The sequence below is a fragment of the Candidatus Avelusimicrobium sp. genome, assembly GCF_056976295.1.
The window spans coordinates 1-55,625 of the sequence record NZ_DBMCTG010000008.1; the positions used below are offsets into that span (position 1 = coordinate 1).

Below are 55,625 nucleotides of genomic sequence, written 5' to 3' on the forward strand. Positions count from 1 at the left end.
TCCTTTTAAGGCCTTTTTATTTGGGCAAAACGGCCTTTTATATGTGTTTTTATATGCCGGATACATCCGGGTATATCCGGCCTTAATTTTCAAAATTTTAGAAAAAAAAAAAAAACGGATACAACCCTTTAAAAAGAAGTCCTGCGGACGACTTACCTTTTCCCGCTTTTGACTAATGGAGCCACACTGTTTTGGTAATATCGCAACCTACGAAACAACACCTATAAATAAAACAAAGGCCGTCATAAACATAAAGTCATCCTGAATTGCCGCCCATACCGCTAGGCGGCACCCCGTAGTGTTTCTGTACGGGGTCTATTGATAGGTTTTAGAATCTACCTTATGGGTTGTTATCTAAAATGTCATACCGGAAGGTTTGCCGGGGCGGAGCGTTCCGGTATCTGTTGTTGTCCTCTTTTAGAGTAACGGCAGATCCTGGACTACAACTTTCCAGGATGACGACAACTACAATATAAAAGGCAAACTACACAAGCAATAGAACCTGCAACCTACCTTATGGGTAGTTGCCGTTAAAGACAACAGCCCCAAGAACAAATAAAAAACCCGCCGGGTTCAAGCGGCGGGCGTTACAAAAAACAACTATATAAAATATCTAACTGCTAAATTAATACGGCTTGCGGCCGGCAGTGTACAGGTCAAGCGATTGGCAAATAGCAATACTCTTGGCTTGGTTGCTCGTGCAGGCGAGTGAAGCCCCCTTGCCCGACGTTCCGCTGATGTACGGGTTCCACAGTACATAGTCGTACTTGTTGCCGCCCAAGCGTTTGGCGGTTACGCCGTTGCAGTCGGTGCCGGGGATATTGGCGTTAGTGGCGGAGTTTATCACAAATTCAAAAGCCTTTGTCGTGATTTTGCTTCCGTCCGCGCTCATTGTGCCGGGGTAGGCAATCGCCAATTTTTTAAACGAAACCGGGCAAGCGTTGTCGCCCGAACGTCCGGCGGCGTAGGCATAAACCGCGTCATTAAGGGCCTTAATGCCGGCCATCGCTTCCGTGGCGCGGGCGCGCTCAATAGAGCGCGTGTACTGCGGCAATGCTATGGACGTCAATACACCGATAATCAAAACCACCGTCAGCAATTCAATTAGTGTAAAACCAGAATTAGAAACTTTATTCATAAATCCTCCCTAATGATTTTAACAAATTTTACTAAAATTTAAGCGCACTTACGCGGTCTGCGGCCTGTTTCGTCAGTTCCGGTGTGTTAAAAGCCGTCAAGCGGAAGTAGCCCTCTCCGCACGAACCGAACCCGATTCCCGGGGTGCCCACCACCTGCGCTTCCTGCAAGAGTTTATCAAAAAAGGTCCAACTATCCAGCCCATTTGGGGTTTTTAGCCAAATATACGGCGCATTTATCCCGCCGAAGGCTTGTATGCCCGCACCTTTTAGGGCATTTAAAATCACGCGCGCATTAGCCTGATAACCGGAAATAACCTCTTTAATCTGCGCTTGTCCGTCGGGCGAAAAAACGGCCTCCGCCCCACGCTGGACAATATACGGCACGCCGTTAAATTTGGTTGTCTGCCGGCGCAGCCACAACGCATTAAGCGGATGTGCGGAGCCGTTTGCGTCAAAGATTTCCACCCCCTTAGGCACCACCGTATAAGCACAGCGCGTACCGGTAAAACCCGCCGTTTTGGAGAACGAACGGAACTCTACCGCTACTTTTTCCGCCCCCGGAATTTCGTAAATGGAGTGCGGCACATCTGCCTGTGTGATATATGCCTCGTAAGCGGAGTCATATAAAATAATGCTATGGTTTTCAACCGCCCAATCTACCCATTTTTTTAACTCCGCACGCGTCATAGCGGTTCCCGTGGGGTTATTGGGTGAACACAAATAAACCAAATCAGCGGGCTTATCCGGCAAGGCCGGCGTAAAATTATTTCCCTCGGTACACGGCAAATAAACCACCCCGCCGTAACGTCCGTTTGAAAATTCTTCCGTTCTGCCGGCCATTACGTTGGTATCCAAGTACACGGGATACACCGGGTTTTGCAGGGCGACCGTTTCCAACGGGGAAAAGAGTTCCTGGAAGTTCGCCACGTCGCTTTTGGCGCCGTCACTGACAAAAATTTCGTCGGCGGATAATTTTATACCGCGCGATAAATAATCGTGCTTTAAAATGGCTTCGCGCAAAAACGCATAGCCCTGCTCAGGGCCGTATCCGCGAAAGGTGTTTATATTGCCCATTTCGTCGCACGCTTTTTTTAACGCTTCCACCACCGCCGGAACCAGCGGGCGCGAAACGTCCCCAATGCCTAAACTAATCACGCTTTTGCCCGGGTTTTGTTCCTTAAAAGCAGCCACGCGCTTGGCAATGGTAGAAAAAAGATAACTGCCCTGTAATTTTAAATAATTTTCGTTTAATTGCGCCATTATTTCCCCCAATATTCGCCCGAAAAAACTGCTTGGGCAAGCCCCGTCATAAAAATATTTTTTTGCTCCGGCCACTCTATAAACAGGTCGCCGCCGTCCAATTTAACGGTTATATTTTTTTCTGTTTTATGGTTTAATACACACGCCACCGCCGTAGCACAAGAGCCTGTTCCGCAAGCCTGCGTAATGCCCGCACCGCGCTCCCATACGCGCATCCGCACGGTTTTATCATCTAACACCTGCACAAACTCCACATTTGTTTTACGCGGAAAAAGCGGGTGCGTTTCCAATTGCGGCCCCCAAACAGAAAGAGGAACCTTGTTAATATCCGGCGTAAAAATAACCAAATGCGGATTTCCCATAGAAACGGCTGTTCCGTGAAAGGTTTGTCCCGCGGCAGAAAGCGGAAAATTGACGGCTGTTTCCGCCGGGTTTCCCGCCATAGGGATTTCCCCCTGCGTAAGCCGGGGCGCGCCCATATCCACCCGCACAAGTCCGCGGGCTTCGTTGATAATTTCCGTGCGGATAATGCCCGCCAAGGTATCTAACGAAATATGTTTTTTATTTACCGTTTTCCGACGGAAAAGATGCAAAGCCACACAGCGCGAAGCATTGCCGCACATTTCGGCCTCGCTGCCGTCGCTGTTAAAAATACGCATTTTGATATCGGCTTTGGCTGACGGCAAAAGCAAAACAAGTCCGTCTGCCCCGACGCCAAAGCGACGGTTGCAAATAGTTTTAGCAAGCGCAGACGGATTTTTTAAGTCCGCCGCGGCCGCTCCGTCCAGCAGGACGAAATCGTTTCCCAAACCTGTATATTTTGTAAATTGCATATTCTTATTTTATAAAAACCGGACTCCAATTTGGTAAGATATTTGTATCTTATTTACAGGGGTATATTTTATGGAAGTATTGCAAGCCATTCAAACGCGCCGCAGCGTGCGCAAATATTTGGATAAGCCCGTAGAACGGGAAAAAATAAACGAGTGCTTGGAAGCCGCCCGTCTGGCGCCGTCCGCCTGCAATTCCCAGCCGTGGCACTATATTGTAATTGACGACCCGAAAGTAAAAGAAGCCTTTTGCAAAGAAGCATTTAGCGGTGTATATGCAATGAGCAAATGGGCCGAAAAGGCTCCCGTTTTGATTGCCGCCGTATCGGACAAGGGGACCTTTACCAGCCGTATCGGTAATTTCTTCCGCCGGACGGAATTTTATTTGGTGGATCAAGGCATTTCCGGCGAGCAACTCGTCTTGCGCGCGTGGGACCTGGGGCTTGGCACCTGCTGGATTGGGTGGTTAAATTCGGCCAAAGCGGAAAAATTCTTTAAACTGCCCAAAGGCAAAAAAATTGAGCATTTAATTGCAATGGGTTATCCCGCCGAAACACCCGACGCGCGCCCGCGCGAAGCCTTTGAAAAGAAGGTCAGTTACAACGAATTTAAAGAGTAAAATGCTTTTTCCTTTGTCATCCCCGAGAGTTTTTGTCGGGGATCCGTTGTGTTGTGTAAACAATAATAACGACAGATTCCCGACTACGACTTTCGGGAATGACGACAACGGCAAACGATAGTTTCCCGAACGCTCCGCGCCGGCAAACCTTCCAGTATGACCTATTAAATAACAACCATTACCCCAACCTAACGTGCCACCCGTGCATTGCCCATAAAAACGGCTTGTACGAAAAAATATTTTTTGAACCCCTTAGGGCGGGTTATCAAAATATCCGTGCAAGCCTGTTTTTATAACGCTTTGGCTGAGATTTTTTGGTTAATTTTTCCGGCGAAAAAGTAAACTTTCCGCCTATTTTTCAAATTTCTCTTTGAACCACTTAATCACCCACTCGGGTTTGTAATCAATAATTTTTTTGTTATGCGGGGTATAACTTTCCGCCGGGGCAAAAATCTGCTTTTCGCGCGGAAGAAGAGGATAAATGTAATCGGTTACCACCTCAATATTGGGATACCACAGATTGTGAACCTTTTTATCTATCCAATGCTGCAAGCCCAAGTTAGGCAAGCCCAGCCCCGCCGAAGCGGCCCAAAAAACGGAGTTGACGGCTATCACGTACAGCGGAAATTCACCTTTTAAAAGGGAAAGCAAATGCCACGTTTGGTTAATGGACAGTTTTTTGATATCAATTTCCAAATAGTCCGGGTTTTCCACAGGGCCGCCCTTGGTAACGCTCATTACAAAGTACCCCTCTTGAATAAGTCCCTTGGCAAGTGCCCGCATATGCGGATAAACGTAGTTTGAGCCGCGTGAATCCAACTGCAAGAAAATAATCCCTTTTTTGCCTTGCGCGCCTTTGCGTGCCTTGTCCAAATACTCAGCCACCACCGGGGCGGGCTCTGCCGGGAAATACATTACAGGAGCGGGAACATCTTTGGGCACGGGTAATGAAAAAGTTTCAAACAAACTCTTTACGCGGTGTGCAACGTGCAAACCGTAATCGTAGTACACAGGCACAGCCAAAAAACCTTCGGGAATATTTTTAAAGGCATCCTCGTAATTGTAATTTTTCCAAATAAACGGGTGCCGGTATCCGTCAAAATAAAAAACCTTTTCAAAGTGGGGATTTTCGGCCAGTAATTTGCCAACTAAGGGCGAATTATTGCGGTCAAACTGCCCTCCCACATATGCGTAAAAGGGTAAATGGGGGTACGCCTTTTTAAGCGCGGATAGCATTGGTGTAGTATATAAGTAATCGCCAATTCCCATAAAGAAAATCAGCGCCACCCCTTTGACGTTAGCATTAGCCTTTAAGGCCTTACCCAAGTGATAATAAACGTGTTCGTGGCGGTAAAGCGGGCGGGAAATGCGGTACCACTCCTTATTTGCAGGCAAAGTTTCCTTGCATTCCTCCGAGGTATGCGGTTTATCAAACTGATACCATACGGGTGTATGGGTGTGAAGAAAAAAGAAAATTTTATGTTTCAGCCAGCGCAACGTTTCGTAAACTACGCAGGCGGTACGGTGCATACAAAGCCATTTTTGGATATTCATATATATAAGTATATCAAACCGGGAAACGGAGTTCAAAACGGGTTATAATAAAATGAAAAACCCCCGGTTGGCAAAACCGGGGGCTTGATACAAAAAAGTGCAACCGATTAACGGTAATACGAACTGCCGTTGGAAATAGGCGACACGTTAATCAAATCAAAAAAGTCTGCGCAATCGCCTGACGGACAGCGCCAGTACATAGTGCCCACTTCGGGCATACCAGCAGTCTGCACCTTTACAAAGCCGCGTACACCCGTATAACTGTTGCTCATACCCTTGGACGTTACCGTCACTTCGCAGTTGCGGGTGCTTCCTGCGGCGGTGCCGAGGGTGTAGGTCCAGTTTTTGCTGTTGTTGGCAATTTTAATGTCCAAGTCGGAAAGCGCACCCGGGCAGGTGCGGAAGGTAGTGGCATAAATGGACGCCGCATCCAAAATATTCTTGGACGTTACCACCGCTTCGGCGGTGCGGGCCTTTTCCACAGAGCGTTCATACTGCGGGAGCGCAACGGCGGACAAAATGCCGATAATCAGCACGACTACTAACAGTTCAATAAGCGTAAAACCCTTATTATTCATATTCTCTCCTTATAAGTAAAATCTACCTAATAGTATAACCAAAATTGAAATCCAAAACAAGTAAAAATTCTTTTATTTACCGGGCGGTAAATTGTTGTTTGACCTCTCCCCTGCAAAGTTATACAATATACATAGGCCGGAGTACCTTCCGGGCTGCCGCATTTAGTAGCGGCGTTTTACCGTTTTAATTTAAGCAAAAGGAGACTTCTCTATTATGGCTAAACTAGTTGCTATGGACGGCAACGGTGCAGTATCCCACGTCGCCCACGCTACCAACGAAGTAATCGCTATTTACCCGATTACCCCGTCCTCTACGATGGGCGAAATCTGCGACGCCAAAAGCGCCAAGGGTGAAACCAACATTTGGGGCAACGTTCCTTCCGTGAACGAACTCCAATCCGAAGGCGGTGCCTCCGGTGCCGTACACGGTTCCTTGACCGCCGGCGCGCTGACGACCACTTTTACCGCTTCGCAGGGCTTACTTTTGATGATCCCGAATATGTACAAAATCGCGGGCGAACTCACGCCGACCGTGTTCCACGTGTCTGCGCGCGCTATCGCCACGACGGCTTTGTCTATCTTCGGCGACCACTCCGACGTAATGGCCGTACGCCAAACCGGTTGGGCTATGCTCTGCTCCGACAACCCGCAGGAAGCAATGGATATGGCGCTTATTTCCCAAGCCTCCACGCTTAAAGCCCGCGTGCCGTTTGTGCATTTCTTTGACGGTTTCCGCACCAGCCACGAACTGAATATGGTGGAACCTCTTACCAAAGAACAAATGCACGAAATGATTGACGATAAACTCGTGGAAGAACACAAGTCCCGCGGTTTAAACCCGGAACACCCGACCGTGCGCGGTACCGCCGCCAACCCGGACGTGTACTTCCAGGCCCGCGAAGCCGTCAATAAATTTTATAATGCCGTTCCCGGTATTGTAAAAGAAGAAATGGCTAAATTTGAAAAATTGACCGGCCGCCACTACGAACTCTTCCAATACGTCGGTGATGCGGATGCGGAACGCTTGGTCGTGATTATGGGTTCCGGCGCGGACGTAGCGCAGAACGCCGTAGAAGCGATGAAAGGCGAAAAAGTGGGCGTACTCAAAATTAAATTATTCCGCCCCTTCTCTATTGAAGATTTTATTAAAGTCATCCCGGCCTCTGTTAAGAGAATTGCCGTTATGGACCGCACGAAAGAACCCGGTTCCTTGGGCGAACCGTTGTTCCAAGATGTTTGCGCCGCTTTCTTAACCAAAGAAGCCAAGGCCAAATTTGCCGCTACCCCGCTCATTATCGGCGGACGCTACGGTATCGGTTCCAAAGACTTTACCCCCTCTCACGTTAAAGCCGTGTTTGATAACCTGGCCGCCACCGAACCCAAAAAAGAGTTCACGGTCGGTATCAAAGACGATTTGACTAATTTATCCTTGCCCGAAACCAAATTAGAAAGCAAAGCCGCCAATGATATTTTTGCCGCTTTGTTCTACGGTTTAGGCTCCGATGGTACCGTAGGTGCCAACAAGAACACGATGAAAATCATCAGCGCCAACGGTTTCTTTGCCCAAGGTTACTTTGTGTACGACTCTAAAAAGTCCGGGTCTATGACCACGTCCCACATCCGCTTTGGCAAAAACTATATCCGCGCGCCTTACCTCATCCAATCTGCGGACTTTATCGGCGTGCATATGTTTGACTTCTTGGATAAATATGATGTACTCGGCAAAGCCAAAAACGGTGCCACCGTACTTATCAACTCGCCTTACAACGCCAGCGAAGTATGGAACCATTTAACCGCCGAAGTGCAGAAGATTATCATTGACCGCAAACTGAAAGTGTACGTCATTGACGCTTCCGATATTGCCTTGGCTACCGGTATGGGCAGCCGCACCAATACCATTATGCAGACGGCCTTCTTCGGTATTGCGGGCGTAATCCCGACCGAAAAAGCCATCGCCGACATTAAAGAAGCCATTAAGAAAACCTATTCCAAAAAAGGCGAAGAAGTGGTGCAGAAGAACTACAAAGCCGTGGATGCCGCCTTGGCGGGCTTGCAAGAAGTAAAATATCCGGCCGAAGTAACCTCTACACTGCACACCAAAGCCCCGGTTCCGGCGGAAGCCCCTGCGTTTGTAAAAGACGTTTTGGGCGAAATGATTGCCGGCCGCGGCGACGACTTGCCGACCTCCGCTATGACCGAAGGCGGTGTGTATCCCACCGGTACCACCCAGTACGAAAAACGCAACATTGCTATTATGGTACCCCAATGGGACCCCAACACTTGTATCCAATGCGGTTTCTGCTCCTTGGTCTGCCCGCACGCCGCTATCCGCATTAAAGCGTACGACGGCAAAGCCTTGGAAAACGCTCCCAAGACTTTTAAATCTGCCGACGGCAAAGCCGATCTCGCCGGTCTTAAATTTACCGTACAGGTAGCGGTGGAAGACTGCACCGGTTGTGGCGCCTGCGTATTTAACTGCCCGGCCAAAAACAAAGAAAACCCGGAAAAGAAAGCCCTCAATATGGTGCACCAGTTGGAAGTTCGCGACAACGAAATTGACAACTACGCTTTCTTCTTGGGCCTCAAACAAGCCGATGTAAAAACCAAAAAAGAATCCGTCAAAGGTTCCCAAATGAGAAGACCTTTGTTTGAGTTCTCCGGCGCTTGCGCGGGCTGCGGTGAAACCCCGTATGTAAAACTCTTAACGCAGTTGTTCGGCGACCGCTTGGCCGTAGCCAACGCGACGGGCTGCTCTTCTATTTACAGCGGCAACCTGCCCACCACGCCTTATTGCAAACGCGACGACGGCAAAGGCCCGGCTTGGTCTAACTCTCTGTTTGAAGACAACGCCGAATTCGGCTTGGGTATGCGCTTGGCGTTTGACCAACTCAACCACGATGCCAAAGCGGCTTTGACCGAAGCCAAAGAAGGCGGACTTAAAGAACACGCCGCCTTGGTGGATGCGATTATCAACGCCGACCAAAGCACTGATGCGGGTGTGGAAGAACAACGCAAACGCATTGCGGAACTCAAAGATATTTTGAACAAAGGCGCCGAAAAAGGTTGCGAAACCTGCAAACGCCTGTTGAGCCTGGCTGACTACCTCGTCAAAAAATCCGTCTGGATTTTGGGCGGCGACGGTTGGGCCTATGATATCGGCTACGGCGGTTTGGACCACGTTTTAGCCAGCGGCAAGAACATCAAAATCTTGGTGCTGGATACGGAAGTCTATTCCAACACCGGCGGCCAGATGTCCAAAGCCACCCCGTTGGGTGCCAAAGCCTTGTTCGCCGCGGGCGGCAAACAAATGCCGAAGAAAGACCTCGGTATGATTGCGATGACCTACGGTAACATCTATGTAGCCCAAGTGGCTATGGGTGCCAATATGAACCAGACCATCCAAGCCTTGGCGGAAGCCGATGCTTACAACGGTCCGGCCCTCGTAATTGCGTACTCCCACTGTATCGCTCACGGGATTGATATGTCCAAAGGTATGGGTGAAGCCAAACGCGCCGTACAAGCCGGCCGCTGGATTCTCTACCGCTTCAACCCCGAAGCCCGCTACGAAGGCAAGAACCCCTTGCACGTGGATAGCCCGTTAGGCGCGCCGACCTTGCCGTTGGCCGACTATATGAGCGGCGAAAACCGCTTCAAAGGCTTGATGCGCGACAACCCGGAACTCGCGAAGGAACTTATCAAACGCGCTGAATCCGAGTATGCTTGGAGACGCGACTTGTACAAACAACTCGCGGCTATCCAACCCGCTGAAAAAGTCGTAAAATAAGATTGGAAAGATGTAAAAAACCCCGGCCGAGTTTATCACTTGGCCGGGGTTTTTTATGGAATATTTGGCAATCTGTTGTTGTCATTTGTCGTCATCCTGGAAAGTCGGCCGGCGCGGAGCGTTCCAGGATCTGTCGTTACAAAAAGAGGAAAACAACGGATACTGGAACGCTCCGCGCCGGCAAACCTTCCCGTATGACCTTTATTTCTATAAACGCCCAACTACCCAATCGGCAGATCCCGAAACCTATTCATAGACCCCGTACAGGCAACATATTTTTGCTACAATAAAATTATGAAGAAATTCGTTATCCTCTTGATTACTATTCTGGTGGTGTGGCTGGCAGCGGGCTATCATCACGCGCGCAAAGAACAACTGGGCGAAGCCTTGATAACCGCCGCCTATTATGGGGATTTACTATCCGTAAAGGAAGCCCTGGAAGAGGGCGCCCCGTCCGCTTATACGCTCTTTTTTGACGACGAAGACCGCCAATACAGCGAAATGAATTTTAACGCTTTACAGGCCGCTGCTTCTGGCGGGAACGAGGACGTTATCAATTTTTTATTAGACCAAGATTTTGATATTAATATTCCCACTCCCGACGGTTGGACTCCGCTCTATATTGCCGCCCGCGACGGACAGGCCGAAGCCGCCAAACTCCTCGTATTCCGCGAGGCCGATTTAAACATACAAACTCATTTGGGAGCCACCGCTCTCATTATGGCACTTACCCAACCGTTTGAAACCGAACAGGCCCGGACGGATTTACTTACCTATATGCTTAAACGCGGGGCGAATCCGAATCTGGCGGACAACGCCGGTTTTCCCCCGCTGTACTACGCCGCCGCCACGCTGGACCCGGCGCGCGTGCAAATCCTTTTAGAAAACGGTGCCAAAGCCACCCCCAAGCAACTGGACAAAATTTTAAAAATGCTCCAATTAAAAGGTGGCAAAAACGCCAAAAAAATAGCCGCCCTCTTAAAAAAGAAAGCGGCCAAATAAAAAGGATTTTTCGTTTTACGGAAGCGTAAATTCCATTACCCGGAGTTTGCGCTTTTCGTTAAGTACGGTAAAGCGCAGCACATCCCCGGACTGTAAATCAACCTCGGCAAATGCCAATTCGGCGTGTGCATCCTCGTACGGTTGCGGATAATTGCGTAAATCCAGCGTAAACACGGCTTTTTCCCCACGCCACACCGCCACACTTTTCACGCGCTCCTCTAACAACAAACGGCCAATCTCCCACCCGCGGAACACCAACGGGCGCGCGGGCAGTTTTTCCGCTTGAAAATATTGGTCCAACATCATAGGCACAGCCTGAGAAAGATTGACGGCGTAGGTATGGCTCTGCGCCCGGCTGCCCGGCATAGCACATCCGCCAGAGTGCAAGCCCACCACCTGCCAATTATCCCCCTGCTTTTGGAACACGGGTGAACCGCAGTAACCGCTCAACAAAAAAGGTGTTCTTACATCATCTTGCTTGATTTCGCGCTTGCCAATCACGCCGAAACCCGCCGCGTTGATAATATCGCGCCGAACGGGCAAAAAGTCTCGCCACCCGTACGGGCCCGCCACATAACCAAACGAATAAGAGGGAACATTGGTCCGTACTATGCCCAACGAAAAAGGTTCAGCCCCTTTTTCAAGCGCACTCTTGGGTAAGGGAGCCAAAGACACATCCGGCGAACTCCACCCCGCACTCCCGCTAACGGCAACCGTTACCGTGTACTCTTTTAAACCGTTATTTGTCCACACACGCGCTACGCGTTTTTGCCCCGCTGCTCCCCCAATATGATACGGCATCGCCGCCCATAGTTGTCCGTGTGATTCAAATAAAAAACCGGTTCCTAATACCGTTGGAGATTCCGGACGCGCCACCTGAATAAGCCCCTTCGGCACACGCGCCATAAGTTCACGCGGACCTGCAAAACGGCTCCGGGAAGCGGCAAAAATTCTTTTGGTTAGTTCGGGCATTAGGCGTGGAAAAGAGGTCATTTCAGCCCCGGTTTTTGCCAATTTAATACTAGCGGCAGGCACGCGGAATAACTGCGCACAAACCGGCAGAGAAAAGCCTAGCATCAAACTAACAATGAAAACAAATCGGGTCATACATATATTATAGCGGTTTAAGAGGATGACTTGCCAGGGCCAAAGGACCTAGGGCGTATGGGACAAATATTGCTCGTAGTGAGTCCAATAATACCACACACTCCATACGGCTATTAACAAAAAGAATACAGCCATATACATTAGGATATGCCCGATAATCACATCATAATTTAATAAGCCCAGCGGCTCCAAGATATACACCCAATCGCCCTTTACGGCACTGGGGGAGTAACTTGTCATCATATCGGAAGAGGTAAGAGGCAATTTCATCGCGCGTGCATCTGCGCAATAAATTCCCGCCCCATACAGCGTGGTAGCCAGCCAATAAAGCAAAACCGGCTGCAACAGCCGCCCGCCCTTTAAACGCAAGGCCCAAAAACATAAAATAAGCGGAATCAGCGTTTCCATACCGTTGCCGGAAGCATACGTCCACCACTCCCACCCTAAAACAGCCCAAAAACGGTGCGAAAATTCGTGCGTTAAATAGTTGGGCAAATAGACGAAAACATTGTCCAAAAGTATTTTAAACAGCGGGCTTTCTATGTGGGTACATCCCCATATCAATAGCCCGCCCAAAATAAATACACTCCAAAAGCCCCATTTAAAATAAATGAAACTTTGGCGGTATGGGTCTAAATGAATCATAATGGGTATTATACAAAAAAATTCCCGCACTTTTTATAGTGCGGGAGCATATTATTTAACGGTTATTTTATATTCCACGTCTTCACGCAGGCTGTTATGCACCGGGCAGGTTTGGGCGATATGTGTGTAAAAGTTTTTCTGCTCGCCGGACAAATTGTCCTTAAACGTAAACACCAATTCCACCGACACTACCCGCCGCGGCGTGCCGCCAAACTGCGGCGCCACGGAAAGCGTAGTACCCGTTACGTCCTCCCCCCGTTTTTGGGCGGCATAGCCAATCATCGTCAGCATACACGCACCCAACGCGCTGGCCAAAACTTCGCCGGGCTGCATATCCTCGCGCGGGTCAAAATACGCGGTGCGCACAGAACCGTTTTTTCCGTCCAGTACGCTTACCGTTTGCAAGTTTTCTCCCAAAGTTGTTGTAATCATATTTCCCTCCTATGGGTATAATAACAGATTAAACGCCGTTTCGGGTAAAAAATTTTAGATTATAAAACTTCCACCGTTACCTTTACTTCTCTGCTTAATGTTTGATGTACCGGGCAGGCTTGTACTGCCGACAAGTAGAACTTTTTTTGCTCCGGCGAAAAATGTGCGGGAAAGGTGATTTTTAATACAAACTCCCCCACGCGGCGCGGATTAGCAGCCATAATTTTTTGTATGGATAAATGCGCGCCCTTAAAATCTTCCCCGCGCGCGGCGGCCATTTTGCCCATAATCGTAAGCGTGCAGGAAGCAAATGCCGAAGCCAACAAATCGGTGGGCGAAAAGCGGCGGCCCTGCCCGCCGTTGTCTGGCGGCAAATCGGTTTGAATCGTGGTTCCAGTCGGTCCGTGTACAAGATTGGTTTCCCCGTCGCCGGTATAAGTACAAGTAATTTCTGTCATATGGAAAAACTCCTAAATAAAACGCCCGCCCAAAATGTACGGGTTTATTATAAGATACAAAAAAATGAAAAAAATATTAAGTTTTTCGACATCATCAAAAAGAGTATAAAGGCCAAAAGAGTGCGGCGCATAGGTATAAAACCCCCGCCGGGGTTGTTGGTTTATGAATTTTTTAAGATAAACTAACCCATTGTGCGGTTAATCTGCCGCTTGCAAGGTGTGGCCCGCAGGGCACAAAAAAGCCACGCTTTCGCGTGGCTTTTCAAATGGCTCCCCGAGTAGGGCTCGAACCTACAACCTACCGGTTAACAGCCGGTCGCTCCACCATTGAGCTATCGGGGAAAAATCTGTTTTTTAAACTGCTTATTCTTGCTACATAATTATTATAGTAAATCCTTTTTGTTTTGTAAACTAATTTTTTTCTCCGACGATAAAACCTGCCAAAAATCTTCTCTTTTTCTGGCACGCACGCTCAAAAAAGTAAGCCCCATAAATACCGCGCTTACAAAAAGCAACGTGTTTTGCAGGCCCGCAAAACTAATGCAACCCGCCAATCCCAGCACGCAAACGCTTTCAATCGTATAGGTAGCCGTAGCGTAAAGGCCCAAGGTTTTACTGCGAAGCGGCACGGGCGTACGCATCAAAATAATGCTGATAATCATCGCCCCAAATGCCCCAAACGGAATTCCGCATAAGGCCGTCGCCGCCAAGACAACATAAGTAGGCAACTTGAAATATAATACCAAAATTGAAAGCAAGTAGCCTAAATAATTACACGAAAGAAGCGTAAAGAAGGAAAATCTCTTAGCCGCGCCGGCAAAAAATAACGCACCCGCAAAGGCTCCAAAACCAAAGGCCGCCCCCAAGAAGCCCAAATAAACCGAGTTGAACCCGTACTCATATATATAAGACGGAAGCAAAATAAGTTCCCACGACTGGCCTAAAATAAAAGTCGGCAAAGTAAATAAAATGGGTTCCCAGAGCATACGGTCCGTTTTTAAATGGGATATCACCTCGCGATATCCGGCCAACGGTCGCAACTGTCTGGGCCGGCGGTTGCTAAAAACAACAATGCACAAAACGACAATGATAAGGCAAAAGAATACGCACAGTTCCCACGCATACAAAAGGCCGCAGCAAGCAATCACCGCCCCGGCAAGCAGCGGCCCGGCCACCGCCATAATGCCGTCAAAGGCTTCTATGATGCCGGAAGTTTTGGCAAGCGGAACCTCGGCATAGCGCGAAAACGTGGGCGACAGCGCCGTCCGCGCCAGTTGCCCGGGCGCATCAAAAAACGAACTTAAAAAAATAAGCAAGCCGATAAGCCACGGCAAATCTTTGCCTGTCAAAATAAGAACAGGAATTGCGCCCAAGAGCAAAAGTTGGATAACCTCGCACGAGAGCATTGTTTTGGAACGGCCCAACCTATCAATAATAGGCGCGCCAAACAGGGAGGAAAAAATATTCGGCAGCAGCGCACAAAACCCCACAACACCCGTCCACAAAATACTGCCGGTGGACGACAAAACATACCACGGAAGCAAAATTTGCATAAACTCGTTGGTCAATGACGAAAAGGCTTCCGTTGTTAATATCAGCCTTAGGGGCGTTTTATTCGCGCTTTTAGTTAATAATAGCATATTGAATATATAGAAAAATTATATAAAATGATAGTTGGAAGGTGTGAATTATGGCAGAATACAAAGATTATTACAAAATTTTAGGCGTGAGTAAAACCGCCTCGGACGCCGATATAAAAAAAGCGTTTAAAACAATGGCCCGCAAGTATCACCCGGATATGCACCCGGAAGCGGAAAAAGCCAAATGGACAGAAAAATTTAAAGATTTAAACGAGGCTTATACCGTCTTGTCCGACAAGCAAAAACGCACCATCTACGACCAAGTGGGCGAACAAGGATACCAAGACTATGCCCGCGGCGGAGCCTCTTCCCGCGCGCGCTCGTCTGCCGGAAGTAATCCGTACCAGCAGTACCAACAATATTCCTACGGCGGGAACACCGGCGGATTTTCCGGCTTTGGCGGCACAGGCGGGGCACAGGCCTTTGGCGGAGGAGATTTCAGCGATTTCTTCCAAAGTATTTTTGGCGGTATGGGCGGAGGTTTCTCCGGCTTTGGCAAGAATTTCGGCCGCAGTGCGGCTTCTGGCCAGGCGGAGGGCGATGTGGAAGCGGAACTCGCGCTCAATTTGGAAGATGCCCACCGCGGTGGCAATATGCAGATGACGCTCCCCAACGGGCGCACGGTTACTGTCAAACTCCCCGCAGGCGTGAGCGAAGGCAAAAAAATCAAACTAAAAGGGATGGGCAACCCGACCCAACGCGGCAACGGCGACTTATATTTGGTGGTTAAAATCCGCCCGCACGCTATGTACCGCTTGGAAGGGGAGGACCTCTATGTTCCTGTTACCATTATGCCGTGGACGGCGGCCTTGGGCGGCACGATTTTTGTGCCAACCTTAGACGGCCCCGTCAAAGTAAAAGTTCCAGCCGGAACACACAACGGCAAGAAACTGAAATTAAGCGGCAAAGGATTAAGCGCCAAGGGAAGCCTATATGTAACCCTGACGATTGACGTGCCGCGCACGCTGAGCAAGGAGCAAAAGGACCTGTTTACCAAACTGGCCGCCCTGGGCTAATATTTATCCGCCGGTTTTTTACTCTCCGGCGGTTTTTCTTGCATATTGCAATCCGGGCGTTTTTTGCTATACTATGGTGTAAGTGCTTTTTTATTTTAATTTAGGGAGATAGAAAATGACTGGTAACAACTCTGGTTTTACGCTTATTGAACTGTTGGTAGTAGTGCTGATTATCGGCGTATTGTCCGCCATTGCACTGCCCCAATACACCACGGCTGTGGAAAAATCCCGCGCCGCCGAAGCCCTCACACTGATGAGTGCCACGCGCGATGCGGTGGAACGCTACCGCTTCCAAAAGGATGCCTGGCCGAGTGCCAACAACTTTGCGGTGTTGGACGTGGAAATTCCGCAGAACGGCTCCGATTACGGTGGAAAAAACTATAAAATTACAATGATGCCATTGGCTGATACTACAAAATTTGTCATTAACGCCACCCGTAGCACGTCCAAAGACGTTTACCAATTAAAAACGGTAATGGTGGATAACGGAAGCGTCATCCAAACCTACCGCTATTGCGGTGCGGCCAGCGACAGTGCCGAAAAGCCCACCCAATTAGGCGACAACACCAAAGCCGGGCAATATTGCAATGCTATTACAAACGGCAACCCGGTAAACGGCAAATTCTAATTTGGCTTTTTGCTAAAAAACTCCCCGGAGGCTTTTACTGCCCCCGGGGAGTTTTTATATAGGTACAACTTTGTTTTGTATGTGTGCAACATCACAAATACAATGTGGCCCAGTGAGTCGCTACCTAGCGCATAGAGTTGCCGCCTGCAAGGTGCTGTTTCATAAGAGAGCGACACTACAAAAATAGTGTCGCCCAATTAATCGCTGCCTAGGGCATTGAGTTGCCGCCCGCCAGGGTATGTTTCATAAAAGCGCGACCGTACGGAAACAGTGTGGCTCCACTAGTCATTTGAGCGCGGTAAATCTGCCGCGCGCAGCGTACAGGCAGTTTCGAAGGCGAGGATAGCCCGCAAGTTATGCGGACTTAAATGCGCAAGCCCCTTGTCTTGCACGTCAAAACGCACGCGGCAAACGGGTGCGCTTGCGCGGATATTTGCGCTCCCCGCGCAAGACACCAAGCAAATGCTCATCAGGCACAGCATCCACCTGCGCCAAGATTTTATCCATTTTTTCATTTTCTTTTTGCTCCTGTTGTGCCGTGCGCAAGCGCTCTTTGGCTCGGCCCACAGCGGCGGCTAATACGCACAGTATCCCCACCGCCATAGCCATCAGTCCGCCGATTAAGGCGTACATCATTTTTTGGCTCCTGCAAAAGAGCCGTCCGCATTGACGAGCGACAAGGCAGACAAAACGGCAATAATCTTGCCCAGCACCGCATCATCCTTTTGCGTGGGAGTAAGTTTAACGATAATCGTTGCCACGCTGACTACGCCGCCGATAATAGCCAATACATCTTGCCAATGTTGGGTACACCAATTAATAAGTTGTGTCATTTTTTTATTTCTCCTTTTTAGTTTTTTGCCGCATTAAGCAAAATAACCTTAATGCTTTTTACATCATCCGCAATCATATCCAGTTTCACATCCGAACGTGCCAAGCGTTCCTCGTGCGCGGATACTTTCTTTTCCAAATTATCTACGCGCGGAGGCAACCCATAGAGCGTAAAAAACCAAAACCCTATGGCGAATACCACTCCCCCCGCATATAACCAATCTTTGACTTTGCTCATTATTCACTCCTGCGCGCGGCGGCTAAATTTTCCAACTGACGCGCCTGGCGTTTCACGTGTTCGCTGGCGGTAGAATTTTCGGACAAAACCACCTCACGCACGGCGCGCGTAAGCCCGGTGGCCTGCTCCTGCATTTGCAAGGTATCGGCCGATTCGGCATTTAAATAATACGCGCAGACCCACGGGTAAAGCGTGGTATGGGCAGGCGTTACGGTCTCGCTTGCGCCGTAAACGGAACTGTTCAAAGAAGCATCATTTTCCACATACACCAAACTTGTCGCGCTGGTAACAGAACCACCTGTCATTAACGCATAACTGTTGGTATTTTGAACTGGTTTGGCATAGTGTGGTAAAGAGGTGAAATCCGGAATATTTCCCGCGGCAGTATTGCTAATGGCCTTAACGGTGGGAAGCCCCGCTTTGCGTTGGGTGATGCCGTTCGTTTCGTCCGCGCTTTTAATGTAATTTACGAGTTTCGGCAAGCGCAGAGAGCCTGCCACCTCGTCCACCACATAATAGGGGCACTCGCCGTAAGCGGACAGGGCTTCGTCGTATTGGGCTTTGGTTTTGCACAATTCGGGGTGGCTTTTTACCCACGCGTAAAAATCGGGATATAAAGTGCCCGCGTTGGCAATATATTCGCCCGTCCACAGCGGTAAAGCACCGGGGTTATCCGCCGCCGTTTTGCTTTGGCTCCAATACACCTCACCCAAACTTTTACCCAAGGTGCGCAAGGCATAAGCCTTTGCTTGGGAGGCATAAGAGGCGGCTAACTCGGCTGCGGTCTGTGCGGACGCGGTAATACTTTCCCCTTGTTTGGTCAACGCGGCAGATAGATTTTGCTGGGTAGCAGAAAGAGACTCCTCTGCTTGTTGTTTCCGTGCGGAAATATCAGCCACCGCCTGAGAGGCCAATGTTTGCGCTTGCCGGGAATTTAGCAGGGCTGCCTTGGCAGATGCTTCCGCCTGACTAGCCGCCGTTTGCGCTCCGTCCGCCGCCGTCAGTACACGGGTGAGTAAATCGTCGGCGTGCGGAGAGGGAATATCCACCGAGGCGGGATATTTTATACTGCGCGCTGTTTCTTCCCCCAACTCCTGTACAAGCAGGGTGAGTTTATCGTAGGCTTGTTCTAACACTTCCGCATCTAATTCCCCTTGGTGAAGCAAATTTACTTGTTGCGTAGGCGGTGTATGGCGCAAAAGTGTAATTGCCCACCCCGCAGGCAAGGGCATAAGACCGCTTTCTTCCGTCGGGTAAATAATAGTATGGGTGTTTAGGTCTAAGCGGAAATGCTCCGTCAGGCGGGTTTGCACCCCTTGGGGCGAGGTTAAAAACACTTGCAAATGGTCTGCCGACAAAAGCGGGAAATCTACATCCCATTTGGTATTTTCGCCGTTTCCGGTATAAATGTGTTTGGTAACTTGGGTAGAAATGGTCATATTTTTCTCCTATAAATCTAAATATGTTTTGATTTGTTTTAAAGCGTTTAAGCGTTCCTGCGGGTCTGCGGACGAACACAGCACCGCGCGCTTTATTTCGTTCTGTGCGGCAGATGAAAGACCCTTTTTTTGCGCCCAGGCATCTATCCCGGCGCATAAAAATATGCCTGTTTTATCTTCCTCTCCGGCTTGGCGGAAGGAGCGGGCCGCAGACAAAACCAAAAATTCCTGCGCCGATATTTCCCCCTTTTCAAAAGCCCGCTGATTATCCTTTTCCGTACCGCCAAAATATAAGCGGTTAAACGTTTCTGCCGAAGTGTGCGGAGCAGGCGCGCCAAACCGGGAAACCGCTCGGGCCGTTACCCCGACCGCATCAAGGGAGGACAAGGCCAACCTCTGGCGGGCATCTTCCGCAGACAACGCCGAAGCCAAGCGGGTATATTCCTGTGCCTGTTTGGAAAATTCCTCCCGTTTGGCCTGTGCGCCCAAGGCGGAGAGATTTTCCAAAACCGCCTTATCCGCGGTTTGCGCCTGCGCCCATTTTAAACGCGCTTCCGCAGAGCCGTCCGTTTCCGCAAGCGATTTATCCCAGTATATTTGCGCTTTTCCGCCTGCCTGCGCCGCCCCAATAAGGCCGGTAAGGTTTTCTTTTTCTGCCAATGAAAAGCACCCGGAAAATTTTTGATATACGGCCTGCGCCATTTGATAATTTTGGGCAGAAACGGCCCTTTTAATACATCCTTGTGCGGCTAAACGGCGCACTTGTCCGCTTTCCTGTTTGGCATTTTTGGCAGAAATTCCGGCGGCTATCAGACGGCTTTCATACCCCGGCAGTTGTTCATTTAAATACAAGTCCAAGGCATTGGCCGACAAAGCCGACGAAGCAACCTCTGTCACAATATTTTTTTCTTGCGCGAGGGTTTCATCTATCTGCCGGCATTTCGCCCGGTTTTCCCCAAAGAGTGCGGAAGCACGCAACATTACCCAATCCGCCGCCGCGGGAGAGTTGGCGTCTTGCACTTGACCGGCTGCTTTATCCAGGGCTTGCACCCCGTTGGAGGCCGCCGCAAGCAGGGCTTGGCGGGTTTTAATTTCACCCGAATTTTCCATTTTCTCCTCTTGTTTGGCGGGCAATAAACGAACTGCCGCTTGCCCCAATTCGCCCGCCGATTGCAAGGTGTTTTGATAAGATTCTTTCAAGCGGACAGGCGCCGGGGCGTTTTTGGAAACACGCGGCGCGGTATAGTGTTCCCCGCGTGTGTAAATGGGAATAGTTGGCATAATATAAAAACTCCTAATTAAAAATAGAGAGCAAATCTTTGCTCCATTTCCACCACGCGCCCGATTGTTTGGCGGCGCGCTTGTACTGGTTGGCCGTTTCGGTTAAACTGCGGATTTTTTCGTTGGTTTCTATTTCATTTTCTCGCAAAGAATCCGTCAGCGACGTATTTAATATTTGTTCATCCATTAACGCATTTAAGCGGCTGTTTTTAAGTAAAGTTTGTACGGTGGCAGATGAGGTATTTAACCCCGAAAAAGCCAAGGCCGCTTGCTGGCTGCCCATCGTTTGGCGGTAATTTTCGTACTGTTCCCGGCTTCGCTCGGCGGCCGATTTAAATAAATACTCCGCTTGCCGCTTTCCGGCGGCGGCCACATATTCCGCCTGCCTGTTGGCATCTCGTGCCAAGGCTTTATAATAATCCTTTTCGGCCTTACGGTTTCCGAAAACGGATACGGCGGACGATACAACAGACCCCGCTTGTTTAATGACTCCTCCCATTGTTATTCCTCCTAAAAATAAACTCTAAAAAAGAAATATTTTTTCCTACGGACAGACTCCCCGTGCTACGAGCCCCCAAGTGTTTGGCAAAGCGCAAGGCCCGTTTGTAGCGGCTATCAGTAAATACAAACAGTTCCGGATAGATTTCTAAAAAATACCGCACAAGCCCGCGCATTATGCGAAAAAAACTCTTTGGGATTTTTTCCACTTCTTCCCCCGTTAAAAGCCACACCTGCGCCCGAGTGCCCATCAAACAAGGGGCAACAACCCCGCATACCGCCGCTACTTTTCCGCAATACAAAAGGCTAAACGCGCACCGAGAAGCCCGCGCAAAGGCGGCTATTAAAGAGGCCGGCTCTTGTCCGGGGTGGGACGCGGCCAGTTCGCGCCGGTCCTCCGCGCGCAAGGTATATGCTAACACCGCCGCATCCTGCGGCAAAAAAGAACGAAAAATAATGTTATTTTTTCTCATAAAAAGATATACTCTAAATATCCTCATAATCAAGGAGTTATAAATGACGATATTGGTTTTACTAGCCTTATTGGGTGTTGTGGCCGTGTATGCGGTGTTCTTCCTGCTCTTTAAAATTATTTGGATGATTTTAAAGAAAAGCAGCAACAAATGGCCGCTTATTTTGGCAGGTGTGGCTACGGTACTTTTGGGCACGGTTACGGCTTTGTCTGCCTACTACGGTGTGAAAAAAATCATCAAACCGTTTAATCCCATTATTGCCGCCGCGCAAACGCCGGAACCCGTGTATGGCGAAAAGGCTTTTAATTCGCCCGAATATGGCACGGAATTGACCGTATATGACGGGATGACGTTTTCCGACTGGATGCACTTTGGCGAAATTGATTTGACCGTAGGCATTGATACCAATGCTTTTAAAAAAGATGCCGCCGGGAAAACCTTTCAGTCGGTTACCTATGCGGGTATCGTACGCCAAAGAGATGTGGACGAGAATCCGTTTGATGATTTTGACGAGGTACAGGGGGACCTTCTGCGCCGCCGCCAACTGGAAATTCACTCCTCGGAAAAGACCGTAATTAACGGGCGGGAAGCGTTGCTGGTTTCGGGTACTGCCTATTCCAACCAAGGCAATGCCTTGCCGTTTTGGCTTTCCGTCGTGCCGGCGGATAACCACCAAGTCTATTATGTAATAGCCGGAACGGTGGACCAGGCGGATAACGATACAAACCAGTCTCTTGCCAAAAGTATAGTAAAAAGTTTCCGCTTAACAAAATAAGGCCAAGCACTTTTGAACGGGGCTTTTGCTTTAAGGGCAAAAGCCCCCTTTTCATTATTAGCGCGTAATGAGCGACAGAAGCGTAACCGGCAAGGGGTCCGTCTGGCGGAAAATAACCGACGGCGAAAGCGTGTGCGAGCCGGAAAGGCTCATCACATAATCCCCCGTTTTTAGCGCGATTGGCGCATTAAAAGGCTCGTCCGTGCGTTGGAGAAGTTCCGTCAGGTGTGTTTCGTCCGTACCGATTTGCCCGCCACGGCTATCCAACAGTTTAACGCTCACTCCGCTAAAACGCTTTTTTCTATCCGCCGCCGTACCGTCAGCATACACCAAGGCAGGCGGCAAGGTAGCCAATTCCGCCGTAAAAAGTAACCCGGCGTGCGCGCAGGTAACCGCGCGGGGTAATGTAATTTCTCCGTTTTTAACAACCTGTGGGGATAATACATTGCCGTCAGCCAAAACCCCCACGCAAAGCCCTTCCAAATGGGATAAACCGCCCAAGCGCGTAAACGGTGTTTCACTTTTGAGCGAAACGGACGCATCCAAAAATACTTGGTCCTGGGGCTCCTTGCTGGCCAACCTGCGGGCTAACCGCTCTACAAAATAACCGTTTTGGCGCGCGACGACAAACCATACCTCGTCATACCCGCGGTTAGGCACACAGCACACGCTTTTAAAAAGCCCCTGCGTATCGTGGCGGGTCCACGCGCACAAATTTTGCTCCGGCAGATAAGTTAAGGTCAGTGCCGTGCCGTCATCCAGCACGCACCAAACCAAATTATCCGGCTCTTGCTGGTAACACAGTTCGGCAACCTCTCGGTTAAAAAACAAGTGCTTGGCAAGCAGCGTTAAATCGTTGCCGATATATGCGGCTGTGTTGTAATCATAAAACAAATCCCGTACGCATCCGCCGCGCGCCTGCACAAATAACGCCCTATTTCCTACCAAAATCGGGGCCGTGCGGCTTGCCCCGCGTTCCCCCTGCTGGGCAACTTGAATATTGGTAGGCGTAAGCGCGCCGGAGGAAGATAAAGTCCACTCACTCCCTGCGGTAAAAAGCATTAGCCTCCCGCACACCGCCGCGCCGTGTATGGCATTTAATTTTTTGCCCGATAAGTTCACGCTGATAGCATCATTGGCAGCCAAGTTATCCCGGGAGTGCCCAAAATCACAATGCGCACCCGTTTTGGAAAACCAAACCGTCTGCGCTTCCCGCCTGGTTCCGGCTAAACCCAAACGGTCCTGATAAAAGAACACACACGCGGGATAACCCGAAAGAGGGCTGAACGAACCTTCGGCCCAATCGTCCGTCCAATCGGGAAAAGCCACCTGCCGTTCCGTCCGGACTACTGCCTGCCGGGCATTAAGATACCCTTCCACCGTTACTATGCCCTCTTGAATAAAAGCATCAGCCTGCAATTCAAAACCAGCCTCTCCGTTGAGTGTGTTAGAACTGACCCGCAAGTAGTACATATCGGCGGTATCTTCCAAATGCCCGAGTGCATTAAAATTTTCCTCTCCGTCCGCACGAGAAAAATATTTTACCTTCTTCCAGGTTTTACCTCCATCAGCCGATTTTTCAAGCACCAGTTGCCCGGTCCATACACCACTGGTGCGCAGTTGCCAACTTCCCCCGCTTTTTAGCGTTTTGGAAACGCTTTGATACCCCAAAGTGCCTGTTAAATACTGGCTTTCCACCGCGTGCGTCAGCGCGAATTTTCCGCCTGTGTGTCCGGGTTGGAAAAAGTCAAAATCACTTTCCAGTAAAAATTTATTTTCTCCTGACGGTATTAATTCCCCCTTATTGGCTCCGCCGGACAAGGCTTGCGCCACCGTCAGCACCGCCGGGCGAGTGAAACTGTTGCGGTATTCTAAAACCAGTTGCAGGCCGTTGCACGCTCCCCCCGTGGCTTGGGGTGATTCTATTTTTATAATACCGCCCAAATTAACGGCGCAAAAGCCCTGCGCGCCAAACTCCTGATTAAACGCCGATACCAACGAAGCAATATCAAGCCCGTAATCTTTGCCCGAATAAAACCACACATTATTAAAATACCCCAGCACCGCCAAATTAGGATAAATAATCGGCTGAAAAGTAAGCGTTGCTTTGACACCGTCCGACGAAGCGGCTTCGTTATATGGAATCAGGCGGAGTTTTTTTGACTCGTCTGTATTGGACAGCATAAACGGCCCGTATTTAAGAGGAACTTCTTTCAATTCAAAGGTCCCGTCCGTTAAGCGGGTCAGTTGTTTGGGCGGATAATTGGAGTGGACCAGAAAAAGCGTTTGGTCATATTGGGCATAGTTTATCTGCGCAACCTCGCCTGCTAAATAAGGCGTAGCAAGTTCGTACGGAGTACCGTCTGCGGTTAAAAGTTGCCCTCCGGGGGTGTAAATACGCAGGTATTTTTCCCCCAATTCCAATACATAAGATTCATTTTCCCCCAACACAAAGGGAATTACGCGGCAAGGTTTATCCGCGTATTTGGCCTGTCCCATAAATACAGTACCCGTGCGGTTAGACGCCCCGCCCTGCGGATGAACAAAAAAATTACGGGCCGTTTTGAGCCAGGAAGAATAGGCCGGGCTGTCTATACGCGCCTGCACGGCGGGGCTGACCTCTCCGCCGGAAAAAGAAGCCTGTAAACAATGCACTCCCATCAGCGCACCTCCGTAAAGGCATCCGTTTGCCCGCTTTGGGCGAAATTTTCAGTCATATTGCTGCGGCGGGCCTCATCCAAACTTAACGTATATTTTTGCAATATTTGCGCCGCCAAAGCATTATCCCCGGTAAGAGATACCGCCAAATCCGCCGCCAACGCCAGCGAAAAGGATTTTACAAAAGAAGCATCAAACTGGTTTTCGTCCTCTGCGCGGCGGGTATATTCGGCCCACGCTTGCGGACAGGCAGATTCCAACACACGAATACGGTATTTGGGGTGGAACAGTTCCCGAAACGGAGTATTTTTATACTGCGGGCGGTACACCCGGCGGATGAACAGGGCTTCCTGCGGATATTTATATAAAAAGCGGTTTTCCTGCTTTTCCACCAAGGCAAGAGGCTCCTCCGCTGTGGCAAAGCCCCAATTATGGCTGCGCAAAACCTCATCACGCACAGGCTCATAGAACAGATTTAAGCGGCGCGCCTTTTCGTCCTCTTGCGTTAAAGAGGATATCGGAGCCTGCCCCAACTGGGCCAAAGCCAAATTACAAATGGTAATTTTTGATATCATTTTTAACTCCTATTTTGTTTTTTATTATTTTTTAAGTATTTTTTTATTTTACAAATGTTTTTGTAAAGTTTAATTTATACTTAATTTTGTAAAAAAATTATTTTTGTTACAAGCAATCAAAATATTAATTTGATATATAAATTTATTTTTTCTTAAATATTCATATATTTTATTTTCTTATACTATTTTAAAGTTTAAAAAATTTAATATCAACATATTTTTGACAAGGTTTTATATTTTTAAAAATAGTATGTAATTTTAAAAATACTTATATTTTAAGTATTTTTATTTTTATATTAAATTTTGTAAAGTAATCTTTAACAAAATTTAGATTAAAATTTTATATAGTTTTTTTGTACAGATGTTTGGCACAAAGGGGAGTTTTTAATAATGTTTTATAATTATATTTTATCCACAAACCCGATAATTGGCAGATGTATGCTTATTTTTTAACACCCATAACCCCTTCTATGCGCCGTGGCAGAGAAAAGATTGGTAACCAAGGAGTAAAAGCCGTCAGTCGTTCTGCTAATAAGATAATGAGGAAAAAATAATAGGCGGGAACCGATAAGATGCCGAACAAATAATTTAAAAGTTTTTTACAAGTTCCGGCAAACAATAAAATTTTTTTCGCTTTTGAAGAATTGGCTACTTTTTTGACTTTAAAAACCCCTGTTTTGAGCAAAACAGAGCCTATTTTAAGCGTTTTTGCACATTGTGGCATAGAGATACCCCCTAAAAGGTATTTTTGCTTATGGCTTTTATAAAAACACCCCAAAAAGTGATTCATAAAATATTAGTCAATCTAAAAAATACACCCTAGCGGACAATCTTACCAAAGCGTTGCAAGCAACGAACCGCCCCAAACAGCAGGTCCAAAAACTCCGGGGAACCCCTGGCAGGCCGCCGCGCTATGTACCGGGCTACAATAAATGTGTTCTTATTATTAGAGGGAAGTGGAGCGCGCGTTCAAAAAGCATTACCGTTTCACAAAAGAACATTTAAAAAATTTCTATAAAAAATCCGAATTTCCCAGCAAACCCGGGCCGATAAAAGTACAGCCCGGGTTAAATACTCCCCTATTTCATATCTACCGCATCCGTAACAAAGCAGGACACTTTTCCCGCAGACGGAGTACCCGCCACAGTATAATAGGCACGCACATAACGCTTGGCCCCCAACGGAAACGGCACGCTAAACAATTCGCCCGCGTCCGCCAAATGCTCCGCGCCAAAGGCCACGCTTACCAATTCTTTGGCATTGGAAAAGTCAGCCGTATCCGCTGTTTGCAGGGCAACCGTCAGTTTGGTGGCCCCTTTTAAACTTTCGTCCAAGCGGGCCACTACATACAAAGCCCCTTGTACTGCATTGCCGGCGGCCGCTAAATCCAAGGTATAAGAGGACGCTGCCGTAGCCGTCAGCACTTGTCTATCCGAAAAAATAACACTTTGGTCTAATAACATATATGCCTCCTATTTCACCAAGGTTTCGGTATCTGTGATAGCGTCGCAGATATGTACCGGAATTTCGTTAAACGTCATCAGCGGGCGTGCCGTTACCTGGTCCGGCGTATATTGAACATTGGTGCGGTTGCTGGTTAATTTACGCAAGGCCGCTTTTACCGTACGGTTCATATACCAAACGGGCTTGCCCATAGAAAGGCTCTGAATGCGCTCTTCCAATTCGCACATTTGGTCAATCAGGTCCGCAGGCACATTTTCCACATCAATATTACAAATACGGCCCGCAAAGCGCCAGTCCTGCACCGCAAGGCCCAACTTCCACTCAAAATATTCCTTGTAAGCAGGGTATTCGTTGCCGTTTGCGTCAATATGGTTGACAAGACCGTGGTCCAAGCGCTGGATGCCTGCTTTGGAGCCCTTGGGGAAGAAAGTAAAAATCTTATCCGTATCCCATACCACTAAATAAATGGAGGAGTTTTTACCTTCCTTTTGACCGCCGGCATTAATCACATTGCGGGAACTTTCCGCCCCGGAAAGTTCGCAATAGCGCGCGGCTAAACCCGTAAAGCGTTCCGGGTTCTTTCCGGCATTTCCGTAAATCAAATTAGCGGCCATCGTGTTGGACATCCCGGCAATAATCGCGCGGGACTGCCCGGTGCGTACACCTTCTACATTTCCCCCTTTCTCAGCCACCAGTTTATCCACCACGGAATAGGCAGACAAAGTGCCGTACGATTCCACCACTACTTTGGTAGTGGCCTTGGCGGGTTCAATGCCTTGGTAAGCGCGGCGCCAAGTACCTTCCGGGATACCGGTTCTAACCGCATATTCGTGTCCGCTGTCTAATGAACTTTCCACTACCAACGCATCACCGATAATATCGTTAGATTTGCTTAACACCTCGGCAATGGCTAATTCCTGGCCGGAGGGGTCAAACTGTTTTGCATAATCAATCAAACTGTACTGCTTATCAGCAATAATTGCCATATTTTTCTCCTTAATTATTTTTTCCGTACAACGCCTCGGCGAAAGTTTTATCCTGCAAGGCGGAAGATTTACCGCCCGGGAAAGAATCTTCGCTGATACGCTTGCCTATCTCGTTAAAGGTACGGACAATAACGGGATGGTTTCCAAGCCCCGTAGTTTCCAGCAACTGGCGCAGTTCAGGCCCGCCAAACGCATCCGCCGCGCGAACGGCCAGCGATACGGCCTCTTCAAAATCAGGGCCGTACATTTCTTTGGTCTGCTTGGCCCAACTTTCCCAGATTTGCTGTTTTTGGTTTTCTTCCTCACTCACACCTTGGCGCAAAAAATGGCCCTCAAAGTCCACCAATTTTTGCACCTGTTCCAATGAAAGCCCTATTTCCTGCGACAATGTTTTAAAGGCATCTAATGACGTTTCGTCAAACAATATGCCATCAGGTAATTTTAGACCTTCGTAGAGCGGCGGGTCTTGGGGTGCGTCCGCCCGATTTTCCGGCTCGGAGGCCGGAGCGGCCGGGGCGTTTAAATCATTTTTTTCTTCACTCATATTATTTCCTCACTTTGGCAGTTTATTTGTTCTTGTCCGGCTTTCACTTCGGACAAATATTCCCCCCGCATTTGTGCATAGGCGGACGGATAGGCTTCTTCTATTTCCGCCAGCAGAAAAAGTCCCAAACTTTTTTGCCCGCAATGGAAGGCGGTGGCACAGGCATCCCCCGGCACAAATCCGTGCTGGTATAGGGCGGCAGCCTGCAAAATTCGCCACAGCACGCGGCGGCCCTGTACGGTTTTTAGGACGGCCTGCAAATCACAGGCGTTGCGTTTTTTTAATTGTTTTTCGTTCATAGGAATCAGGATAAACGGGGGAAAACGCGGAGCCGGTGCGGTTTTTCCCCGCGGTTGGGACAGCGTGCGGTAATTTTAGACGCCTGCCCCAACGCTTATGTGTTTTTTAATAGGCAAATACGGGGTTCCGGAAGCCGTATTTACTCCGTTTGCGGGCCGCTCGCTTATAAAGGCACGCCCGAAAACGGTTTTGCTTTTACTTTTCCGAATCTTTTAATAAGGCAGGGGCTACGCCCAAAGAGGACAGGCCTTCTTCCAGCGCACGGTTATAATCTACCCGCTCCGCCACTTGCGGGCAGGCCGCCGACAAAGTGGCTGCGTAATTAATTCCCTGTACCAAGGCGGCAAGCCCTGCGGCCTTTTGCGCACGCGCAATTAGCGATACATACTCTACTTTCATTTTTAGCCCCTGCACGCTTTCGGGTGCGGGCGGCAAAAAACCTTGGCGGTCAAGCAGGGCAAATGCCCTATCAATAAGAGGGTCCAGCAGTTCATTTTTTAAGCGTTCCAAAACAGGGCCTAAAATTAACATTTTTTCCTGGTGGCGTTCGGCTACCTCGGCGGCGGTCATATTGGAATAATTTTGGGCAGAAAGCATTAAAAATACATCTGCAAAAAATTGCGAACGAATCGTACTTCTCACCGACGAAATGGCATTTTCCAAGGAGGACAAATCAGCCTGCACCTGATAGGCGGGCTTTACTGCCGCATCCGTCGTGCCGTTGTAACGGGTAATACCGCCGGGCAGTAAATTTACTTCTCCCTGCACATTAGCAGACACCATTACCGGCGGATTTGTATTTTTATCCAATGCCACTAATTTAGCCTTTTGCATTTTTTGAAGCATCTTCACATCACCCAAGCACTTCCACCCCGGCCCGCGTCCGTACGCATCTGCCGATTGTTTTACCTCCCAACGGGCAGCAATTACCGGGAACTCCCGGTAGCCGCTTTGGCGCAGCAAATGGCCGGTTTCTGTCAAATATACGGACGAATAGGCCATATGGCGGTTATCCAAACACTCTTTGGAAAATTCCAGATTGGGGAAAATAAGATGAAGAATTTTATGATAGCGGGCCGGACGGTTTTGGGCGGCTTCCTGACGGATAGCGGGCGGCAGATTTTTTAGGCCAAAGGATTCTTGCATTTGCGGGGCCGTTAAGAAAAACTCCCTTCCAAAGCGGTTTACGCGCCCCAAAGCGTCGGTACCCAGGCTGTACTCTCCTATGGTAAAGGGGCGGCATCTAATTCCTTTTTGCGGGTCCTCCTCCAACAAAAAAGCCGCTGTGCCAAAAACAGCAATTTCTTGGTAAAAGGTATGAAGCGTGCTATATACGTTACTGGCGGAAAAGGCTTCCTCCAAGCATCTTTTTATTTCGCCCAGCCACTCGCGCACACCGGGGCATTTTTCCAGTTCACGCGGAGTTAGCCCTAAATCAAACCAACTTCTTGCAGGACTGGTCAGCCCGCTCATCATACCGGCGGAAAGAATTTCCACCGCCAGACAAGGGTCGCTGTCCAGCAAGGTTTTGTGGTCCAAACGGCGGCCTCTGTTGGGTGTTTGCCCGTCAAAAAAGCCCCGCGTAGGCGCTAAATAAGCGCAGAGGTCTTTCCAGGCGGACAGCCAGGAAACACGCTCGTTTTTCAGTTCGCCGTAAAGGCGTAAATAATCGGTTTTCGGTTGGATATTATTTTTCATAGGTGGGAATATAACCCGTTTTTGGGAGCGCACGGGCGTGCGCAAACGGTAAAAATTTATTAGAATAACAAAAGAGGTGCGACTATGATGGGATTAATTACAATTTTTGTATTTGTGGTTTTACTTGCGTTTCCGGGTTTTTACATTATCACGCGCAAGATTTTTCCAAAGAAAAGCAAAAAATCCGCTACTTGGATTTCTATTTTTTTGACGGTTATTTTACTGGGATTGTTGGCCTTGGGCCTGGTAGGAAACCCGGTATAAAAAATCTGCCGTTTTTTTTGCCCGCTTTAACGAGCGGGTTTTTTTATGTCAAAAAACCTGCAAAACGCGCAAAAAACGCTTTTTAATGCTTTACAAAAATTATTGTGGAAATAAGAGGAATACTGCGTAACTTCTATTTTTTATTATATCATAAAAATAACATTTTGTCAAGAAATATTTTTTTAATCTTATATTACGTCGTACTCACAGCCGGCAAATTCCTTTGTGCCAATATGTCGCGGGCGGACGGGCGCGGCAAAAGTAAGGGCTAGCGCATCAGCCAAATCCGGGCTTTGTCCGCAGCGTTCTTTTAATTTTTCCTTGGGTTCCAAACGCATCCGCCCCGCCGCGTCATAATCATAACATACCTGGCACAAATCGGCCTTTAATTCCGGCAACGGCGGCAAGGCCCCGCCGGCTTTTAACCAGTCCCGCATTTCGCCCCACATTTCCGCCCGCTTGTTGGCATATTGAGCAGGGTACAAAGAAGCCCCGCCGAAAGGCACCTCTGTTACGCAAAAGCCCAGTTGTCGCAAGCGGTCAATAACGCCCCCGCCGCACCCGGCATCCACAAATACACCGTCTGGGCGGAAGATATTTATTTGGCGCGCGGCCCTGTCGGCCAACGTCATATTGTCAAGCCGCCGGAATACCAAGGGCGCAAAGGCCTGCAAGCCCTGGCGGCAGAAAATAACGCTTCTGTCATCACCGAAGCGTGCCGGGTCAATGCCCATAATTTTAGGGGCAAAGCACACCTCCGCCGGGCTGTACGAGCGGGAACAGGCAGACAAAACCGAATCTATGGGAATTAACACATTTTCAGCACTTGCGGTAAAATCACACAAATATTCCTGGCGGAAAATAGTATCCGGCGTTTCATCTTTCAAGCGTGCAAGTTCCGCGGGAGAAATGACACCCGATTCGTCCGCACGGAAAACCCCCGTCCACCACACAGCAGGTTCCGCCAAAGCAGATTTTTGCGCCCGGTTAAACAATTCAAAAAAGGCGTTCTGCCCCTTAGGAGTGCCCATAAAAACGGCCCACCCCTCACGCGACAAAAGCATCGGGCGGATAATTTCAGTAAATACATCCGGTTTAATTTGCGCGTATTCGTCCAGCACTACACCGTCGGCATAAGTACCGCGCAAGGCATCGGGGTTATCGGCCCCGCACACCCAAATCCGCGCGCCGTTGGGCAAACAGACAGCCAGTTCACTTTCGTTTACAGTAACGTCCGGAAGCGGTGCAGTATAGCGTTTAACGTAATCCCAGGCAATCATTTTGGCCTGCTTTAAAAAGGGGGCAATATAAAAATACCGTGCGTGCGGAAGCGGATTTTGCAATGCTTTTTTAAGCAAATGGTTGACGGCGCAAACTGTTTTACCCAGTTGGCGGTGCGTAACCAAGACGCAAAAGCGGTGGCTTTCCAACTGCGGGTGAATTTGCGCCTGTACCGGGCGCGGGGAATAGGGAATAACCACAGCGGATTTATTCATTTGTTTTCCTCCCAACGCACAACAATATCCGTATGCGGGATATCCTCTTTTCCGTCTTTCCACCCTAATAAATTTTTGGCGGTAAATACGGCAAAGGACGAAGAATAATTGCCGCGCAGGCTGTTTTGGATAAGGATATTGCCTTGCAAGTCGCGCGCTTTTTGGACGGCCAGACGGAAGGCGGGGTGCTTTTTTTCCCAAGAGGATAGGACAGCACAGGTAGTACCCAACATTTTGGCAAAGGCGGCAAAGGTGGGCAATTCGGCGGCGGTTTCCACCAGGCTGATACTGCCGTCGCGCTTTTGCACCTCGGTAACGGTAAACGGAGCCACATTAAAAAAAGCGAGTAATCGCTCGCAATACTCCGGCTGATAGGAGAGCGGTTTTTTAGCAGACATATTGAAAAACTCCAAATAAGAATTACGGGGCTAATAAAAAGTCCCGTTTGGCATATTCGGAAAGTAAAAGGAAAGGGTGGGCCGAGCGCCCGGAGATAAAAAAATTACAAACCGCTTTTTGCGCTTTGTAATTATATTTATATTATAGCAAAGTATTTTTTATTTGTCAAATTTATTTTCCCAGTAAAAGAGATTTGCCTTAAAATCGCACGCATAAAAAGGCACTCCTTGGGGGTGCAAAAAGGGCAAAAAATGCCGTTCTTTTACAAATTCCTGCCACGTTAAAAAGGAATTTTCATCCGGTAAATCTGCGCCGTTTTCTGCGGCAAAAAAGCGGTTATACACGATTATTAGTTTTTGTAAACAGATGTCCCCCTCCGGCGAAGCCAAGCCCCCGCGCACCCCGTCCACCGGGGAGGACAAGCGCGAGGCCCGTGCAAAAATACAGTTTTCCAAATCAATTTTAGCGGATAAATTCATAAAAAGGACGTAAAAAAGGCCCCTGCGAAAGGGGGCCTTTAAACAAACCGAAACAGGCTACCAATGCAGTAAATAAGGCGGGATTAAGAGCAGCATAGAGAGCACAGCCAAGACAATTTGCAGGCCCAAATTCCACCGGGCCCATTTAAGCCAGGGAATCCCCGCCATACCGATAGCCGCCATTGTAACAGGGGCGGTAGGGATAATTGCGTTCGTCCAGCCTTCGCCAAACTGGTAAGCCAAAATGGACAGTTGCGGGCTGATACCCAATAAATCGGACAACGGAATCATCACAGGCATTGTCAGCACGGCTTGGCCGGAGCCGGACGCCACAAAAAAGTTGATAAACGTATGCGCCCAAAACATCCCTTCCACGGCAACCAAGGGGTGCTGTTGCCCAATAATCTGCACAATGGCGTGCAATACGGTATCCAAAATGCGCCCGTCGGAAGCAATCACCACAATTGCACGCGCCAATGCAAGCATAATAGACACGCTGACCATACTGCGCGCACCGTCAATAATGGCATCCGTCGTTTGGTTTAAGGACAAGCGGCCAATCACAGCCGACACCAAGCCCACACCTAAAAACAGGCCGGAAATTTCAATAATATACCAATGATACACCGCCACTCCATAAACAAGAGTGGCCATACCCAAGGCAAAAACTACCGAAATCCAAATATGCGAGGATTTAAAAGTCGGCTTTTCCAGCACGTTTAAATGCAGGTTTTTGCGTTTTTCCTTATCGGCCTCGTAAGTGATACTTTTAGTGGGGTTTTTGCGGACTTTTTCCCCGTACCAAGTAACAAAACCGATAACAACCGCCGTACAAATTGCCCACACCACCGCACGGTAGCCCAAACCGGAATAAAGGGGCAACTGCGCAATCCCCTGGGAAATGCCGACTGTAAACGGATTCATAAACGCCGAACCGAACCCCACCCACGCGCCTAAAAAGGGGATACTTACCCCCACCGCCGTATCATACCCCAAGGAGAGCGCAAGCGGGATAAACAGCGGGATGAAGATAAGGGTTTCCTCCTCCATACCAAACACCGCTCCGCCCAAGGAAAACAGTATCATACTGGCGGGAATAAAGAATTTTTTTAGCCCGTCTCTGCGCGAGAATAAATAACTTGTACCCAAAATCACGGCGTTTACCGTGCCGGTGCGTTCCAAAATGGTAAAAATCGCCCCGGTAATAAAAATAAACACGATGATATCGGCGCAATCGCCAAAGGCCTTGGCGGGAGCCGTCAGCACGGCGGCAAGGCCCTGAGGGTTGGACTCCACTTTATGATAGGACCCGGCCACGGTATAGGAACGTCCGTCTTTTTGGACGGTGTTATACTGCCCGGCGGGCAGGAGGTACGTCAGCGCGGCCATAACCAGCATAATGGCAAAAATTAGGCCGTAAATGTTAAGGGAAAAACCAGATTTCATTTTTACATTATAGATAATTTCCCTAATGCTCCGCCTAAAAATCGCTAATGGCGTAAAAAATCCGCCAGTTCGCGCAAAAAGCAGATAACGCCAACCGCCCCCACGAAGTAGAAAACAAAATATAGACACATATTTAGAAACCGCGGTTAGCAAAGTTAAGCCAATCGGCCGGAAGCCTTTTTCACATAGGGCGGCTACGTTGGAATCTTAACTTTACTAACCCAAACATCTTTTTATTTGCTACAATAGACTTGCGTTCCCTGGCGGGAAACACGCAAGCAAGAGCGCACAAGCAATTATGCCACAGGCGCGGCACGGGTTTAGAGGATTAAACCCTTGGTATGTTGCTTCTGTTAGGATAGAAACAAGATTGTACGCCCGTAAGATAAACAAGTTAGGACTTGTTTATAAATGTTAGTATAGTAAGTATTGTTAGTATTTGTCAAGCGTTTTTTTGGCCTAATTGGGTCAAGGCATTTTTAGAGAGGAGCCAATGATAAACAAGTTTGAAAAACAACTGGAAAAATGGAACGGCGGTGTATTGCGCGGAGCCCAAGCCAAGTTAGCACGGCTCCTGCAAGTATCTACCGCAACAGTCGCCCTGTGGGCTACCGGGAAAAGACGCCCCTCCAAGGGATATGTGGCCCAAATGGCGCAACTTTTCGGGCTAGATGAGTTTTATATTATGCGGCTTTTTACCCCCGCCACCACCTATCCCGAAATAAATCCACTTTCCCCTTTGCCTGCTTTACGCGACGCGCAAACCCCGGAAAACACTTACACTGCTGACAATCCCACCACGCAAAGCAACAGTGTTTCCGTACCGCTTTTGTCTGCCGTGCCTTTGCACTACCCTGCTTTAACCGGGTGTGAGGTTACCGAGTGGTGGACGCTCCCGCGCCAACGGGCACAAGGCGGTAAATACCTACTGGAATTAGACAACGCCCTGTGGCTTATTAAACCCGCTCACGAATTTTTAGACGGAAAAAAAATGCTTATTTCCGCCAAAGGCTCCTTTCTATTAGTCCAAGTGCAAGGCGCAACACTTTTGCAGGGCAACGGACAGACATTTCCGACGGACCAAGCCCAGGTGCACGGTTTGGCGGTGTTAAAAATTAGTTATATAGTATAACGCCCCTTGATTTTGGCCGAAACTCCGTTATACTATTCATATCCCTAGTAAGGGCCGGCAGAAAACTACCCCGGCGCATCAGCCTTTCCGGATGATGTCAGGCGGTGCGAACGGATGATAACTGTTCCCGGTTGTTTGGCTTGCGGGCGCGAAGAGCGTGGCAAGGCAAAGGACTGCGGAAGCAGAAAAAAAGTTCTTTGAGGATTGTACGGCACGGAACAGGTACGTTTGGTGTGCAAAGACCGCTGCACAAACTTTGGACCGACAACCCGAGGGTTGTTGGAGTCAGCCAAAGGTATGGGGCGGGGCAACCTTCGGCAGGTTCGGTGCGGCACCGCAAAACTTTGAACTGTTGGATTATCGTGGGATAAGAGAGTAATTATGGAGAAATCGGCTGATTGAGGCCCCTGTGTTGAATAAACCGGGGGCCTCGGCTATTATTACAACGGCAAAGCCCCGCGCCCTATGAATAGCCAAAATATTCGGGGATGACGATTGCTTTTGCTTGTTGTTTCATTTTTAAAAACCCTTGTTGGAAAGTCTCGTGTTTATTCCTTGTCTTTGTCGTCATTCCCGAAAGAGTGGCCGCCCGCAGGGCTCGGGAATCTGTTGTTCGTCGTTGCCGTCATCCTGGAAAGTTGTAGTCCAGGATCTGTTGTTATAAAACAAGGATTAGATTCCCGAACGCTCCGCGCCGGGTCCTGGCGGGCCGCCAAAACACTCGGGGATGACGTTTGCTTTTGCTTTTTGCAGTCATTTTTAGAGAGAAGTGTCTTGTTCAGTTCTTGTCTTCGTCGTCATTCCCGAAAGTTGTACCTCTTATATGATAAAACCACACGCAAAAAACCGGGAGAGCCTTATAAAACACTCTCCCGGGGAAAATAAAAAATTAACCAGACTACTACGTTATTTAACTGTAAAGCCGGAACCCGCAAACGATTTGCACAAGTCCGCGGCGGTGGAACCGGTCGGCGTGCAAGTGCGCAAGGTGGCAACATCGTTGTAGTTATTGAAGAACGTTAATACATACTTTTCGGACCCGCCCAAATTGCGTGTGGCTTCCACACGGTCGCCATTGGACAAATCGTATGCAAACAAACTAGTGGTATATTGGTTTCCTGCCGCATTCCAAGACCCACCCGAAAGTTTAATATCCAGGTCATAGCGCGTTTTGGGCAAATCATTGGGGCGTTCGTTCAAGGCGCGGTTCATCGCATCCACAATCGCCCGTCCGTTTACAAACGCTTCGGAAGCGCGGCTCTTTTCCACCGCCACTTCATATTGCGGCAACGCAATAGCCGATAATATACCGATAATCAGCACCACTACCAAGAGTTCAATTAACGTAAAACCTCTGTTCATAAAATCCTCCTAAAAGGGATATCTACGGATATAGTATAAAATACCCGGCGCAAAAATACAAGTTTTTTTCGGCGTATTTCTATATAGAACGCGGGCAAAATTTGCTATGATATGGGTATGCAGAAAATCATCAAAATAGGTAATTACAAGATTTCCAACACTTTACCCTTGGCATTTATGGCCGGGACGTGCGTGATTGAAAGCGAAACGCACTATATAGATACCGCCAAAAAACTCAAAGCCATTATCGCCAAGACAAAACACCCCTTTATTTTAAAAGCCTCCTTTGACAAGGCAAACCGCACCTCGGTAGATGCGTATCGCGGGCCGGGGCTTGCCAAGGGACTTGAAATTTTAGCCAAAGCCAAAAAAATTACCGGCCTTCCGCTCGTGGTAGATGTCCACGAACCGTGGCAGGCCGAAGAAGTGGCCCAAGTAGCCGATATTTTGCAAATTCCGGCGTTCCTGTGCCGCCAAACCGATTTGGTATTGGCCTGCGCCGATACGGGCAAAGCCGTCAATGTAAAGAAAGGCCAATTCTTGGCCCCGGCGGCAATGGAACAGGTTATCAAAAAAATTGAATCCCGCGGCAACCACAAAATTTTACTTACCGAACGCGGAGCCAGTTTCGGCTACGGAGATTTAGTCGTGGATATGCGTTCGTTGGAAGTTATGAAACAGTTTGGCTATCCTGTTATTTTTGACGCGACCCACTCGGTGCAAAAGCCCGGAGCATTAGGCTCTGCCACGGGCGGCAACCGCCAATTAGCCCCCGTACTGGCCAAAGCGGCAACCGCACTTGGAATTGCGGGTGTATTTTTTGAAGCGCACCCGGACCCGGACCACGCTTTGTCCGACGGCCCGAACTCATTAGATTTAAAAATGGCCGCCCAAATGACGCGCCAGTTATGCGCCATTGACGAACTGGTTAAAAAATTCAAATGATTAACAGTCGCCCCGTCTGGATCCCTTCTTTTAAAAAACAGGCCTTATTGCTCGGCCTGCTTTTGACGGTTTGTACGGGGCTGTATTTTATTTTTTCCTTTGTAACGGCCCGCTTGCCCGAGCCGTTTAAAACCCAACGGCCCGCACCCGAAGCGACCCCGTGGATAAACAGGTGAAACTATGACACAAGAATTTTCTGAAACCGCCGTAAAACGTATGGCACGCCGCGTGCTGGAAATAGAATTGGAAGCCCTGGAACTAAGCAAAAAAAGCATTGACGACCAATTTTTAAAAGCCGTGGACGTAATTGCCAAAACCAAGGGCCGCGTAGTAGTGCTGGGTATCGGCAAAAGCGGCATTATCGGCCGCAAAATTTCCGCCACCTTGGCCTCTACGGGTACGCCGTCTTTCTTTGTGCACCCGGTGGAAGCCCTGCACGGAGACTTGGGGATGATTATGCCCGGCGACGTAATTTTGGCAATTTCTTTTTCCGGACAAACCGAGGAAATCAACAAAATTCTCCCCTCTTTGGAACGGCGCAAATTAACCATTATCGGTATGACGGGCAACGCGCATTCTAAACTGGCATTAATGTCCGATATTCACCTCACTATCCATATTGAACGCGAAGCCTGCCCCTACAACCTGGCCCCCACCGCTTCCACCACCGCCACCTTGGCTGTGGGTGATGCGCTGGCCTTGTGCTTAATGAAAATTAAACATTTTGAAAAACGTGATTTTGCCGTCTTTCACCCGGGGGGTTCCTTGGGCAAACTGCTTACCCAGCAAGTAAAAGATTTAATGCGCAAAGGGAAAAATAACCCCACCGTGCGCGAAACGGCCTCCGTTAAAGACGCGCTGTTTGTAATGACCCAAACCGGGGCCGCCGGGGCCACCAGCATTGTGGACGGCAAGGGTCATCTGCTGGGGTACTTTACCGACGGAGATTTACGCCGCTTACTGCAAAACGGCTCGGACCTGCTCAATAAAAACATTACCGAAGTAATGACCCGTAACCCGCACCATATTTTGGATACGCTTCCCGCCATTGATGCCGCCAAAATGATTCACTCTACCCACGTGGACAATCTGCCGGTGCTGGATAAATCCGGCAAGGTGGTGGGCATTATTGACGAAAAAGATTTAATTGAATACTTGGCATTTTTGGATAAAAAATGAGAAAATTCTTTTTGTTTTCTATCGTACCTTTGTTAGCCGCCTGCGGCGGGAGCGAAACCTTTTCACCCGCCGAGGAAGCCGGTATGCAACTGGCTACACAGGTTTCTATTTTTGAGTCCAAGGACAACCAAAAACAATGGATTCTGCGCGCAGATGCGGTAGATTTTTCCGATTTAAAAAGTGCCACTTTAAAAAAACCCGTACTTCTACTTAAAGAAAACGGACGGGACAGCGTGCAAGTAACCGGAGAAACCGGCTCCTTTGACTACCCGAGCAAACTGGTCTCTATTGAAGGGCACGCCATTATAAAATCTTTAACTGAAAAGGCCACCATTACGGCGGAACAATTTTCCTATGATGTGGACAAAAACCGCATTTGGTCCGACACCAAAACGGTCATCACCCGCGGCGGGGCCAAAGTAACAGCCAAGGGCGGTGTGGAAACGGATTCCAAACTGTCCAAAATAGAACTGAAAAAACAAACCACCCGTTTGCCTGCGCGCACGAACGAATTAAAACTAAACAAGGAAACCTTACACAAATGAACACAAAATGGCTTCTTTTGCTCCCTTTGCTGGCAACTGTGGCGGTAAGCGGCTGCCGGACGGTACGCGCCCAAGGGCCGGAGATTAAAATTCCGCCCGCCAAAAAGCAACTCTCACAAGCCAAACGCAATTTAAAACAAAAAGCCGCCGTCAGCAAAATGCCCGCAGTTTTGGGCGGACTAGTACAAAGCGACAGTTGGATAATTTACAAAGACAAACAGCAAGAGGAATTTAAGGGCAACGTTTCTTACGATAACGGAACGTACCGTTTCCGCGCCGATTATGCCTTGTCCGAACGCGCCTTACACCGCTTTACCGCCAAAGGGAACGTCTATCTGCGCCAAGCCGAAACGAACGCGCCCGAATATCAAGCCTATGCCGACTATGCCCGCTACAACTACAAAACGCAAAAGGGCATTTTAACCGCCAACAAAGGCAAACAAATCCGCCTGATTTACACCGACAAAAAAAACGGAACCGCCACCGCTTATGCAAAAAAAGCAGAATTTGATTTAAACGAACAGATTTTTATTTTAGAAGGGAACGTCCGCGTGGTGCGCGACACACCGCAAGGCCCGCAGACACTCACCGCAGACAAAGCCACCTACCGCCAAGCCAAAAACCATTTGCTTTTGGAAGGCGGCGCATCCGCTTCGGACTCCCTGCGAACCTTGGAGGCCGACACCATTATTTATGACGGGAACAACAACGCATCTTATGCCTATGGTTCCCGCCCGCTGCTGCACGGCACGAGCGAAGAAGGTACATTTGCTATAATAGCGGATAAGGTGCAAACGGATAACGAGGGCAAAAAAATAATATTAGACGGCAAGGTGCAGGGCTGGGCGGTTTCCCCCCGGCTGAACGAAGCCTCCGCCAACACCAAATTTTAGGGGTTTTAATTATGGAACTGCGCAGCGAACAAATTGTTAAAGTTTACAAGGACCGTATGGTCGTAAAAGGAGTGGATATACACGTTAAGTCCGGCGAAATCGTCGGCCTGTTAGGCCCCAACGGCGCCGGGAAAACCACCTCTTTTTATATGATGGTCGGTTTTATCAGCCCGACCAAGGGCCGCGTTTTTATTGACGGGGACGACGTAACCAAACTGCCTATGTACGAACGCGCCCGCCACGGCCTGGGATATCTTGCGCAGGAACCCACCATTTTTAAAGGCCTTACGGTAGAGGAAAACTTGCTTGCCGTATTGGAGCGCATTTTGGATGACAAACAAGAGCAAAAACGCCGCGTGGAAGCCCTGTTAAACGAATTTGGCCTTACCAAATTAGCCAAGCAAAAAGCGTGGACCCTCTCCGGCGGAGAAAAACGCCGTATGGAAATTGCGCGCTGTATGATTAGCAACCCGAAAATTATCCTGTTAGACGAACCTTTTGTGGGTATTGACCCGATTACCGTATCCGACTTGCGCCATATGATTTTTAAATTAAAAGATAAAGGTATCGGGGTGCTGATTACCGACCACAACGTACGCGAAACCCTGCCGCTTACGGAGCGCGCTTATTTGATTTACGACGGTAAAATTTTGGTAGAGGGCGACCAAAACACCTTGCTTAACGACGCTAACGCCCGCCGCCTGTATCTTGGGGAAGACTTTAAAATGTAAGGGGCCGCTATGAATCCGTTTTCCAGCGTAACTGATGAACTAAAAAGCACTTTTGACAAAAAATTTTACGAAAAGGCCCAGTTTATCCCCTCCGCCAAAGAAACGGTAGAACTTTTTTGCGCGTTTAAAGATTTTTTGTACCAATATCCCTTGGAGTGTACCGAGCAAAAAGCCTGCCCCGCCACATTGGAACAATTAGCCGCAAGGTTGGAAATACAGATTTTAAATGCGCTTTGCTTTTTGTGTAAAGAAAAAGCCGACTGCAATTTGTGCCGTTCCCGGGCGGCCCGGCTCACGCACGATTTTATCTTTGCCTTGCCCGCTATCCAACGCTTGCTGATTACGGATATTACCGCCGCCTACGAGGGCGACCCTGCCGCCGTAAACCCGGTTGAACCCCTTTTGTGCTATCCCGGTGTTACCGCCATCACTTTACAACGTATGGCCCACTTTTTACATAAAAACGGGGTGCGTTTGATTCCGCGTATCGTTACCGAATATGCCCATAGTTTAACCGGCATTGATATTCACCCCGGCGCGGAAATCGGGCCTGGCTTTTTTATTGACCACGGTACAGGTGTGGTGATTGGAGAGACTTGCGTAATTGGTGCCAATGTAAAACTCTATCAGGGCGTTACCTTAGGCGCAAAGAGTTTCCCCTTGGACGAACACGGCAACCCCGTAAAAGGCATTAAACGCCACCCCAATATAGAGGATGACGTCATCATCTATGCCGAAACCACCGTTCTTGGCAACGTAACCATTGGCAAAGGCAGCGTTTTAGGCGCCAACAAGTGGATTACCCACGACGTTCCCCCACACTCCCAAATATAGCCCTGCGGGCTGTGCCTCTTTATGCCCCAGTTGACGATTAATTGCGCCTTATGCTGTGTATAACGGCAAGAAACCCCTTCACCAAAGCGAAGGGGTTTCTTTTCAATAAAAAACTACTTTTTCAAAAAGAGCTACTGGTTGCCCACCGCTCACCCGTACAAGGATTTTCTGTTACATAAACAGTTACTGTTAAATCAGCAGACATATATCTAGTGGTTTTAGGCTCACAATCATCTCCTAAAAGAGGACCGCCGCCACCGCCACCGCCGCCACCGCCGCCGGAAACGCGGTTACAGGGCATATCTTCCCATTGGCATTTATCATTACACACACGGCCCGAATAGGTCTTAAAGGGGCCAGTATTTGTATTACCAACGTTAGGATTGGCAGAGGGATGCGCATTTAAATTGCTATCTAGCGTTGTATCCAACTTGTTATTACCCATTGTCATTTGGGAAAAATCGCCACCGCTAGTACACTCCGCACCGCCAACAAATGACATTATCCCAGCCTTACATTCCCCCTGGTTTTGGCAAATGCCAGCGACCCATCTTCCGTTAATACAAGTGATCTCTTGCGTTCCGCAATTACCACAGGCTTCCGTCTTCGTGTCTCCATTTGTACACTCGCCTGAGTTGCATTCTGCTGCTGTCTTGTCGCACGCGCCCCATTCGCCGCGAACCCACTCGCCTGTGGTGCTGTCGCACGTTACCGTGCGTGTTTTCGTACCGCAAGTATTGCAAAATTGGAAGGAAGCAGGTTGCATTCCCTTACATTCGCAAGAGTCGGCAATAGAGCAGGCGCTCCACGCGCTCCAAGTACCCGTAGTCGTATCGCAGGTTCTCGTTCGTTTGCCGCCGTTTTTGCACCCGCAGGCTTGCGTAGAAGAACCTTCACAAGTTTTCGGTGTATTATCGGGTACTTCACCCGCCGCGCACTCCGCGCCGCTCGTGTAGTCCGCCTTGGCGGTCAGTTCACTGCACAAAGGATAATTTTTATTTAACTTGGCACATTGTTCCGCGCTATCACAGCACAAACGTCCGTCCCGGTAAGACGGCATTTTTAAAGTATAGCCGTATTTACCCGTGCTGGCCGCTTCTATGCCCGTGTTCTTTAATGTGTACTTAAAGTTCTTGGTATTTAACGAGGCCAAATTGACCGTGGCCGCGTCTGTGGTATAGTTTTTATCCAGGGCACAGCGTCTTTCCTGTTCCGTTCTCACGGCTGCCATCATTTCTTCGGCTTCCGTCGTTTTGCGCGTTTCAATTACTTTGCTGAACTTCGGCAATACCACCGCGGACAATACGCCTATCACGATGACCACTACCAAAAGTTCCGTAAGCGTAAACGCTTTCTTCTTTCGGTTATTCTTCATTTTTCCCTCCTTTTAAAATAGGGGGCGTACGGATAGTATTGCGTACGCCCCGTGGCTTTCTGTCTTGTTAGAGGAGGGACAGAAAGAACGAGCAAAAACACCCTTTTTAGCGGCTTTTAACCACCACGCACGTCCCCCCTTACAGACTCTCTGCTCACCAAAATTTACCAAAAAAAAAAAAACGGAGTCAAGCCTCTGCACAAGCCTGACAACTTGGATACGAATTTACGACTAATTGATAAACTTTTTGAAAATATTGCGCAGTTTTGGAATTGGCTTGACCCGTTTTTTTGGTAGAGGGAATAGGCTGGTGCCATTACAAAGGTGTCATTCCCGAAAGTAGTAGTCGGAAATCTGTTTTTGCTGTTGTTGTTCCCTTACGAAACGACAGATCCTGGACTACGACTTTCCAGGATGACGACAACAACAATGCAAAAGCCAAACAACACAATCGGTAGATCCTGAAACAAGTTCAGGATGACCTGCTTGTTTAATAACAACACTTCCTGTCCAGCAACACTACGGGGTAATGCCTAGCGGTATGGGCGGCAATGCAGGATGACCTCTAATTTAATAACGATAAATCCGGCCCCTTGTGGGCGCAGGCTTATCTAATAATATAGGCTTTTTTGCCGTCTATTTCGCGTGGGGCGGATTGGCGGGATTGCCCCTCGCAAAAATTCTCTCCTGCACGGTTTAGGCCAATACAGGCCAAATCCATAAAATTGTTGGCAGTCGTCAGTTGGTAGCGGGCGTGCGGACTTGGTGCGGTTTGCGTGAAAACGGCTTCCCAACAGGGGATATCTTCGTTATTTTCCGGGCGGCAGACGGCCTCACCCGTGAAATATTTTAAATTTGCCTTTTTAATTTGTTCCGTTAGCCGGGCCGCCTGTTCCGCACTCATAAAACGTCCGTTTGCAAAGTTTTTTTGCCGTCCCCATAAAAGCACCACTTCCGTAATGCGCGCATTTTCCACCGCGTTGTAATAATACGGAATCGCCACCGCGGACAAAATGCCGATAATAAGTACGGCGACCAACAGTTCAATTAGTGTAAAACCCTTCATCATAATTTTATAAAATGCGGACTTTGTAGCCTTCTTTTTCCAAAATTTGCGCCGCGCGCAGTTTTTTATCGCCTTGTATTTCCAAATGTCCTTCTTTTATCGTGCCGCCACACCCCAAGGCTTTTTTCATTTTTTTAAGTAACTCTTCCTTTCCCTGCGGGTGGAGCGGCAGACGTTCCACTACTGTTGTTCCACTGCCCTTGGTGTTTTTTACAAAGCGCACACGTACCGGCTCGGTTTGCTTTTTGGGCGCGCCCAGTTGATTGCAGATGCACGGAATATGTTTACAATGCGGGCAAAAATTAGGGTCGGTAGAGTAAAAAATTTCACTCATTTGGCTTCTCCCAAGGTGTGCTTAATCAAGTCCTTAATTTCGTTTGATTCGGTACGCAAACCAAGCGACCAAGCCGCTTCTTGCAGTACATTAGCCAGCAACTCCGGCAGACGGGCGTCTAAATCGGAAAGTGTAATTTCCCTATCCAGGCGCAAATAATCTTCCAGTACGGTGGCCTGCCGCTTGCCGAAAAGGGCGCGCAAAGCGCGCGTGTTGTTCATTTTAAAGCGGAAATACAACGGTCCGCCAAAGGCAAGCCGGGTTAAAAATTTGCGCGCGGTGAGCAGAAAGAGCGTTACATTTTGCGCCAATACTTCTATGCGCACGGTTTTGGCGGTGTGGCCGTTAAATATTTCCTCCCGGGAGGCAATTTGTTTATTCATTATCAGGCCGTAATCGTTGAATTCTGTCATCTTATATACGCCGCGCGTGTTGGAAATTACCGCCACGCCGTCTTGTACCGGGCGGAGCGGATAGTCCAGGTCTGCCATTGTGCCGTAGGGGGCGCGGGAAGAAGATGCTGCTATCATTTCGGGCAATTTTTTGTAATCGGTCAAAGGTTCGTCCGGGTACAGCGGCAAAAGAGATAAAGTGCAGACCGTTTCGCCGTTGGCGGAAACGTTCATTGTTTTTAAGTAATTATCAAAATGGCTTTCGGCTTTATCATAAAGGATATGCCGCAACCGCTCGGATTTTTGGCGGTGGTCCAACAGCCACGGCAGTTTAGCCGGGTGAACAATTATTTCCGGCCGGCTGCTCTGCCCGGTGCGGATATACGCCCGTTTGGACGGGCCGACCAGGTGCGGGGTTAAGTTGCTTTGCGGAATATTGATGAGGACGAACATCCTGTCCCCGTGCGGGCTTACGCAAATGTTAATATCCACGAATACAATCGGGTCAATATATACTTGGATAACGTCCTCAATGGAGTTACGCATTTTTTCGTGGTACGCAATCCCGGTAAAGGGCGGTTTGGGGCGGTCGTTGCGGTCGTCTTGCACCCCCAAAATGATAAGGCCGCCCAAGGCATTGGCGAACGACGCAATTGTTTTGGCGAATTTTTCGCGGTTCTTGGGCATAATATATTTGTAATCTAACTGTTTGCCTTCGGGCAGTCCCCGGCGGCAGAATTGCACTACATCTTGAAAGGTTACGGCGTGAAAAGGTTTATTAAAAAACATAGTTTCACCTCACAGTTTGGCCTTATCGGGCGTTAATTTATTATAATAAATTAACAGAGGATAATTTAAAATGAACGCTCCTATGCACGCCTTGGCGGGCGTAATAACTGAAAAATTTATTTTGGCGGCTCCGCAAGAGGCCGCCCGCGCGTTGGCTTCTTTGGCGACGCACGAAGTCTTGCTGTTAATCGGCCCGCTTAAAGCGCAGGTGGTGGTAAGTTGCCTAAACCCGATGGACCCGCCGAAGGCGGCGGCTGTTTTGCGGCGGTTGCCGTTAAAACAAGCCTCGTACATTTTGGCGCGGTTAAATGTGGAGCAGGCGGCTAAATTGTGGAAGGAATTTTCCACCCCGTACCGCGAGCGACTGTCCGCTGCGTTGGAACCCGCCTTTGTAAAACTGCTAACGGAAGCCAATTCCTTTTCTCCCGACAGTGCAGGCCGGCTGATGCGTACGGATTTTGTGGCTGTGCGGACGGAAAGCAAACTCTCCGCGTTGATTGAACGGCTGAAAAGTTTGCCGCGCAAAAAATTGCCTGCGGTTTGCTACGTTACCGGGAAAGACGGCGAATTAAAAGGATTTATCCGCACCGCCGAGTTGGCTTTTTATACCACCCAATCTGTTTGTGGCAGCGTGATGAGCCCGGCTATTTTTTTGCACCCGCAAGATAGCGCAAAACAGGCCCGCGAATTGTTTTTACACGCCGAAACGGACTCCCTGCCCGTGGTGGACGATAAAGGCATTTTGTTGGGTGTTTTGCCCAAAGAAAGCCTGCCGGCCGCAAATGAAAAGGGTTCCCTCTGGGCCCGCCTTACCAAATAAATAACAGTCTTTATTTTCTGTCATCTCTGCGGAATTTGGCTGTCCGCAGGGGGCAGGAATTTGTTTTTCTTAAAATCAGAGCCATTTTGGAAGAAATCTACTTTTCTATTTATAACAACAAACCCCAGACAGAAGTTCCCTGGGGCCTCGACCTTATGTTATCCAACAAAAAACCCGGGGCATAGGTTGTATGCTCCGGGTTTGGATTCAATAATATCTAACTTATTTGTTTTCTTCGTCAGAACCGGTTTTGAAAGAGTCCTGCAACAACTGACCGAGGGTCGGGCGCGGGGCCTGTTTCAAATACTGGGCGACCACTTTGCGGTTTTGCACTTGGTCGTATTTCTTGACGGAGAGGTTCACCGTAAAGGTTTCCGGATCCACACCGACTACGAGCGCCGTAATGGTGTCGCCTTCCTTGGCGGTAAAGTCGCGTCCCATTTCAAAGGGGCTGATAAACCCTTTGGTGTTATTTTTGCCAATGGTGCATTCTACACCGTTTTCGGCATCTACTTTGGTAATAACGGCTTTAACGGAACTCTTATACGGATAGCGGCGTTTCAACGCATCGGCCGGATTCAAGAAGAGTTGTTTCAAACCGAACTCCAATCTCGGGGTTTCTTTATCCAATTTTAAGAGTTTGGCTTTGAGGCGCTGTCCGCGGCGGAAATTGGAAATAGCCGTTTCGGGTTCTTTCCAGGCGATATTTTCCAAGTTCACCACGCCTTCAATGCCGTGGAAGCGTAAGAACAATTTGTCCTTATCTACTTTGGAAACCACTACGCGCAACACGTCGCCTTCTTTAATTTCGCCCAACACTTGTTCGCGGCGGACGGCTTCGTCCTCCTCCAACACTTGCTTGCGGGAAATGATAAGTTTCTGTTTTTCCTTGGCAAATTCTACAATTTGGGCTTTGATTTTGGCACCTACGGGCAAATAGTGTTTATAAGCCGTGTGGAGTTCAGACAAGGAAAGCGGCATAAAACCGTTCACGCCGAACACTTCCACAATGTAACCGCCCTTTACGCACTGTACAATCGTACCTTTTACGCGTTCTTTGGCTTCGTAGGCTTTTTTGCAGATGTCCCAACCCAAGTATTCCAAGGCTTTTTTATGGGACAAGATGGACGGACGTTCATCACTGCCGCGTTTTACGAGCACGGCGGAAATGGTATCGCCCACGGCGGGAAGGGTTTTGCCTTCAAATTCAGCAACGGCAATCGCGCCTTCTTTTTTAGCGCCGGTATCCACCAAAATATAATCTTGGTTAATCTGTACTACGGGTACTTCTACGATTTCTTTTTTGTACAACTTCTCCGATAAAGACTCTTGCTGCGCAATTAACTCGGCCATCGTCATTTCTTGTTCGTTAATTGTGTCTTCGGTATTTTTAATTTCTTCGTTCATCGTCATAAGTCCTTATTACAGTTCTTCCCTGCGGGAGAACTGCGTAACCTCCGTTAGATATTAATTGAATTTATTTCTTCCATTATTTGATTTGCAAATTGTTTATACTGCGCTTTATGGTCCAGGGCCGGGTCTTTTTTCAAGTGCATTACCGTCCCGAATTTCACACGGATTTTGCGCACCCACGGCCAGCCAAAGGTCCCTTCTACTTTTACCGGGAGCACCGGCGCACCTGTCGTATAGACCAAGTACCCGATACCGCTTTTCGGCTTTTGCGGCTTGCCCGTTTTACTGCGGGTTCCCTCGGGGAACATCACCACACTTTCGCCTTTTTCCAAAGCGTGCACCACCGATTGCAACGAACCAAACGCATCTATGGAGCGCGCCCGGTCCACAGGAATATATCCGCTCCGGCGGAAGAACCACCCCAACCCGGGAACGGAAAACAGTTCCTTTTTGGCAACAAAACGGGAATCGCGCACCAACCCGGCAAAACTGCCGATAGCCGGCGGATCCGCATTGGACAAATGGTTCCCTGCAATAATCAGGGCACCCGTTTTGGGTATATTTTCAAGTCCTTCTACTTTAAAATCGTAAAAGGTTTTAAAATAAATCCTTGCTATTAATTTTATCAAATTAAGAAGCATAGTGTTTGATTTTCTCCAAAACCGCATCTATTACCTGCTGCATTGTAAGGGAAGAAGTGTCAATTACCACAGCATCTTCCGCAGGTTTTAAGGGGCTGACGGCGCGGTGGCTGTCCCGGTAATCGCGTTCCTGAATCATTTTTAGAATTTGGTTGTAATCAGCCTTTTGGCCGGCTTCCTTTAACTGATTGACCCGGCGCTTGGCGCGCTCCTCGGCGGACGCATCTAAATAAAATTTAATTTCCGCATCCGGGAACACCACCGTTCCCACGTCCCGCCCTTCCATTACGATACCGCCGTCCTCGCCTACGTCTCGCATTTTGTCGGTCAGCACGCGGCGGGCTTCGCCGTTGGTGGAAACGCGGCTGGCAACCGCGCCGACTTCTTCTAAATGGAGTTTGTCGCCCAAATATTCGCCGTCCACAAACATTTTAAGTTTGGCATCCGGCTGGCGCATAAATGTAAAACGCAACTGGCGGGCGGCTTCCAACACCGCATCGTGGTCCTCGGGATTAATTTTTTTAGCAAACACCTTATAGGCCAGAGCACGGTACATTTCCCCCGTGCTTAAAAAGCCGTATCCCAAATGTGCGGCCACCGCACACCCCACCGAGGATTTACCCGTTCCGGCGGTACCGTCAATAGCAATTAAATATCCGTTTGTGCGCATACTATTCGTTCACCGCATCCAAACTGCCGCTTACACCGCGGATAGCCAACATAATAGCATCAGGGCTGGTGGCGGCGGACTGAGCCGTTTCCAGGTCAATAGCCCCCTCTTTGTACAAGTGGGCTAATGCTTGGTCAAAAGTGTTCATCCCGTAAAATTCACCCTGTTGCATTGCTTTTTGCAAGTCGCTGGGTTTATTTTCCAAAATCAGTTTGCGGACCTGTGGGGTAGAAACTAATACTTCCAAAGCCGGGCGCATACCGGGTTTAACCGTCGGCAATAAGCGTTGGCAGACTATTCCGCGGATAAGTTCGGACAGTTGGAGTCTTACCTGGTCGTGCTGTTCCACCGGGAACGCATCCACCAAGCGCGAAAGCGTCTGTGTTACGTTTACCGTGTGCATAGTACCCAACACCAACTGGCCCGTTTCCGCCGCGCCGACAGCAGCGCGCATTACTTCGGGGTCGCGCAATTCGCCGATTAAAATCACGTCGGGGTCTTGGCGCATAGCCGCGCGCAAAGCCGCCGTATAAGACGGGGTATCCACCCCCAGTTCCAACTGGCTGACAATACAACGGTTGTCCGTGTGCATAAATTCAATAGGGTCTTCAATCGTCAAAATATGTCCGGCGCGGTTTTTATTGATATGGTCAATCATAGCGGCCAAAGTAGATGTTTTACCGGAGCCCGTCATACCCGTTACCAAGATGAGCCCGCGACGCGTGTTGGACATTTTGCGCAAAATATCTCCCGGCAAACGGAGTTCTTCAAAGGTAGGAATTTTGAGCGGAATATGACGGATAGCCATACAAATTTTGCCCATTTGGCGGAATACGTTAAAGCGGAAACGTCCAAAAGATTTGGCATCCAACGAAAAGTCCACCGCACTGTACTGTTCAAAAATACGGCGTTCGCGTTCGCCCATACAGGCATAGGCCATTTTTTTGACTTCGTCGTTGGGCAAAAAACTGTCATCAATAGGCTTCATCAGCCCGTTCAAGCGCACATACGCGTTGGAATTACCGCGGATATGCAAACCGCTGGCTTTGTTGTCCACTACTGTTCTTAATAAACTTTGTAATCCTACCGCCATATAAGTCTCCTATACTACCGGTTTTTTTTGCGGCGCAAACACGCCGGGATAAGCATAGCATCCTCCGGCTCGGATATTTTGGGTTCATACGAAGTAAACATATCCTCGGCCGCAGGTTTTTTAACAGAAAAAGAAGCCGGCATACCGGCATTGGGAAGCGGCCGGCGCGCGTTGAAAACGCTGGCCTTTTCGGCGCTGAAACCCGTAGCGATAACGGTTACTTTAAACATCCCGTTTAAAGTGGAATCGTACGAGTGTCCGAACATAATAATAGAATCGTTGCTGGCGTACTGGCGGATTAAATTCATCACTTCGCCCTGTTCCAAAAGGGTCAGGTTTTCCTCGGCTGAAAAATGGACAATAAACCCTTTTGCGCCGCGGATATCCGCATTTTCCAAAAGCGGCGAAGATATAGCCTGTTTGACGGCCAACAAATGCCGCCCCGGCCCGCTGCCTTCGCCAATGCCGATAAGGGATTTATGGGAGTGGCACATTACCTTGCGAATATCGTTAAAGTCAATGTTCACTTCGCCCGGTTTTGTAATCACTTCGGAAATACCCTTTACAGCCTGCAACAGCACTTCATCCACCATTTTAAACGCATCACGGGAGGAAGTTTCCGGGTCAATATTGGCAAAAAGTTTTTCGTTCGGGACAATAATCATAGAGTCCACATACTTTTGCATTTCTTTAATGCCTTCGTCGGCCTGCTTTTCGCGGACGTATCCCTCAAAATTAAACGGGCGCGTAACAACACCCACCACCAGCAAATCGTCGCCGTAAATTTCCTTGGCAAGTTTGGCTAAATACGGAGCCACACCCGTACCCGTACCGCCGCCCATACCGGCCGTGATAAACAACAAATCACATTGGCCGATAATCAGTTTTAATTTTTCCTTGGATTCCTCGGCTGCTTTTTTCCCCTTTTCCGGGTCGCCGCCGACACCTAATCCCTTGGTGATTTTTTCGCCCACCTGAACCAAATACGGAGCCTGGTTGCGGCGCAAATCCTGCGCATCGGTATTGACGGCAATAAAATCCACGTCTTTAATTCCGGCGTTCACCATATGGTTGATGGCATTTCCGCCACCGCCGCCCACACCAATTACTTTAATTTTGGCCTTTTTGCTCTCAAACGAGCCGGCCGGCATAAATAAATCTTTCATAAGAAAACGTCCTTAATTACCAAAAACATCCAGCCCTTTGATAAATTTACCAAATTTGCCAAACAGCGAGCCGCCGTTGTCGTACGAACCGGCACCGTAATCGTCATAACCCGGGTTACCCGCCGCGTAAATAACAAGAGCCATAGCGGTACTGTAAAGCGGGTCAAAAAATTGTTCGTCACTCGTAATCAAATCGCGCTGCACCACACCGCGGCGCACCTCTTTTAAGCCCAAAATGCTTAAACAATGCTCCGTAATACCCGGCATCACGGAACCGCCGCCCGTTACCACACCCACCACGGGGAAGTTTTTATAGCCGGACGTATCCACCACGTGGCCGACTTGCTCAATCAATTCTTCCACGCGCGGTTGGATAATATCAAGCACATAACTCTTTTTGATATTATGCGTACTGCGCCCGTCTAAGGACGGAACGGCAATTTCGCCCTCTTCGTCCAAAAACGTCGGGAACGCCACGCCGTATTTTTCCTTAATTTCGCGGGCATTTTGGCGGCTGGTGTGCAAAAGGCGGGATAAATCGCTTGTAATCAAATCGCACCCGTAGGGGATATCGCGGGAGAATTTTAAAATGCCGTCAATGTAAATCCCCACAGACATTGTTTCCCCGCCGAAATCCAACAGCAACGCACCGATTTCCTTTTCCTCTTGCGTAAGCACCGCATCCGCCAACGGCACTAATCCGTAAACCGTATCGTCAATACTATAACCCGGACGCTGAATAGCCTTGGCCAAGTTGTTAATGTGGGTAGAGGAACCCGTAGTAATGTGCACATCAACTTCCAATAGGGAACCTTCCATCCCTTCCGGATTCGTAATGCCTTTTTGTTTATCAATGGCATAGCCCTGGGTAATGACGTTGATAATTTCGTTATCGTTTTTTATGGGCATTGCCTTGGCATTTTCAATCGCCAGTTCCATATCGGCCTGGGTAATTTCTTTATCCATACGGGAAATATTATACGTCCCGTGATTGGAAAAAGATTCCAAATGCGCCCCGCGCACGCCGACGTACAAACTGCCAATTTTTTGGTTGCACTCGCGTTCAATGCTGCTTAAAATATGGGTAACGGCGGCGGAAGTTTCGCGGATATCCGACACCATCCCCCCTTTAATGCCCCGGCACGGAACACTGCGCCCGGCGAGGACCTTTAAGGTATTTGTTTCAAAATCATGTGCGGCGGCGATACAAGTCAACTTTCCGCTGCCGACGTCCAGCCCTGTAATAAGATTTGTTTTAGCCATAAAATCCACCTAAAAAAATTTATCTTACTTCTATTATAAAACTTAATGAAACTTCTGTCTTAAAAAAACTTTTCCGTATTCAAAAAATTCAAAATCTAATTGGAGCGGATGCACATATCTGTCGCGCGAAAAGGACATAATCTGCGCCGCTCGGGCGGCTTTCTTTTTAAGATTCTTCGCCTCGCCGAAATCAATTAAAGAACCGTCTGGCATATACATTTTAACGGTATTTTCCTTTAAATTCATCCGCAAAAAGGCATAGTCCAATTCTTTTTTTAATTTCAAAGTGCTTTCCACCAAATCAATAAATTCCGGGCTTAACTTATCCGGAACGGCCCCCTCCAATTCCACAAACGGCACCGGGTTTAACACGTTGGGTGCAGGGTCCGAATAAACGGTACTGTCGCCGTCAATATATTTGACCGATTCGTCCGGCAGTACAAATTTAGCCACCGGCACACGGTGCTTGGCCGACACGGTCAGTTTGCCGCTTAAAATACCGCGGCTGACAGATACATCCTTTAACATCGGGTATTTGCGCACGATATCCGCACGCAGGGCAGCGGAATCCTTTAACGAAAAAGCCTTCCCCCGGTACTTGGCCGACAGACCTGCTAAGCCCTTATTTAACTGCCCGGAAATACCCTCTACGGCAATTTCCTTAGCGTGCCAGTTGGTCCACTGCGCGTGGATTAAAAGTTGATAGGTTTTAGAAACGGCAAACCAGGCCCCTGCGACGAGGCCAAGAACGATAAGCCACAAAAAAAGTTTAAAAAAAAAGGATGACCCTCTCTTTTGCCGAGGGCTGCGTTTTCTGCTTCTTAAAGACGCCGCTTTCGGCCGGTAGTCATTCTTTCTCATAGTAGGTGAAACCAAAAATAAAATGGGCGGAAAGGGAGTTGAACCCTTAAGGACTTTCGTCCATACGGTCCTGAGCCGTACGCGTCTGCCAATTCCGCCACCCGCCCAATTAAATATATTTTAGAATATTACAGCGAAAAAATCCAGCATTTTATTTTGTATTGCCGCCGCCGGAATTAAAAGCGGATATTATTCTTAAAATGCTGTTCCATTTCGCGGTTTAAATCACGCTTTTTTAAACTTTCGCGCTTGTCAAATAAGTGCTTGCCTTTGGCCACGGCCAATTTGATTTTAGCCCAGCCGTTTTTAAAATACACTTCTACCGGCACCAAGGAATACCCCTTAATTTCGGCCTTGGCAGACAATTTGCGCAGTTCCTTTTTATTTAGCAGCAGTTGCCGCGGGCGTGTGGGGTCCAACTCCACCAGGGAGTTAAACTTATACGGCTTCACGTGCATATTATACACACGCGCCGTACCGTTTTCCACCCGCACAAAACTGCCCTCCAAACTCAGTTCCTTTTGGCGGACAGATTTTACTTCCGCCCCCAAAAGTGCAAGTCCGGCTTCGTAAGTGTCTTCTATAAAATAATCGTGGTACGCTTTGCGGTTGGAGCAAACGACCAACACAGATTCCTTCTTCGGCATAGATATATCATAGCAAATCCGCGCCCCGCAGAAAACCGCCCCGCCAAAAGTGCTATGATATATGTATGATTATAGATAACGAAAAATTGCAACGCACCTTGGAAAGAGCCAAGTCCCATACGGACGCCGAGGTAACGGATATTTTGAACAAGGCCCGCCTGTTAAAAGGCATTTCGCTTGAAGAAGCCGCCGTACTGTTAAACATTACGGACAAAAAACTGTTAAACGATTTATTCGCCGCGGCCAAATATGTCAAAGAGGCCATTTACGGCAACCGCATTGTTCTTTTTGCACCGCTGTATATTTCCAACATTTGCACCAACGAGTGCATTTATTGCGCGTTCCGCCGCTCCAATACGCATTTAAAGCGCCACGCCAGCACGCAGGACGAAATCCGCCAGGAAGTTACCGCGCTGTTGCAGCAGGGGCACAAACGTATTTTAATGGTAGCCGGGGAGGCCTATCCCGGCGGTGGTCTGCAATATGTGTACGACAGCATTAAAACCATTTACGACACCCGCTGGAACGGCCAAAATATCCGCCGCGTAAACGTAAATATCGCCCCGCTGACCGAACCCGAATTTGAGGAGTTAAAAAAGTGCAACATCGGCACTTACCAGTTATTCCAGGAAACATATCATAAGGAAACTTATGAAAAACTCCACCTGGCAGGAGCCAAAAAGGACTACCAGTTCCGCCTAGACGCTATGGACCGCGCGTTACAGGCAGGGATTAACGACGTGGGCATCGGGCCGCTGCTCGGGCTTTATGACCATAAATACGAAATTTTAGCCACCTTGGAACACTCGTGGTATCTGGATAAAACCTACGGCGTGGGTCCGCACACTATTTCTATTCCGCGCATTGAACCCGCTGAGGGCTCTGATTTCAGCCAACACCCGAACGACGTGTTAAGCGACGACGAATTTAAAAAATGC

The 55,625-nt window shown here is 48.7% G+C and carries 58 protein-coding genes and 2 tRNA genes (1 of these 60 running past the window's edge); 16 read left to right on the forward strand and 44 right to left on the reverse strand.

The annotated features are described in order from the left end of the window. Positions 1-625: 625 nt before the first annotated feature. The 3 genes from ACZOTW_RS04550 to dapF are packed head-to-tail and all read right to left on the reverse strand — an operon-like array spanning position 626 to position 3,232. Positions 626-1,138 (reverse strand): type IV pilin protein, encoded by a 513-nt coding sequence (locus ACZOTW_RS04550; protein ID WP_428044614.1) that lies wholly within the window; start codon positions 1,136-1,138, stop codon positions 626-628. Between the two features lie 31 nt (positions 1,139-1,169). Next, positions 1,170-2,399: an LL-diaminopimelate aminotransferase gene (locus ACZOTW_RS04555; protein ID WP_483997596.1), complete on the reverse strand. Its 1,230-nt coding sequence runs from the start codon at positions 2,397-2,399 to the stop codon at positions 1,170-1,172. Further along, entirely contained in the window at positions 2,399-3,232 is an 834-nt protein-coding gene (gene dapF / locus ACZOTW_RS04560; protein WP_483997597.1) for a diaminopimelate epimerase, read from the reverse strand. Before dapF ends, ACZOTW_RS04555 begins: the two co-directional genes overlap by 1 nt. Before the next feature lie 70 nt (positions 3,233-3,302). Between dapF and ACZOTW_RS04565 the strand changes: the two genes are divergently transcribed. Continuing rightward, a complete protein-coding gene (locus ACZOTW_RS04565) occupies positions 3,303-3,848 on the forward strand; it encodes a nitroreductase family protein (protein ID WP_483997598.1) in 546 nt (181 codons plus the stop codon). Positions 3,849-4,199: 351 nt separating this feature from the next. Here the strand turns inward: ACZOTW_RS04565 and ACZOTW_RS04570 are convergent, their stop codons facing one another. After that, complete coding sequence (locus ACZOTW_RS04570) at positions 4,200-5,402, reverse strand: glycosyltransferase family 9 protein (RefSeq protein ID WP_483997599.1); 1,203 nt, start codon at positions 5,400-5,402, stop codon at positions 4,200-4,202. Between the two features lie 107 nt (positions 5,403-5,509). After that, positions 5,510-5,980 (reverse strand): type IV pilin protein, encoded by a 471-nt coding sequence (locus ACZOTW_RS04575; protein ID WP_428045976.1) that lies wholly within the window; start codon positions 5,978-5,980, stop codon positions 5,510-5,512. A gap of 214 nt (positions 5,981-6,194) precedes the next feature. On the opposite strand from ACZOTW_RS04575, the gene nifJ reads away from it, so the two are divergent. After that, positions 6,195-9,764: a pyruvate:ferredoxin (flavodoxin) oxidoreductase gene (nifJ, locus tag ACZOTW_RS04580; RefSeq protein ID WP_483997600.1), complete on the forward strand. Its 3,570-nt coding sequence runs from the start codon at positions 6,195-6,197 to the stop codon at positions 9,762-9,764. A gap of 294 nt (positions 9,765-10,058) precedes the next feature. Beyond that, positions 10,059-10,766, forward strand: a complete 708-nt coding sequence (locus ACZOTW_RS04585; protein WP_483997601.1) for an ankyrin repeat domain-containing protein — start codon at positions 10,059-10,061, stop codon at positions 10,764-10,766. 15 nt (positions 10,767-10,781) lie between these two features. On the opposite strand, the gene ACZOTW_RS04590 is transcribed toward ACZOTW_RS04585, so the two are convergent. From ACZOTW_RS04590 to ACZOTW_RS04615, 6 genes are all read right to left on the reverse strand, one after another. Then, a complete protein-coding gene (locus tag ACZOTW_RS04590) occupies positions 10,782-11,873 on the reverse strand; it encodes a trypsin-like serine peptidase (RefSeq protein ID WP_483997602.1) in 1,092 nt (363 codons plus the stop codon). Between the two features lie 48 nt (positions 11,874-11,921). Then, positions 11,922-12,518 (reverse strand): hypothetical protein, encoded by a 597-nt coding sequence (locus tag ACZOTW_RS04595; RefSeq protein WP_483997603.1) that lies wholly within the window; start codon positions 12,516-12,518, stop codon positions 11,922-11,924. A gap of 51 nt (positions 12,519-12,569) precedes the next feature. Further along, positions 12,570-12,950 (reverse strand): OsmC family protein, encoded by a 381-nt coding sequence (locus tag ACZOTW_RS04600; RefSeq protein WP_428043127.1) that lies wholly within the window; start codon positions 12,948-12,950, stop codon positions 12,570-12,572. A 59-nt stretch (positions 12,951-13,009) separates the two neighbouring features. Beyond that, complete coding sequence (locus ACZOTW_RS04605; RefSeq protein WP_428041358.1) at positions 13,010-13,408, reverse strand: OsmC family protein; 399 nt, start codon at positions 13,406-13,408, stop codon at positions 13,010-13,012. 267 nt (positions 13,409-13,675) lie between these two features. Next, positions 13,676-13,750, reverse strand: a tRNA-Asn gene (locus tag ACZOTW_RS04610). Between the two features lie 41 nt (positions 13,751-13,791). Next, entirely contained in the window at positions 13,792-15,048 is a 1,257-nt protein-coding gene (locus ACZOTW_RS04615) for an MFS transporter (protein ID WP_483997604.1), read from the reverse strand. Positions 15,049-15,098: 50 nt separating this feature from the next. Between ACZOTW_RS04615 and ACZOTW_RS04620 the strand changes: the two genes are divergently transcribed. Both ACZOTW_RS04620 and ACZOTW_RS04625 read left to right on the forward strand, forming a co-directional pair. Further along, a complete protein-coding gene (locus ACZOTW_RS04620) occupies positions 15,099-16,064 on the forward strand; it encodes a DnaJ C-terminal domain-containing protein (RefSeq protein ID WP_428041831.1) in 966 nt (321 codons plus the stop codon). A 115-nt stretch (positions 16,065-16,179) separates the two neighbouring features. Then, complete coding sequence (locus tag ACZOTW_RS04625; RefSeq protein WP_428050623.1) at positions 16,180-16,692, forward strand: type IV pilin protein; 513 nt, start codon at positions 16,180-16,182, stop codon at positions 16,690-16,692. Positions 16,693-17,085: 393 nt separating this feature from the next. On the opposite strand, the gene ACZOTW_RS04630 is transcribed toward ACZOTW_RS04625, so the two are convergent. From ACZOTW_RS04630 to ACZOTW_RS04660, 7 genes are read right to left on the reverse strand one after another with little or no spacing between them, the layout of a single operon-like run. Continuing rightward, the gene (locus tag ACZOTW_RS04630; RefSeq protein WP_483997605.1) at positions 17,086-17,328 is read right to left on the reverse strand and encodes a hypothetical protein; all 243 of its coding nucleotides are present in this window, start codon (positions 17,326-17,328) and stop codon (positions 17,086-17,088) included. Next, on the reverse strand, positions 17,325-17,525 hold the full coding sequence (locus ACZOTW_RS04635; RefSeq protein WP_428045983.1) for a hypothetical protein: 201 nt from the start codon (positions 17,523-17,525) through the stop codon (positions 17,325-17,327). Before ACZOTW_RS04635 ends, ACZOTW_RS04630 begins: the two co-directional genes overlap by 4 nt. A gap of 17 nt (positions 17,526-17,542) precedes the next feature. After that, the gene (locus ACZOTW_RS04640) at positions 17,543-17,761 is read right to left on the reverse strand and encodes a hypothetical protein (RefSeq protein ID WP_428044599.1); all 219 of its coding nucleotides are present in this window, start codon (positions 17,759-17,761) and stop codon (positions 17,543-17,545) included. Then, positions 17,761-19,200, reverse strand: a complete 1,440-nt coding sequence (locus tag ACZOTW_RS04645; protein WP_483997606.1) for a hypothetical protein — start codon at positions 19,198-19,200, stop codon at positions 17,761-17,763. The genes ACZOTW_RS04640 and ACZOTW_RS04645 overlap by 1 nt, the downstream gene beginning before the upstream one ends. Positions 19,201-19,209: 9 nt before the next feature. Next, a complete protein-coding gene (locus tag ACZOTW_RS04650; RefSeq protein ID WP_483997607.1) occupies positions 19,210-20,481 on the reverse strand; it encodes a hypothetical protein in 1,272 nt (423 codons plus the stop codon). A gap of 13 nt (positions 20,482-20,494) precedes the next feature. Further along, complete coding sequence (locus tag ACZOTW_RS04655; protein WP_483997608.1) at positions 20,495-20,980, reverse strand: hypothetical protein; 486 nt, start codon at positions 20,978-20,980, stop codon at positions 20,495-20,497. After that, positions 20,964-21,452: a hypothetical protein gene (locus tag ACZOTW_RS04660; RefSeq protein ID WP_483997609.1), complete on the reverse strand. Its 489-nt coding sequence runs from the start codon at positions 21,450-21,452 to the stop codon at positions 20,964-20,966. The genes ACZOTW_RS04655 and ACZOTW_RS04660 overlap by 17 nt, the downstream gene beginning before the upstream one ends. Positions 21,453-21,495: 43 nt before the next feature. On the opposite strand from ACZOTW_RS04660, the gene ACZOTW_RS04665 reads away from it, so the two are divergent. Further along, on the forward strand, positions 21,496-22,227 hold the full coding sequence (locus ACZOTW_RS04665; protein ID WP_483997610.1) for a hypothetical protein: 732 nt from the start codon (positions 21,496-21,498) through the stop codon (positions 22,225-22,227). Positions 22,228-22,284: 57 nt separating this feature from the next. Here ACZOTW_RS04665 and ACZOTW_RS04670 read toward each other — a convergent pair whose 3' ends face one another. From ACZOTW_RS04670 to ACZOTW_RS04705, 8 genes are all read right to left on the reverse strand, one after another. Then, complete coding sequence (locus ACZOTW_RS04670) at positions 22,285-24,888, reverse strand: phage nozzle protein (RefSeq protein ID WP_483997611.1); 2,604 nt, start codon at positions 24,886-24,888, stop codon at positions 22,285-22,287. After that, complete coding sequence (locus tag ACZOTW_RS04675) at positions 24,888-25,460, reverse strand: phage connector family protein (RefSeq protein ID WP_483997612.1); 573 nt, start codon at positions 25,458-25,460, stop codon at positions 24,888-24,890. The genes ACZOTW_RS04670 and ACZOTW_RS04675 overlap by 1 nt, the downstream gene beginning before the upstream one ends. 442 nt (positions 25,461-25,902) lie before the next feature. Next, positions 25,903-26,250, reverse strand: coding sequence for a hypothetical protein (locus ACZOTW_RS04680; RefSeq protein ID WP_483997613.1), 348 nt, complete (start codon positions 26,248-26,250; stop codon positions 25,903-25,905). A gap of 289 nt (positions 26,251-26,539) precedes the next feature. After that, the gene (locus ACZOTW_RS04685; RefSeq protein WP_483997614.1) at positions 26,540-26,923 is read right to left on the reverse strand and encodes a Bbp16 family capsid cement protein; all 384 of its coding nucleotides are present in this window, start codon (positions 26,921-26,923) and stop codon (positions 26,540-26,542) included. A 9-nt stretch (positions 26,924-26,932) separates the two neighbouring features. After that, positions 26,933-27,910 (reverse strand): major capsid protein, encoded by a 978-nt coding sequence (locus tag ACZOTW_RS04690; RefSeq protein ID WP_428044590.1) that lies wholly within the window; start codon positions 27,908-27,910, stop codon positions 26,933-26,935. 10 nt (positions 27,911-27,920) lie between these two features. Next, the gene (locus ACZOTW_RS04695) at positions 27,921-28,454 is read right to left on the reverse strand and encodes a hypothetical protein (RefSeq protein ID WP_428042206.1); all 534 of its coding nucleotides are present in this window, start codon (positions 28,452-28,454) and stop codon (positions 27,921-27,923) included. Next, positions 28,451-28,753: a Bbp19 family protein gene (locus ACZOTW_RS04700; protein WP_428043052.1), complete on the reverse strand. Its 303-nt coding sequence runs from the start codon at positions 28,751-28,753 to the stop codon at positions 28,451-28,453. Before ACZOTW_RS04700 ends, ACZOTW_RS04695 begins: the two co-directional genes overlap by 4 nt. 196 nt (positions 28,754-28,949) lie before the next feature. Beyond that, positions 28,950-30,452 (reverse strand): portal protein, encoded by a 1,503-nt coding sequence (locus ACZOTW_RS04705; protein WP_483997615.1) that lies wholly within the window; start codon positions 30,450-30,452, stop codon positions 28,950-28,952. Positions 30,453-30,536: 84 nt separating this feature from the next. Here ACZOTW_RS04705 and ACZOTW_RS04710 point away from each other — a divergent pair, with 84 nt between their 5' ends. After that, positions 30,537-30,716, forward strand: coding sequence for a hypothetical protein (locus ACZOTW_RS04710; RefSeq protein ID WP_428041276.1), 180 nt, complete (start codon positions 30,537-30,539; stop codon positions 30,714-30,716). Between the two features lie 188 nt (positions 30,717-30,904). Here the strand turns inward: ACZOTW_RS04710 and ACZOTW_RS04715 are convergent, their stop codons facing one another. The 4 genes from ACZOTW_RS04715 to ACZOTW_RS04730 all read right to left on the reverse strand — a co-directional run bounded on the left by ACZOTW_RS04715 (position 30,905) and on the right by ACZOTW_RS04730 (position 34,536). Then, positions 30,905-32,212: a terminase large subunit domain-containing protein gene (locus ACZOTW_RS04715; RefSeq protein WP_483997616.1), complete on the reverse strand. Its 1,308-nt coding sequence runs from the start codon at positions 32,210-32,212 to the stop codon at positions 30,905-30,907. Further along, positions 32,209-32,610: a hypothetical protein gene (locus ACZOTW_RS04720; RefSeq protein WP_428055595.1), complete on the reverse strand. Its 402-nt coding sequence runs from the start codon at positions 32,608-32,610 to the stop codon at positions 32,209-32,211. The genes ACZOTW_RS04715 and ACZOTW_RS04720 overlap by 4 nt, the downstream gene beginning before the upstream one ends. 159 nt (positions 32,611-32,769) lie before the next feature. Next, a complete protein-coding gene (locus ACZOTW_RS04725; protein WP_483997617.1) occupies positions 32,770-33,090 on the reverse strand; it encodes a hypothetical protein in 321 nt (106 codons plus the stop codon). A gap of 57 nt (positions 33,091-33,147) precedes the next feature. Then, positions 33,148-34,536, reverse strand: coding sequence for a YfcC family protein (locus tag ACZOTW_RS04730; RefSeq protein ID WP_428044583.1), 1,389 nt, complete (start codon positions 34,534-34,536; stop codon positions 33,148-33,150). Positions 34,537-35,029: 493 nt separating this feature from the next. Between ACZOTW_RS04730 and ACZOTW_RS04735 the strand changes: the two genes are divergently transcribed. Next, positions 35,030-35,668 carry a helix-turn-helix transcriptional regulator gene (locus ACZOTW_RS04735; RefSeq protein ID WP_483997618.1) on the forward strand — a complete coding sequence of 213 codons (639 nt, stop codon included), beginning with the start codon at positions 35,030-35,032 and terminating at the stop codon, positions 35,666-35,668. A 906-nt stretch (positions 35,669-36,574) separates the two neighbouring features. Here ACZOTW_RS04735 and ACZOTW_RS04740 read toward each other — a convergent pair. Continuing rightward, positions 36,575-37,030 carry a prepilin-type N-terminal cleavage/methylation domain-containing protein gene (locus tag ACZOTW_RS04740; RefSeq protein ID WP_428046453.1) on the reverse strand — a complete coding sequence of 152 codons (456 nt, stop codon included), beginning with the start codon at positions 37,028-37,030 and terminating at the stop codon, positions 36,575-36,577. 117 nt (positions 37,031-37,147) lie between these two features. On the opposite strand from ACZOTW_RS04740, the gene kdsA reads away from it, so the two are divergent. The 6 genes from kdsA to epsC all read left to right on the forward strand — a co-directional run bounded on the left by kdsA (position 37,148) and on the right by epsC (position 42,157). Continuing rightward, positions 37,148-37,975: a 3-deoxy-8-phosphooctulonate synthase gene (gene kdsA, locus ACZOTW_RS04745; protein WP_483997619.1), complete on the forward strand. Its 828-nt coding sequence runs from the start codon at positions 37,148-37,150 to the stop codon at positions 37,973-37,975. 180 nt (positions 37,976-38,155) lie between these two features. Continuing rightward, positions 38,156-39,154 (forward strand): KpsF/GutQ family sugar-phosphate isomerase, encoded by a 999-nt coding sequence (locus ACZOTW_RS04750; protein ID WP_428037598.1) that lies wholly within the window; start codon positions 38,156-38,158, stop codon positions 39,152-39,154. Beyond that, positions 39,151-39,699: an LPS export ABC transporter periplasmic protein LptC gene (gene lptC, locus ACZOTW_RS04755; protein WP_428037597.1), complete on the forward strand. Its 549-nt coding sequence runs from the start codon at positions 39,151-39,153 to the stop codon at positions 39,697-39,699. The genes ACZOTW_RS04750 and lptC overlap by 4 nt, the downstream gene beginning before the upstream one ends. Next, positions 39,696-40,592, forward strand: coding sequence for an LptA/OstA family protein (locus ACZOTW_RS04760; RefSeq protein WP_483997620.1), 897 nt, complete (start codon positions 39,696-39,698; stop codon positions 40,590-40,592). The genes lptC and ACZOTW_RS04760 overlap by 4 nt, the downstream gene beginning before the upstream one ends. A gap of 11 nt (positions 40,593-40,603) precedes the next feature. Next, on the forward strand, positions 40,604-41,323 hold the full coding sequence (gene lptB / locus ACZOTW_RS04765; RefSeq protein WP_177745956.1) for an LPS export ABC transporter ATP-binding protein: 720 nt from the start codon (positions 40,604-40,606) through the stop codon (positions 41,321-41,323). A gap of 9 nt (positions 41,324-41,332) precedes the next feature. Beyond that, positions 41,333-42,157 (forward strand): serine O-acetyltransferase EpsC, encoded by an 825-nt coding sequence (gene epsC / locus ACZOTW_RS04770; RefSeq protein ID WP_428041268.1) that lies wholly within the window; start codon positions 41,333-41,335, stop codon positions 42,155-42,157. Positions 42,158-42,278: 121 nt separating this feature from the next. Here the strand turns inward: epsC and ACZOTW_RS04775 are convergent, their stop codons facing one another. From ACZOTW_RS04775 to ACZOTW_RS04790, 4 genes are all read right to left on the reverse strand, one after another. Continuing rightward, positions 42,279-43,532 (reverse strand): prepilin-type N-terminal cleavage/methylation domain-containing protein, encoded by a 1,254-nt coding sequence (locus ACZOTW_RS04775; protein WP_483997621.1) that lies wholly within the window; start codon positions 43,530-43,532, stop codon positions 42,279-42,281. A 607-nt stretch (positions 43,533-44,139) separates the two neighbouring features. After that, positions 44,140-44,601 (reverse strand): type IV pilin protein, encoded by a 462-nt coding sequence (locus ACZOTW_RS04780; RefSeq protein ID WP_428063761.1) that lies wholly within the window; start codon positions 44,599-44,601, stop codon positions 44,140-44,142. Between the two features lie 4 nt (positions 44,602-44,605). Continuing rightward, on the reverse strand, positions 44,606-44,932 hold the full coding sequence (locus ACZOTW_RS04785; RefSeq protein WP_177747962.1) for a hypothetical protein: 327 nt from the start codon (positions 44,930-44,932) through the stop codon (positions 44,606-44,608). Further along, positions 44,929-46,113, reverse strand: a complete 1,185-nt coding sequence (locus tag ACZOTW_RS04790; protein ID WP_483997622.1) for an AlbA family DNA-binding domain-containing protein — start codon at positions 46,111-46,113, stop codon at positions 44,929-44,931. Before ACZOTW_RS04790 ends, ACZOTW_RS04785 begins: the two co-directional genes overlap by 4 nt. A gap of 70 nt (positions 46,114-46,183) precedes the next feature. Here ACZOTW_RS04790 and ACZOTW_RS04795 point away from each other — a divergent pair, with 70 nt between their 5' ends. Beyond that, on the forward strand, positions 46,184-46,933 hold the full coding sequence (locus tag ACZOTW_RS04795) for a CBS domain-containing protein (RefSeq protein WP_483997623.1): 750 nt from the start codon (positions 46,184-46,186) through the stop codon (positions 46,931-46,933). A 222-nt stretch (positions 46,934-47,155) separates the two neighbouring features. Here ACZOTW_RS04795 and ACZOTW_RS04800 read toward each other — a convergent pair whose 3' ends face one another. The 9 genes from ACZOTW_RS04800 to smpB form a co-directional block, all read right to left on the reverse strand. Then, the gene (locus ACZOTW_RS04800; protein ID WP_177747970.1) at positions 47,156-48,346 is read right to left on the reverse strand and encodes a S1 RNA-binding domain-containing protein; all 1,191 of its coding nucleotides are present in this window, start codon (positions 48,344-48,346) and stop codon (positions 47,156-47,158) included. A gap of 47 nt (positions 48,347-48,393) precedes the next feature. Continuing rightward, positions 48,394-48,987 (reverse strand): lysophospholipid acyltransferase family protein, encoded by a 594-nt coding sequence (locus ACZOTW_RS04805; protein WP_428037551.1) that lies wholly within the window; start codon positions 48,985-48,987, stop codon positions 48,394-48,396. Then, positions 48,977-49,657 (reverse strand): (d)CMP kinase, encoded by a 681-nt coding sequence (gene cmk, locus ACZOTW_RS04810; RefSeq protein WP_177747976.1) that lies wholly within the window; start codon positions 49,655-49,657, stop codon positions 48,977-48,979. The genes ACZOTW_RS04805 and cmk overlap by 11 nt, the downstream gene beginning before the upstream one ends. Position 49,658: 1 nt before the next feature. Then, the gene (locus tag ACZOTW_RS04815; protein ID WP_428050136.1) at positions 49,659-50,750 is read right to left on the reverse strand and encodes a type IV pilus twitching motility protein PilT; all 1,092 of its coding nucleotides are present in this window, start codon (positions 50,748-50,750) and stop codon (positions 49,659-49,661) included. A gap of 14 nt (positions 50,751-50,764) precedes the next feature. Next, positions 50,765-51,916, reverse strand: coding sequence for a cell division protein FtsZ (gene ftsZ / locus ACZOTW_RS04820; RefSeq protein ID WP_428041666.1), 1,152 nt, complete (start codon positions 51,914-51,916; stop codon positions 50,765-50,767). Positions 51,917-51,928: 12 nt separating this feature from the next. Then, complete coding sequence (gene ftsA / locus ACZOTW_RS04825) at positions 51,929-53,179, reverse strand: cell division protein FtsA (RefSeq protein WP_483997624.1); 1,251 nt, start codon at positions 53,177-53,179, stop codon at positions 51,929-51,931. Positions 53,180-53,221: 42 nt separating this feature from the next. Continuing rightward, positions 53,222-53,941 (reverse strand): cell division protein FtsQ/DivIB, encoded by a 720-nt coding sequence (locus ACZOTW_RS04830; protein WP_177747988.1) that lies wholly within the window; start codon positions 53,939-53,941, stop codon positions 53,222-53,224. Positions 53,942-54,063: 122 nt separating this feature from the next. Beyond that, positions 54,064-54,147: transfer RNA gene (locus ACZOTW_RS04835), tRNA-Leu, on the reverse strand. Positions 54,148-54,216: 69 nt separating this feature from the next. Then, a complete protein-coding gene (gene smpB / locus ACZOTW_RS04840) occupies positions 54,217-54,687 on the reverse strand; it encodes an SsrA-binding protein SmpB (RefSeq protein WP_483997625.1) in 471 nt (156 codons plus the stop codon). Between the two features lie 65 nt (positions 54,688-54,752). Between smpB and hydG the strand changes: the two genes are divergently transcribed. Then, on the forward strand, positions 54,753-55,625 hold the 5' portion of the coding sequence (gene hydG / locus ACZOTW_RS04845; protein ID WP_483997626.1) for a [FeFe] hydrogenase H-cluster radical SAM maturase HydG. The gene runs 510 nt beyond the window's last position; the window shows 873 of its 1,383 coding nt (coding positions 1-873); its start codon is at positions 54,753-54,755; its stop codon lies beyond the right edge, outside the window.

Excerpts from the sequence above, each read along its gene's own strand:
- ACZOTW_RS04550 (WP_428044614.1), bottom strand. The coding sequence starts at position 1,138 with ATGAATAAAGTTTCTAATTCTGGTTTTACACTAATTGAATTGCTGACG.
- ACZOTW_RS04555 (WP_483997596.1), bottom strand. The coding sequence starts at position 2,399 with ATGGCGCAATTAAACGAAAATTATTTAAAATTACAGGGCAGTTATCTT.
- dapF (WP_483997597.1), bottom strand. The coding sequence starts at position 3,232 with ATGCAATTTACAAAATATACAGGTTTGGGAAACGATTTCGTCCTGCTG.
- ACZOTW_RS04565 (WP_483997598.1), top strand. The coding sequence starts at position 3,303 with ATGGAAGTATTGCAAGCCATTCAAACGCGCCGCAGCGTGCGCAAATAT.
- ACZOTW_RS04570 (WP_483997599.1), bottom strand. The coding sequence starts at position 5,402 with ATGAATATCCAAAAATGGCTTTGTATGCACCGTACCGCCTGCGTAGTT.
- ACZOTW_RS04575 (WP_428045976.1), bottom strand. The coding sequence starts at position 5,980 with ATGAATAATAAGGGTTTTACGCTTATTGAACTGTTAGTAGTCGTGCTG.
- nifJ (WP_483997600.1), top strand. The coding sequence starts at position 6,195 with ATGGCTAAACTAGTTGCTATGGACGGCAACGGTGCAGTATCCCACGTC.
- ACZOTW_RS04585 (WP_483997601.1), top strand. The coding sequence starts at position 10,059 with ATGAAGAAATTCGTTATCCTCTTGATTACTATTCTGGTGGTGTGGCTG.
- ACZOTW_RS04590 (WP_483997602.1), bottom strand. The coding sequence starts at position 11,873 with ATGACCCGATTTGTTTTCATTGTTAGTTTGATGCTAGGCTTTTCTCTG.
- ACZOTW_RS04595 (WP_483997603.1), bottom strand. The coding sequence starts at position 12,518 with ATGATTCATTTAGACCCATACCGCCAAAGTTTCATTTATTTTAAATGG.
- ACZOTW_RS04600 (WP_428043127.1), bottom strand. The coding sequence starts at position 12,950 with ATGATTACAACAACTTTGGGAGAAAACTTGCAAACGGTAAGCGTACTG.
- ACZOTW_RS04605 (WP_428041358.1), bottom strand. The coding sequence starts at position 13,408 with ATGACAGAAATTACTTGTACTTATACCGGCGACGGGGAAACCAATCTT.
- ACZOTW_RS04615 (WP_483997604.1), bottom strand. The coding sequence starts at position 15,048 with ATGCTATTATTAACTAAAAGCGCGAATAAAACGCCCCTAAGGCTGATA.
- ACZOTW_RS04620 (WP_428041831.1), top strand. The coding sequence starts at position 15,099 with ATGGCAGAATACAAAGATTATTACAAAATTTTAGGCGTGAGTAAAACC.
- ACZOTW_RS04625 (WP_428050623.1), top strand. The coding sequence starts at position 16,180 with ATGACTGGTAACAACTCTGGTTTTACGCTTATTGAACTGTTGGTAGTA.
- ACZOTW_RS04630 (WP_483997605.1), bottom strand. The coding sequence starts at position 17,328 with ATGATGTACGCCTTAATCGGCGGACTGATGGCTATGGCGGTGGGGATA.
- ACZOTW_RS04635 (WP_428045983.1), bottom strand. The coding sequence starts at position 17,525 with ATGACACAACTTATTAATTGGTGTACCCAACATTGGCAAGATGTATTG.
- ACZOTW_RS04640 (WP_428044599.1), bottom strand. The coding sequence starts at position 17,761 with ATGAGCAAAGTCAAAGATTGGTTATATGCGGGGGGAGTGGTATTCGCC.
- ACZOTW_RS04645 (WP_483997606.1), bottom strand. The coding sequence starts at position 19,200 with ATGACCATTTCTACCCAAGTTACCAAACACATTTATACCGGAAACGGC.
- ACZOTW_RS04650 (WP_483997607.1), bottom strand. The coding sequence starts at position 20,481 with ATGCCAACTATTCCCATTTACACACGCGGGGAACACTATACCGCGCCG.
- ACZOTW_RS04655 (WP_483997608.1), bottom strand. The coding sequence starts at position 20,980 with ATGGGAGGAGTCATTAAACAAGCGGGGTCTGTTGTATCGTCCGCCGTA.
- ACZOTW_RS04660 (WP_483997609.1), bottom strand. The coding sequence starts at position 21,452 with ATGAGAAAAAATAACATTATTTTTCGTTCTTTTTTGCCGCAGGATGCG.
- ACZOTW_RS04665 (WP_483997610.1), top strand. The coding sequence starts at position 21,496 with ATGACGATATTGGTTTTACTAGCCTTATTGGGTGTTGTGGCCGTGTAT.
- ACZOTW_RS04670 (WP_483997611.1), bottom strand. The coding sequence starts at position 24,888 with ATGGGAGTGCATTGTTTACAGGCTTCTTTTTCCGGCGGAGAGGTCAGC.
- ACZOTW_RS04675 (WP_483997612.1), bottom strand. The coding sequence starts at position 25,460 with ATGATATCAAAAATTACCATTTGTAATTTGGCTTTGGCCCAGTTGGGG.
- ACZOTW_RS04680 (WP_483997613.1), bottom strand. The coding sequence starts at position 26,250 with ATGAATCACTTTTTGGGGTGTTTTTATAAAAGCCATAAGCAAAAATAC.
- ACZOTW_RS04685 (WP_483997614.1), bottom strand. The coding sequence starts at position 26,923 with ATGTTATTAGACCAAAGTGTTATTTTTTCGGATAGACAAGTGCTGACG.
- ACZOTW_RS04690 (WP_428044590.1), bottom strand. The coding sequence starts at position 27,910 with ATGGCAATTATTGCTGATAAGCAGTACAGTTTGATTGATTATGCAAAA.
- ACZOTW_RS04695 (WP_428042206.1), bottom strand. The coding sequence starts at position 28,454 with ATGAGTGAAGAAAAAAATGATTTAAACGCCCCGGCCGCTCCGGCCTCC.
- ACZOTW_RS04700 (WP_428043052.1), bottom strand. The coding sequence starts at position 28,753 with ATGAACGAAAAACAATTAAAAAAACGCAACGCCTGTGATTTGCAGGCC.
- ACZOTW_RS04705 (WP_483997615.1), bottom strand. The coding sequence starts at position 30,452 with ATGAAAAATAATATCCAACCGAAAACCGATTATTTACGCCTTTACGGC.
- ACZOTW_RS04710 (WP_428041276.1), top strand. The coding sequence starts at position 30,537 with ATGATGGGATTAATTACAATTTTTGTATTTGTGGTTTTACTTGCGTTT.
- ACZOTW_RS04715 (WP_483997616.1), bottom strand. The coding sequence starts at position 32,212 with ATGAATAAATCCGCTGTGGTTATTCCCTATTCCCCGCGCCCGGTACAG.
- ACZOTW_RS04720 (WP_428055595.1), bottom strand. The coding sequence starts at position 32,610 with ATGTCTGCTAAAAAACCGCTCTCCTATCAGCCGGAGTATTGCGAGCGA.
- ACZOTW_RS04725 (WP_483997617.1), bottom strand. The coding sequence starts at position 33,090 with ATGAATTTATCCGCTAAAATTGATTTGGAAAACTGTATTTTTGCACGG.
- ACZOTW_RS04730 (WP_428044583.1), bottom strand. The coding sequence starts at position 34,536 with ATGAAATCTGGTTTTTCCCTTAACATTTACGGCCTAATTTTTGCCATT.
- ACZOTW_RS04735 (WP_483997618.1), top strand. The coding sequence starts at position 35,030 with ATGATAAACAAGTTTGAAAAACAACTGGAAAAATGGAACGGCGGTGTA.
- ACZOTW_RS04740 (WP_428046453.1), bottom strand. The coding sequence starts at position 37,030 with ATGAACAGAGGTTTTACGTTAATTGAACTCTTGGTAGTGGTGCTGATT.
- kdsA (WP_483997619.1), top strand. The coding sequence starts at position 37,148 with ATGCAGAAAATCATCAAAATAGGTAATTACAAGATTTCCAACACTTTA.
- ACZOTW_RS04750 (WP_428037598.1), top strand. The coding sequence starts at position 38,156 with ATGACACAAGAATTTTCTGAAACCGCCGTAAAACGTATGGCACGCCGC.
- lptC (WP_428037597.1), top strand. The coding sequence starts at position 39,151 with ATGAGAAAATTCTTTTTGTTTTCTATCGTACCTTTGTTAGCCGCCTGC.
- ACZOTW_RS04760 (WP_483997620.1), top strand. The coding sequence starts at position 39,696 with ATGAACACAAAATGGCTTCTTTTGCTCCCTTTGCTGGCAACTGTGGCG.
- lptB (WP_177745956.1), top strand. The coding sequence starts at position 40,604 with ATGGAACTGCGCAGCGAACAAATTGTTAAAGTTTACAAGGACCGTATG.
- epsC (WP_428041268.1), top strand. The coding sequence starts at position 41,333 with ATGAATCCGTTTTCCAGCGTAACTGATGAACTAAAAAGCACTTTTGAC.
- ACZOTW_RS04775 (WP_483997621.1), bottom strand. The coding sequence starts at position 43,532 with ATGAAGAATAACCGAAAGAAGAAAGCGTTTACGCTTACGGAACTTTTG.
- ACZOTW_RS04780 (WP_428063761.1), bottom strand. The coding sequence starts at position 44,601 with ATGATGAAGGGTTTTACACTAATTGAACTGTTGGTCGCCGTACTTATT.
- ACZOTW_RS04785 (WP_177747962.1), bottom strand. The coding sequence starts at position 44,932 with ATGAGTGAAATTTTTTACTCTACCGACCCTAATTTTTGCCCGCATTGT.
- ACZOTW_RS04790 (WP_483997622.1), bottom strand. The coding sequence starts at position 46,113 with ATGTTTTTTAATAAACCTTTTCACGCCGTAACCTTTCAAGATGTAGTG.
- ACZOTW_RS04795 (WP_483997623.1), top strand. The coding sequence starts at position 46,184 with ATGAACGCTCCTATGCACGCCTTGGCGGGCGTAATAACTGAAAAATTT.
- ACZOTW_RS04800 (WP_177747970.1), bottom strand. The coding sequence starts at position 48,346 with ATGACGATGAACGAAGAAATTAAAAATACCGAAGACACAATTAACGAA.
- ACZOTW_RS04805 (WP_428037551.1), bottom strand. The coding sequence starts at position 48,987 with ATGCTTCTTAATTTGATAAAATTAATAGCAAGGATTTATTTTAAAACC.
- cmk (WP_177747976.1), bottom strand. The coding sequence starts at position 49,657 with ATGCGCACAAACGGATATTTAATTGCTATTGACGGTACCGCCGGAACG.
- ACZOTW_RS04815 (WP_428050136.1), bottom strand. The coding sequence starts at position 50,750 with ATGGCGGTAGGATTACAAAGTTTATTAAGAACAGTAGTGGACAACAAA.
- ftsZ (WP_428041666.1), bottom strand. The coding sequence starts at position 51,916 with ATGAAAGATTTATTTATGCCGGCCGGCTCGTTTGAGAGCAAAAAGGCC.
- ftsA (WP_483997624.1), bottom strand. The coding sequence starts at position 53,179 with ATGGCTAAAACAAATCTTATTACAGGGCTGGACGTCGGCAGCGGAAAG.
- smpB (WP_483997625.1), bottom strand. The coding sequence starts at position 54,687 with ATGCCGAAGAAGGAATCTGTGTTGGTCGTTTGCTCCAACCGCAAAGCG.